At 72.3% G+C, this 56,358-nt stretch carries 50 protein-coding genes (2 of these 50 running past the window's edge); 19 read left to right on the forward strand and 31 right to left on the reverse strand.

Going from position 1 to position 56,358, the window contains the following annotated elements; all coding sequences use genetic code 11:
• The 3 genes in view from ACZ61C_RS08575 to ACZ61C_RS08585 are tightly spaced (at most 26 nt apart) and all read right to left on the reverse strand, a layout consistent with a single transcriptional unit that may run on beyond the window.
• A protein-coding gene (locus ACZ61C_RS08575) for a beta-ketoacyl synthase N-terminal-like domain-containing protein (RefSeq protein ID WP_465304391.1) crosses the window boundary here: on the reverse strand, positions 1-1,884 show its 5' end (the start). 2,292 nt of this gene lie to the left of the window's left edge; only the first 1,884 of its 4,176 coding nucleotides appear in the window; the start codon lies at positions 1,882-1,884; its stop codon lies off the left edge, out of view.
• Entirely contained in the window at positions 1,881-3,575 is a 1,695-nt protein-coding gene (locus tag ACZ61C_RS08580; protein ID WP_465304393.1) for a fatty acyl-AMP ligase, read from the reverse strand. The genes ACZ61C_RS08575 and ACZ61C_RS08580 overlap by 4 nt, the downstream gene beginning before the upstream one ends.
• A 26-nt stretch (positions 3,576-3,601) precedes the next feature.
• The gene (locus tag ACZ61C_RS08585; RefSeq protein ID WP_465304395.1) at positions 3,602-4,240 is read right to left on the reverse strand and encodes a hypothetical protein; all 639 of its coding nucleotides are present in this window, start codon (positions 4,238-4,240) and stop codon (positions 3,602-3,604) included.
• Between the two features lie 446 nt (positions 4,241-4,686).
• Here ACZ61C_RS08585 and ACZ61C_RS08590 point away from each other — a divergent pair, with 446 nt between their 5' ends.
• From ACZ61C_RS08590 to ACZ61C_RS08600, 3 genes are read left to right on the forward strand one after another with little or no spacing between them, the layout of a single operon-like run.
• Positions 4,687-5,700 (forward strand): alpha/beta hydrolase, encoded by a 1,014-nt coding sequence (locus tag ACZ61C_RS08590; protein WP_465304397.1) that lies wholly within the window; start codon positions 4,687-4,689, stop codon positions 5,698-5,700.
• Positions 5,697-6,527 (forward strand): SDR family NAD(P)-dependent oxidoreductase, encoded by an 831-nt coding sequence (locus ACZ61C_RS08595; protein WP_465304399.1) that lies wholly within the window; start codon positions 5,697-5,699, stop codon positions 6,525-6,527. Before ACZ61C_RS08590 ends, ACZ61C_RS08595 begins: the two co-directional genes overlap by 4 nt.
• A complete protein-coding gene (locus ACZ61C_RS08600) occupies positions 6,524-7,732 on the forward strand; it encodes a glycosyltransferase (protein ID WP_465304401.1) in 1,209 nt (402 codons plus the stop codon). The genes ACZ61C_RS08595 and ACZ61C_RS08600 overlap by 4 nt, the downstream gene beginning before the upstream one ends.
• On the opposite strand, the gene ACZ61C_RS08605 is transcribed toward ACZ61C_RS08600, so the two are convergent.
• From ACZ61C_RS08605 to ACZ61C_RS08615, 3 genes are all read right to left on the reverse strand, one after another.
• On the reverse strand, positions 7,722-8,693 hold the full coding sequence (locus ACZ61C_RS08605; RefSeq protein ID WP_465304403.1) for a YdcF family protein: 972 nt from the start codon (positions 8,691-8,693) through the stop codon (positions 7,722-7,724). The genes ACZ61C_RS08600 and ACZ61C_RS08605 overlap by 11 nt on opposite strands.
• 94 nt (positions 8,694-8,787) lie before the next feature.
• Positions 8,788-10,311, reverse strand: a complete 1,524-nt coding sequence (locus ACZ61C_RS08610; RefSeq protein WP_465304405.1) for a catalase — start codon at positions 10,309-10,311, stop codon at positions 8,788-8,790.
• Positions 10,308-10,742 (reverse strand): Fur family transcriptional regulator, encoded by a 435-nt coding sequence (locus tag ACZ61C_RS08615; protein WP_465304407.1) that lies wholly within the window; start codon positions 10,740-10,742, stop codon positions 10,308-10,310. Before ACZ61C_RS08615 ends, ACZ61C_RS08610 begins: the two co-directional genes overlap by 4 nt.
• 103 nt (positions 10,743-10,845) lie before the next feature.
• Between ACZ61C_RS08615 and ACZ61C_RS08620 the strand changes: the two genes are divergently transcribed.
• Positions 10,846-11,214, forward strand: coding sequence for a DNA polymerase ligase N-terminal domain-containing protein (locus ACZ61C_RS08620; protein WP_465304409.1), 369 nt, complete (start codon positions 10,846-10,848; stop codon positions 11,212-11,214).
• A gap of 57 nt (positions 11,215-11,271) precedes the next feature.
• Here ACZ61C_RS08620 and ACZ61C_RS08625 read toward each other — a convergent pair whose 3' ends face one another.
• The 6 genes from ACZ61C_RS08625 to ACZ61C_RS08650 all read right to left on the reverse strand — a co-directional run bounded on the left by ACZ61C_RS08625 (position 11,272) and on the right by ACZ61C_RS08650 (position 17,475).
• On the reverse strand, positions 11,272-11,988 hold the full coding sequence (locus ACZ61C_RS08625; protein WP_465304411.1) for a DUF998 domain-containing protein: 717 nt from the start codon (positions 11,986-11,988) through the stop codon (positions 11,272-11,274).
• A gap of 107 nt (positions 11,989-12,095) precedes the next feature.
• Positions 12,096-12,962: an NAD(+)/NADH kinase gene (locus ACZ61C_RS08630; RefSeq protein ID WP_465304413.1), complete on the reverse strand. Its 867-nt coding sequence runs from the start codon at positions 12,960-12,962 to the stop codon at positions 12,096-12,098.
• A 27-nt stretch (positions 12,963-12,989) separates the two neighbouring features.
• A complete protein-coding gene (locus ACZ61C_RS08635) occupies positions 12,990-14,465 on the reverse strand; it encodes a flavin-containing monooxygenase (protein WP_465304415.1) in 1,476 nt (491 codons plus the stop codon).
• 1 nt (position 14,466) lies between these two features.
• On the reverse strand, positions 14,467-15,309 hold the full coding sequence (locus tag ACZ61C_RS08640) for an SDR family NAD(P)-dependent oxidoreductase (RefSeq protein ID WP_465304417.1): 843 nt from the start codon (positions 15,307-15,309) through the stop codon (positions 14,467-14,469).
• Positions 15,293-16,183, reverse strand: a complete 891-nt coding sequence (locus ACZ61C_RS08645; protein WP_465304419.1) for an alpha/beta fold hydrolase — start codon at positions 16,181-16,183, stop codon at positions 15,293-15,295. The genes ACZ61C_RS08640 and ACZ61C_RS08645 overlap by 17 nt, the downstream gene beginning before the upstream one ends.
• Entirely contained in the window at positions 16,180-17,475 is a 1,296-nt protein-coding gene (locus ACZ61C_RS08650) for a cytochrome P450 (RefSeq protein WP_465304421.1), read from the reverse strand. The genes ACZ61C_RS08645 and ACZ61C_RS08650 overlap by 4 nt, the downstream gene beginning before the upstream one ends.
• A gap of 94 nt (positions 17,476-17,569) precedes the next feature.
• On the opposite strand from ACZ61C_RS08650, the gene ACZ61C_RS08655 reads away from it, so the two are divergent.
• On the forward strand, positions 17,570-18,157 hold the full coding sequence (locus tag ACZ61C_RS08655; protein ID WP_465304423.1) for a TetR/AcrR family transcriptional regulator: 588 nt from the start codon (positions 17,570-17,572) through the stop codon (positions 18,155-18,157).
• Here the strand turns inward: ACZ61C_RS08655 and ACZ61C_RS08660 are convergent.
• Positions 18,154-19,212 (reverse strand): amidohydrolase family protein, encoded by a 1,059-nt coding sequence (locus ACZ61C_RS08660; RefSeq protein ID WP_465304425.1) that lies wholly within the window; start codon positions 19,210-19,212, stop codon positions 18,154-18,156. The genes ACZ61C_RS08655 and ACZ61C_RS08660 overlap by 4 nt on opposite strands.
• 54 nt (positions 19,213-19,266) lie before the next feature.
• Between ACZ61C_RS08660 and ACZ61C_RS08665 the strand changes: the two genes are divergently transcribed.
• From ACZ61C_RS08665 to ACZ61C_RS08680, 4 genes are all read left to right on the forward strand, one after another.
• Positions 19,267-19,842 (forward strand): TetR/AcrR family transcriptional regulator, encoded by a 576-nt coding sequence (locus tag ACZ61C_RS08665; RefSeq protein ID WP_465304427.1) that lies wholly within the window; start codon positions 19,267-19,269, stop codon positions 19,840-19,842.
• 10 nt (positions 19,843-19,852) lie between these two features.
• Positions 19,853-20,263 (forward strand): cupin domain-containing protein, encoded by a 411-nt coding sequence (locus ACZ61C_RS08670; protein ID WP_465304429.1) that lies wholly within the window; start codon positions 19,853-19,855, stop codon positions 20,261-20,263.
• Positions 20,264-20,365: 102 nt separating this feature from the next.
• Positions 20,366-21,409, forward strand: a complete 1,044-nt coding sequence (locus tag ACZ61C_RS08675) for an alcohol dehydrogenase catalytic domain-containing protein (protein WP_465304431.1) — start codon at positions 20,366-20,368, stop codon at positions 21,407-21,409.
• A gap of 292 nt (positions 21,410-21,701) precedes the next feature.
• Entirely contained in the window at positions 21,702-22,271 is a 570-nt protein-coding gene (locus ACZ61C_RS08680) for a dihydrofolate reductase family protein (protein WP_465304433.1), read from the forward strand.
• 50 nt (positions 22,272-22,321) lie between these two features.
• Here the strand turns inward: ACZ61C_RS08680 and ACZ61C_RS08685 are convergent, their stop codons facing one another.
• The 5 genes from ACZ61C_RS08685 to ACZ61C_RS08705 all read right to left on the reverse strand — a co-directional run bounded on the left by ACZ61C_RS08685 (position 22,322) and on the right by ACZ61C_RS08705 (position 27,461).
• Positions 22,322-23,026 (reverse strand): Asp23/Gls24 family envelope stress response protein, encoded by a 705-nt coding sequence (locus tag ACZ61C_RS08685; protein ID WP_465304435.1) that lies wholly within the window; start codon positions 23,024-23,026, stop codon positions 22,322-22,324.
• 159 nt (positions 23,027-23,185) lie between these two features.
• Positions 23,186-23,764 (reverse strand): GDSL-type esterase/lipase family protein, encoded by a 579-nt coding sequence (locus tag ACZ61C_RS08690; protein ID WP_465304437.1) that lies wholly within the window; start codon positions 23,762-23,764, stop codon positions 23,186-23,188.
• A gap of 76 nt (positions 23,765-23,840) precedes the next feature.
• On the reverse strand, positions 23,841-24,083 hold the full coding sequence (locus ACZ61C_RS08695) for a hypothetical protein (RefSeq protein WP_465304439.1): 243 nt from the start codon (positions 24,081-24,083) through the stop codon (positions 23,841-23,843).
• A complete protein-coding gene (locus ACZ61C_RS08700; RefSeq protein ID WP_465304441.1) occupies positions 24,080-26,377 on the reverse strand; it encodes a beta-xylosidase/alpha-l-arabinosidase in 2,298 nt (765 codons plus the stop codon). Before ACZ61C_RS08700 ends, ACZ61C_RS08695 begins: the two co-directional genes overlap by 4 nt.
• A gap of 91 nt (positions 26,378-26,468) precedes the next feature.
• Positions 26,469-27,461 carry a LacI family DNA-binding transcriptional regulator gene (locus ACZ61C_RS08705; protein WP_465304443.1) on the reverse strand — a complete coding sequence of 331 codons (993 nt, stop codon included), beginning with the start codon at positions 27,459-27,461 and terminating at the stop codon, positions 26,469-26,471.
• A gap of 151 nt (positions 27,462-27,612) precedes the next feature.
• Between ACZ61C_RS08705 and ACZ61C_RS08710 the strand changes: the two genes are divergently transcribed.
• The 4 genes from ACZ61C_RS08710 to ACZ61C_RS08725 are packed head-to-tail and all read left to right on the forward strand — an operon-like array spanning position 27,613 to position 33,688.
• Positions 27,613-28,905 carry an ABC transporter substrate-binding protein gene (locus ACZ61C_RS08710; RefSeq protein WP_465304445.1) on the forward strand — a complete coding sequence of 431 codons (1,293 nt, stop codon included), beginning with the start codon at positions 27,613-27,615 and terminating at the stop codon, positions 28,903-28,905.
• Complete coding sequence (locus ACZ61C_RS08715) at positions 28,902-29,870, forward strand: carbohydrate ABC transporter permease (protein ID WP_465304447.1); 969 nt, start codon at positions 28,902-28,904, stop codon at positions 29,868-29,870. The genes ACZ61C_RS08710 and ACZ61C_RS08715 overlap by 4 nt, the downstream gene beginning before the upstream one ends.
• On the forward strand, positions 29,870-30,694 hold the full coding sequence (locus ACZ61C_RS08720; RefSeq protein WP_465304449.1) for a carbohydrate ABC transporter permease: 825 nt from the start codon (positions 29,870-29,872) through the stop codon (positions 30,692-30,694). The genes ACZ61C_RS08715 and ACZ61C_RS08720 overlap by 1 nt, the downstream gene beginning before the upstream one ends.
• A 15-nt stretch (positions 30,695-30,709) precedes the next feature.
• Complete coding sequence (locus ACZ61C_RS08725; RefSeq protein WP_465304451.1) at positions 30,710-33,688, forward strand: glycosyl hydrolase 115 family protein; 2,979 nt, start codon at positions 30,710-30,712, stop codon at positions 33,686-33,688.
• A gap of 190 nt (positions 33,689-33,878) precedes the next feature.
• Here ACZ61C_RS08725 and ACZ61C_RS08730 read toward each other — a convergent pair whose 3' ends face one another.
• Positions 33,879-34,940, reverse strand: a complete 1,062-nt coding sequence (locus ACZ61C_RS08730) for a LacI family DNA-binding transcriptional regulator (RefSeq protein WP_465304453.1) — start codon at positions 34,938-34,940, stop codon at positions 33,879-33,881.
• A 237-nt stretch (positions 34,941-35,177) separates the two neighbouring features.
• On the opposite strand from ACZ61C_RS08730, the gene ACZ61C_RS08735 reads away from it, so the two are divergent.
• On the forward strand, positions 35,178-35,456 hold the full coding sequence (locus ACZ61C_RS08735; protein WP_465304455.1) for an endo-1,4-beta-xylanase: 279 nt from the start codon (positions 35,178-35,180) through the stop codon (positions 35,454-35,456).
• Positions 35,457-35,542: 86 nt separating this feature from the next.
• Here the strand turns inward: ACZ61C_RS08735 and ACZ61C_RS08740 are convergent, their stop codons facing one another.
• The 4 genes from ACZ61C_RS08740 to ACZ61C_RS08755 form a co-directional block, all read right to left on the reverse strand.
• Positions 35,543-36,475, reverse strand: a complete 933-nt coding sequence (locus tag ACZ61C_RS08740; protein WP_465304457.1) for an acyl-CoA desaturase — start codon at positions 36,473-36,475, stop codon at positions 35,543-35,545.
• A 294-nt stretch (positions 36,476-36,769) separates the two neighbouring features.
• The gene (locus ACZ61C_RS08745) at positions 36,770-36,973 is read right to left on the reverse strand and encodes a cold-shock protein (RefSeq protein WP_004558414.1); all 204 of its coding nucleotides are present in this window, start codon (positions 36,971-36,973) and stop codon (positions 36,770-36,772) included.
• Positions 36,974-37,072: 99 nt separating this feature from the next.
• The gene (locus tag ACZ61C_RS08750; protein ID WP_465304459.1) at positions 37,073-38,368 is read right to left on the reverse strand and encodes a class I SAM-dependent methyltransferase; all 1,296 of its coding nucleotides are present in this window, start codon (positions 38,366-38,368) and stop codon (positions 37,073-37,075) included.
• Positions 38,350-39,747: an FAD-binding oxidoreductase gene (locus ACZ61C_RS08755; RefSeq protein WP_465304461.1), complete on the reverse strand. Its 1,398-nt coding sequence runs from the start codon at positions 39,745-39,747 to the stop codon at positions 38,350-38,352. Before ACZ61C_RS08755 ends, ACZ61C_RS08750 begins: the two co-directional genes overlap by 19 nt.
• 164 nt (positions 39,748-39,911) lie before the next feature.
• On the opposite strand from ACZ61C_RS08755, the gene ACZ61C_RS08760 reads away from it, so the two are divergent.
• The 3 genes from ACZ61C_RS08760 (at position 39,912) to ACZ61C_RS08770 (ending at position 42,860) form a co-directional block, all read left to right on the forward strand.
• The gene (locus ACZ61C_RS08760; protein ID WP_465304463.1) at positions 39,912-40,334 is read left to right on the forward strand and encodes a DUF6292 family protein; all 423 of its coding nucleotides are present in this window, start codon (positions 39,912-39,914) and stop codon (positions 40,332-40,334) included.
• Positions 40,335-40,447: 113 nt separating this feature from the next.
• Positions 40,448-41,329 carry an aminoglycoside phosphotransferase family protein gene (locus ACZ61C_RS08765; protein WP_465304465.1) on the forward strand — a complete coding sequence of 294 codons (882 nt, stop codon included), beginning with the start codon at positions 40,448-40,450 and terminating at the stop codon, positions 41,327-41,329.
• Between the two features lie 85 nt (positions 41,330-41,414).
• Positions 41,415-42,860 carry a trypsin-like serine protease gene (locus ACZ61C_RS08770; protein WP_465304467.1) on the forward strand — a complete coding sequence of 482 codons (1,446 nt, stop codon included), beginning with the start codon at positions 41,415-41,417 and terminating at the stop codon, positions 42,858-42,860.
• A gap of 50 nt (positions 42,861-42,910) precedes the next feature.
• Here ACZ61C_RS08770 and ACZ61C_RS08775 read toward each other — a convergent pair whose 3' ends face one another.
• Positions 42,911-44,449: a S8 family peptidase gene (locus ACZ61C_RS08775; RefSeq protein WP_465304469.1), complete on the reverse strand. Its 1,539-nt coding sequence runs from the start codon at positions 44,447-44,449 to the stop codon at positions 42,911-42,913.
• A gap of 273 nt (positions 44,450-44,722) precedes the next feature.
• Here ACZ61C_RS08775 and ACZ61C_RS08780 point away from each other — a divergent pair, with 273 nt between their 5' ends.
• On the forward strand, positions 44,723-47,590 hold the full coding sequence (locus ACZ61C_RS08780) for an ATP-binding protein (protein WP_465304471.1): 2,868 nt from the start codon (positions 44,723-44,725) through the stop codon (positions 47,588-47,590).
• Positions 47,591-47,601: 11 nt separating this feature from the next.
• Here the strand turns inward: ACZ61C_RS08780 and ACZ61C_RS08785 are convergent, their stop codons facing one another.
• The gene (locus ACZ61C_RS08785) at positions 47,602-48,045 is read right to left on the reverse strand and encodes an ATP-binding protein (RefSeq protein WP_465304473.1); all 444 of its coding nucleotides are present in this window, start codon (positions 48,043-48,045) and stop codon (positions 47,602-47,604) included.
• A gap of 100 nt (positions 48,046-48,145) precedes the next feature.
• Between ACZ61C_RS08785 and ACZ61C_RS08790 the strand changes: the two genes are divergently transcribed.
• A complete protein-coding gene (locus ACZ61C_RS08790; protein WP_465304475.1) occupies positions 48,146-49,960 on the forward strand; it encodes a S9 family peptidase in 1,815 nt (604 codons plus the stop codon).
• Here the strand turns inward: ACZ61C_RS08790 and hpaD are convergent.
• From hpaD to ACZ61C_RS08820, 6 genes are all read right to left on the reverse strand, one after another.
• Positions 49,943-50,986: a 3,4-dihydroxyphenylacetate 2,3-dioxygenase gene (hpaD, locus tag ACZ61C_RS08795; protein WP_465304477.1), complete on the reverse strand. Its 1,044-nt coding sequence runs from the start codon at positions 50,984-50,986 to the stop codon at positions 49,943-49,945. The two genes, ACZ61C_RS08790 and hpaD, sit on opposite strands and share 18 nt — an antisense overlap.
• The gene (gene hpaE, locus ACZ61C_RS08800) at positions 50,983-52,491 is read right to left on the reverse strand and encodes a 5-carboxymethyl-2-hydroxymuconate semialdehyde dehydrogenase (RefSeq protein ID WP_465304479.1); all 1,509 of its coding nucleotides are present in this window, start codon (positions 52,489-52,491) and stop codon (positions 50,983-50,985) included. Before hpaE ends, hpaD begins: the two co-directional genes overlap by 4 nt.
• Positions 52,488-53,435 carry a 4-hydroxy-tetrahydrodipicolinate synthase gene (gene dapA / locus ACZ61C_RS08805; RefSeq protein ID WP_465304481.1) on the reverse strand — a complete coding sequence of 316 codons (948 nt, stop codon included), beginning with the start codon at positions 53,433-53,435 and terminating at the stop codon, positions 52,488-52,490. Before dapA ends, hpaE begins: the two co-directional genes overlap by 4 nt.
• A 16-nt stretch (positions 53,436-53,451) precedes the next feature.
• Positions 53,452-54,120, reverse strand: coding sequence for a GntR family transcriptional regulator (locus tag ACZ61C_RS08810; protein ID WP_465304483.1), 669 nt, complete (start codon positions 54,118-54,120; stop codon positions 53,452-53,454).
• Positions 54,102-55,517 (reverse strand): fumarylacetoacetate hydrolase family protein, encoded by a 1,416-nt coding sequence (locus tag ACZ61C_RS08815; RefSeq protein ID WP_465304485.1) that lies wholly within the window; start codon positions 55,515-55,517, stop codon positions 54,102-54,104. Before ACZ61C_RS08815 ends, ACZ61C_RS08810 begins: the two co-directional genes overlap by 19 nt.
• A gap of 61 nt (positions 55,518-55,578) precedes the next feature.
• Positions 55,579-56,358: the 3' portion of an aldehyde dehydrogenase family protein gene (locus ACZ61C_RS08820; protein ID WP_465304487.1), read on the reverse strand. The gene runs 657 nt beyond the window's last position; the window shows 780 of its 1,437 coding nt (coding positions 658-1,437); its start codon lies beyond the right edge, outside the window; it ends in the stop codon at positions 55,579-55,581.

Here is a 56,358-nt window from a genome sequence, read left to right on the forward strand (position 1 = left end):
GAACGCCGGTTCGGCGGCCAGCAGGCCGCGGCCCATCCCCGGCCACTGCGAACCGTGCCCGGAGAACACAAAAACCGGGCCCTCGCCGGGATTCGCGCTCCCGGTCGCCGCGCCTGCCGGCAACGGGTCGGCGCCGGCGCCGACGGCCCGCAGCAGCGTCGCCAGCTCGGCCCGGTCCCCGGCGACCACCGCGGCGCGGTGCCGGCCACCGTTGTCCCGCCGGAAGAGCGTGTGCGTGACGTCGGCGAGAGAGGCGGCCGCGGGGGAGTCCAGCCAGTCCGCCAGCTGCGTCGCCCGCTCGGCGAGCCGGTCGCGGGTGCGGGCGGACAGCAGCCCGATCCGGACGCCGGCAGCTTCCGGGGGAGCGGCCGGGAGCGCGTCCTGCTCGACGACGACGTGCGCATTGGTTCCGCCGAAGCCGAAGGCGGACACGCCGGCGGTGGCCCGCCCGCTGTGCCGCGGCCACGGTGTCGGCTCGGTGACCACGCGCAGCCGCAGCTCGTCGAACGGGATGTGCGGGTTCGGCGTGGTGAAGTGCAGCTGCGGCGGCAGCTCGTCGTGGGTCATCGCCAGGACGACCTTGATCAGCCCGGCGATCCCGGCCGCGGCTTCGGCGTGCGCGATGTTCGTCTTCACCGAGCCGACCAGCAGGGGCGCGTCCGCGTCGCGGCCCGCGCCCAGCACCGCGCCGAGCGCGCCGGCCTCGATCGGGTCGCCGAGCAAGGTGCCGGTGCCGTGCGCCTCGACGTAGTCCACAGTGGATGGATTGAGCCCGGCGCCGCGGTAGGCGTCCCGCAGCATCGCTTGCTGGGCCACGGGGTTGGGCGCGGCGAGGCCGTTCGAGCGGCCGTCGGAGTTGACTGCGGAGGAGCGGATCACCGCGAGCACGCGGTCACCGTCGACTTCGGCGTCCGCGAGCCGCTTGAGCACCACGACCCCGCAGCCTTCGGCCCGCGCGATGCCGTCCGCGCCGGCCGAGAAGGTCTTGCACCGGCCGTCGTCCGCCAGCAGCCCGGCGGCGGCGAACGCGGCGGTCGGCCCGGGCAGCAGCATGAGGTTCACCCCGGCGGCGAGCGCCAGGTCCGCTTCGCCGTCGCGCAGCGCCCGCACGGCGTGGTGCACCGCGACCAGCGAAGACGAGCACGCGGTGTCGACGGCCATGCTCGGCCCGCGCAGGTCGTAGAAGTACGAGAGCCGGTTGGATGCGATGCTGCCCGCCGCGCCGGTCGCCGTCGCCAGGTCGGGCTCGGCACCGGCCATGGTCAGGTGGCCGTAGTCGTGCGTGGCGATTCCCGTGTAGACACCGGTGCGGCTGCCACGCAGCGACGCCGGCGCGATCCCGGCGTGCTCCAGCGCCGCCCAGGTCACTTCGAGGAGCATGCGCTGCTGGGGATCCATCGTCGCGGCTTCGCGCGGGGTGACGCCGAAGTGCTCGGCGTCGAACCCGGCGACGTCGTCGAGGAACCCGCCGACGACCGGCGCCGCGTCGCGGTGCCAGCGACCCGGCGGCGCGGTCCGGACGGCGTCCCGTCCGCTGTGCAGCAGCTCCCAGAACTCCACGAGCCCGTCGGCGCCGGGCCAGCGGCAGCCGAGGCCGACCACGGCGACCGGGTCGGTCCGGCGGCGGTCCGTGGCCCGGGTTTCGGGTACGGGCTCGTCGTCCGGGGTGAGGCTGCGGGCGAGGTGGTCGACGGTCGGGTTCTCCCACAGCAGGGTCGCGGGGAGCCGGGCGCCCAGCAGCTCTTCGAGGTCCGCGGTGATCCCGACGGCCTGACGGGAGGACAGGCCGTAGTCGGCGAGCGGGCGGTCGGGCTCGACGTCGGCGCCGAGGTGCTCGGCGAACAGGTCGAGCAGCCGCCGGCGGAGGGTGGGGTCGTTTCTCATCGCGCCAGGGCCTTTCCGTAGTCACCGGCGAGGTAGCGGTCGCGACAGGCGGCGCGCGCGATCTTGCCGCTGGAGGTGCGCGGCACCCGGCCGGCCGGGACGAGCAGGACGGCACGCAGCGCGAGACCGTGCGCGTCGGCGACGAGCCGCCGGATCGTGGTGACGAGGTCGCGTTCCGCCTGCTCGCTCAGCTCTTCGTGGGCGCGGTGCTCGGCGACCACGACGACCGACTCGGTGTCGGCGCCGCCGACCGCGAACGCGGCGGTGCTGCCGGGGCGGATCGCGCCGTGGGCGGCCGCGGCGGTCGCCTCGACGTCCTGCGGGTAGTGGTTGCGGCCGTCGACGATGATCAGGTCCTTGATGCGGCCCGCGATGTAGAGCTCCCCGTCGTGGCGGAGGCCGAGGTCGCCGGTGCGCAGCCACGGCCCCTCGGGCAGCCCGCCGGCCGGCCGGGCGCCGAAGGTTTCGGTGCTCTCGAGGGGTTTCCGCCAGTAGCCTTCGCCGACGTTCGGGCCGTGCACCCAGATCTCGCCGACCGATCCGTCGGGGACCACGACGGCGGTGTGCGGGTCGACCAGGGCGACGTCCTGACCGGCCGGAACCCCGCAGGCGACCAGCCGGACGCCGTCGCCGGCCGGGCGCGCGGTGCCGGTGGAGAGGGCGTCCCGGTCGAAGGTCGTGACGCGCGGGGGCGCGGCGGGGCCGGTGGTGACGAAGACGGTCGCCTCGGCCAGGCCGTACGCGGGCCGCGTCATCTCCGGCCGGTACCCGGCGGCGGCGAACGCGGTGTGGAAGCGGTCGAGGACGTCCGGGTTGATCGGCTCGGCGCCGTTGACGATCGCGGCGACCCGCCCGAGCCGCAGCCGGGCCCGGTCGGCCTCCCGCACGCGGGTGGCGCAGTAGTGGAAGGCGAAGTTCGGCGCGGCGCTCCAGGCGCCGGCGTGGTCGCCGAGCAGCTCCAGCCAGCGGACGGGCCGTTCGATGAACGCGAGCGGGTCCATCAGCACCGACCGCAGGCCCAGCGCCAGCGGCGTGACCAGACCGAGGACGAGGCCCATGTCGTGGAACAGCGGCAGCCACGACACCGTCGTGGCCGCGGCCGGGTCGAGCCCGAGCCCGCGCACGACCTGGCCGACGTTGCCGAGCACGTTCGTGTGGGTGAGCACCACGCCGGCCGGGCTTCGCGTCGACCCCGAGGTGTACTGCAGGTACGCGACGTCGCCCGGGGCCGCTGCCGGCGCCGGCCAGGACTGGGCGGGGCCCGGGCGATCGGCGGCGACGACCGGGACGTCGACGAACTCCTCGACCGCGGCCTGGACGGCTGTCGTCGTGACGACCGCGGCGGGAGTGCAGTCGGCGAGCACCGCGGCGAGCCGTCCCGCGTGGCCGGGCAGGCCCGGGTCGAACAGCGGCACCGCGATCGCGCCCGCGGTGACCGCGGCGAGGAAGCCGACGACGTAGTCCGGGCCCTGCGGGCAGAGGACCGCGACCCGGTCGCCGGGACGCACCGGGAGCGCGGCCGCGGCGGAGTCGACGCGGTCGGCCAGCTGCCGCCAGGTGAGGGTGCGCCGCCGCCCGTCGCGTTCGGTGCTGAAGTCGGCGAACGTGAGCGCGGCTTCGTCGGGCTTCGCGGCCGCCCAGTGCCGCAGGCAGGCGGTCAGGGTGTCGCCGCCGGTGTGCTCCAGGGACATCGGGTTCTCCTCTTGGTTCAACGGGGTCAGCGACCCAGCCGCGGGAGCGCGTGCTGCCACGCGGCGACGGCCAGGGCGTCGAGGTCGACATCGGTCGCTCCGGCGTCGCGGAGCAGGACGAGCACGGTGCCGGCGGCGATGGCGACGGTGCGCAGACGGAGTCCCGGCAGCCCGGCCTGCTGGCCGGGAAGGGTTAGGACCTGCTGGTAGGAAAGGGTTTCCGCGCCGGGGACGGCGGGCGCGGGGCGCAGGGTGAGGGTCGAGACCGTGGGGAGGTCCTGGTCGTCGACGGTGACCTGCGCGCACCGGCGGACCTGCGCGGTCCAGGCGGCGAAGTCGGGCGGTTCGGGGGTGCGGGCGACGAGCTCGGACACCTGGCCGCCGGGCACCGCGGCCTGGAAGCCCTGCCCGGTCGTGGTTCCGGGGCCGAGCAGCCGTCCGTGCGTCACGTTCGCGCACCCGTCTTGCGGCTCCGGCGCCGCTCGTGCGGTGGCGGCGAGGTCGAAGACAGCACGCGGGCCGCTCCCGGGGACCGACTCGGCGGGCAGCAGCGCGGCGGGCGGGACGGCCGGTTTTCCGGCGGCCCCGGAAATGGTGGTCGCGGCGGCCGCGGCGACCAGGAGAGCGGCGGCGCGGACCGGGGGAAAGCGAATTCGGGCAGGCATGAAAAGCCCTTTCGGGGAGTGTTCTCGAGGGGGTTCGCGGTCCCCGCGTTGGGACCTCGCCGGGGGACGGGTCAACGGGGTCCGAGCCCGGCGGCAGGGGAAGGCTACGACAGGAAATCGGTTACCGGAAGCCCGTCAAGAAAACGTAAACGGTCTTCGTGTACAGGGGGTGACCTGCTGATTTTCAAGTTACTGGCGAGTTTGGTGCGGGGATGTGGCACGGCCGTCCGACTCTGGTGACGGTCGGTGACCGTACCCTCACCCCGACGGGGGAGGAGAAGCGTGGTTTTGTTTGCCTGCGCTTCACATTGTCCGGTGAGATCGACGACCGGACAATTGCCAAGCGAGCCGTTCTTCCTCTAGGTTGACCGCGCATCCGACGCGGTTTCCGCGTGATCGCCGTCACTTTTCAGAATTCGATCGACCGACCGGGGAAAGGAATGCGTATGCGCATATCTGGGAGGTGGCTCGGCGCGGCCGCGGTGGTGGCCACGGTGGCCTTGGTGGTGCCGGTGGCGCCGGCGCGGGCCGCGACCGGCGTCCCGGACGCCCGGGCCGACGACGGCTCGCACGTCGTCGCGGAGTCCACTGTGGAGGGTGACCCGCGGGTGCTCGACCTGACCGTGCGCTCGACCGGCGTCGGCGCCTACACGATGGTCCGGCTGATCCTGCCGCGGGACTGGGCGGCCGAGCCGGACCGGAAGTGGGCGGCGGTGTACCTGCTCGCCGGGGAGACCCGCCTGCAGGACTACCGCGGCTGGAGCGCCAACACCGACATCCGGGCGCTGGCCGACAACGCCGGTGTCCTGGTCGTCATGCCGGGCGCCGGGCCGGCGGGGTTCTTCAGCGACTGGTGGAACTACGGCAAGGACATCGCGCTCAACCAGTGGGAGACGTTCACGGCCGGCGAGCTGCCCCAGCTGATCGACCGCGGCTACCGCGGGGACGGCCGGCGGGCAGCGGCCGGTCTTTCGCTCGGCGGTTACGGCGCGATCGAACTGGCCGCGCGCCGCCCCGGCGTGTTCCGCTACGCGGCGTCCTACAGCGGGAACCTCAACCCCACCGGCCCGACGGGGGAGCTGCTGACCGACGCGATCGTCAGCTCGGCGCACCTCGACCCGGAGGCGCTCTGGGGCGACCGGCGACGGGAATCCGCGCGCTGGGACGCCCACGACCCGCTGGTGAACGCCGAGCGCCTGCGGGGGACCGAGCTCTACCTGTCGGCGGGCAACGGCCTGCCGGGGCCGCTCGACTCGAAGCTCCCGATCGACGTCCTGCCGGGCGCGATGCTGCTGGAGTTCCTGTGCGGCGGCCAGACCACGGCGATGGCCGGCCGGCTGCGCGCGCTCGGCGTCCCGGCGACGGTGGACCTCTACGGGCCGGGCACCCACCAGTGGGCGTACTGGCAGGAGCAGCTGCACAAGACGTGGCCGCGGATGCTGCAGGTGCTGGCATCGTGAAGGCGTCCTATGTGGTCACGGGCGCGTCGAGCGGGATCGGCCGCGCGTGCGTGGCGGAGCTGGTCCGCCGCGGCGCGCACGTGTGGGCGAGCGTCCGCACCGACGGCGACGAGAAGGAGCTCGAACGCGCCTACGGCGAGGCGGTCACGGTGCTGCGGATGGACTTGCGCGACGCGGCGTCGATCGAGGAGTGCGGCCGGCGCGTCACGGCCGGCGGCCCGCTGCGGGGCCTGGTGAACAATGCGGGCCTGGCCCGGCCAGGGCCGCTGGAGTACGTGCCGCTGGAGGCGTTCCGCGAGCAGCTGGACGTGAACGTCACCGGGCAGCTCGCGGTGACCCGCGCGATGCTCCCGGCGCTGCGGATCGCCTCGACGGCGCGCGTGGTGACGGTCGGCTCGATCGGCGGCCGCATCGCGGGGCCGATGATCGGGCCGTACCACACGTCGAAGTTCGCGCTGGTGGGGTTGACCGACAGCCTCCGGGCCGAGCTGGCGCCGGAGGGGATCGAGGTGGTCCTGGTCGAGCCGGGCGCGGTGGCGACGGCCATCTGGCCCCGCGCCCAGGCGGCGGCCGAGGAGGTCCGGTCGTCGCTGCCACCGGCGGGGCTCGAGCGGTATGGCGCGCAGTTGGCGGCAGCGGAACACAGCGCGGCGCGGTCGGCCAGGACGGGAGTGCCGCCGCGACGGGCGGCCCAGGTGGTGGTCCGCGCGTTGACGGCCCGCCGCCCGGCGCCGAGGTACCTGGTGGGAGGGGACGCGCGGGTGGCGGCGGTGCTGGCCGGCCTGCCGTTCCGGCTCCGGTACCGCCTGACGGCGGCCAGGCGATGAGCCGACTCGTGGTGATCCTCGCGCCCGGATCGCGCGGTGATGTCCAACCCTGCGTCGCGCTCGGCCGGGGGATCACCGCCGATGACGACCGCGTCCGGATCCTCGCCGCCGAACGGTTTCGGTCCCTCGTCACCACGCACGGCCTCGCCTTCGCGCCCCTCTCCGCCGATCCCGGCGAAATCCTCGGCTCGGCCGCGGGCCGCGCCTGGACCGCCGGACGCAACCCGCTCAAGTTCCTCTCCGGCCTCCGGGAAGTCCTCACCCCGCTCCTCGACCGCCTCCTCGCCGACGTCCACACCGGCACGAAAGACGCCGACCTCGTCCTCGCCCCGACCCTCGGCTTCCTCGGCACGCACCTCGACGTCCCCAACGTCGAACTCCACTACCAGCCCGGCATCCCGACGCGCGCCTTCGCCCACCCCCTGCTGCCCCGCGCCCGCCACCTCGGCCCGTGGGGACGGCAGCTGAGCTTCACCGCGGTCGACACCCTGGCTTGGCAGCTCCTGCGCCCCGAGATCGACCGCTGGCGCACGGCCACCCTCGGCATTCCCGCTACCGGCCGTCGCGGGCCCCGGCGGAACGGGCCCGTGCTCTGCGGATTCTCCGACGCCGTGGTGCCGCGCCCGCCCGACTGGCCCCCACGAGTGCACCTCACCGGCTATTGGTTCCTCGACGCCGACGACGGCTGGCGCCCGGACCCGCGGCTGCGCGACTTCCTCGCCGCCGGGCCACCGCCGGTCTACGTCGGCTTCGGCAGCATGGAATCCGGGGGTGCCGCCGGGACCGTCCGGGAAGCTCTGCGGCGAGCCGGGCTGCGCGGCCTGCTCGGCATCGCGGGAGAGGACTCCGACGACATCCTCACCGTCACCGACGTCCCGCACTCCTGGCTGTTCCCGCGCACCGCGGCGGTCGTGCACCACGGCGGCGCCGGAACCACCGCCGCCGCGTTGCGCGCGGGGGTGCCGGCGCTCGTCTGCCCGGTCTTCTCCGACCAGCCGTACTGGGGCGACCGGGTCTCCCGGCTCAGCGCCGGGCCGCGGCCGCTGCCCCTCGAGCAGCTGGACGTCGACGTGCTGACCGCCCGGCTGCGCGAGCTCACCGGCAACCCGCTCTTCCGCCGGGGCGCGCAGTACGTCGGCGCGCGGCTGCGGGCCGAGGACGGTGTGGCGCGGGCGTGCGGTGTGCTGCGGGAGATCAGAGCGTGAGCAGCACCCCGGCCGCCACGACCACGACGCACGCGGCGATCGTCGTGCGGCGGTAGTGCAGGATCAGCGCCGCGAACTCCCGCAGCAGCGCGCTCGGCAGGAAGTACCGGGCCGTCGGGGAGCCGACCGCGTGGAACGGCAGGTGCAGGCGGCGGCACTCGACCGCCGCGCGGAACACGTGGTAGTTGCTGGTCACCGCGACCACCCGGCGTGCGTCGTCCGGGAGGAGCGCGGCCGAGAACCGGAGGTTCTCCTCGGTGGTGCGCGCCCGGTCTTCGCGGCGGATCCGGTCGTCCGGCACCCCGCGCTCGCGCAGGTAGGCGTGCATCGCCTCGGCTTCGGTCACCTTCTCGTCCGGCCCCCGCCCGCCGGACACCACCAGCAACGGCGGGGTGGACTCCCGGGTGTAGAGCCGGAGCGCGCGCTCGAGCCGGCCGGCGAGCAGCGGCGGCACCTCGTCCCCGGCGAGCCCGGAGCCGAGCACGATGACGGCGTCCAAGCCACCGCGCCGGCCGAGCCGGCTGTACAGCACCGAATAGACCAGGAGCGAGAAGAACAGGAACCCGAAGTACCCGGCGAGCACCGCCGCGATGGCCACGGCCGCCGCGCCCCACCGGCCGAGCGGGACGAAGAGCAGCGCCTCGAGGAGGATCATCCCGGCACCGAGCGCCAGCGAGAGCAGATTCCCGGTGGAACGGCCTTCGCGGCGCCACATCTGGGCGCCGTTGACGAGCAGGGCGACCGGTAGCGCCAGCGCGACCAGGGCGATCACCCCGAGCACGACCGGTGTCAGCCAGTCCAGGTGCAACGCCTGGCGCAACAGCCACAACCCGGTAAGCAGAAGCGCGACGCCGAGCCACACGGCGTTGCCGAGCCGCCGCGGCTCGTGCGCCAGGCGCACGGCGAACACGAGCAGCGCCACCGCGGCCGCGACGGGCAGCACCCCGTCGGCAAAACGCAAGCATGGCCTCCCTGATCGGTCCCCGAGGAAGCCAACCTAGCCGAACGCCCGCGGCGGTCTCCGCCCGCCCGGGAGCGGAGACCGCCGCGAGTCCTCAGGCCTTGTGCTGCATGCTCGACCGCGCCGGGTTGCCCTGGTCGGCGGCCTTCGGGTCCTTCTCGTCCTGCTTGGCGCGCACGCCCGACTCGATCCGGTCGCCGACGTCCTTGTCGACGTTGCGCCAGTAGTCGAACGCCCGCGCCAGCACGGGCTCGCTCACGCCGTTGAGCAGGTGCCCCACGACGTTGTCGACCAGCCGCCCGCGGGCGTCGTCGTCCAGGACCTCGCGGACCATCGTGCCGGCCTGCCCGAAGTCGTCGTCCTCCTCGCGCAGCGTGTACGCCGTGCGGACCATTTCTCCGTCGGCCTGCCAGCCGGACGGCTGCCCGTAGCGGGCGACGTCGGCGTGCGGGCCGCCCTTCGAGTTCGGCGCGTAGACCGGGTCGGACACCTTCGTGTACCGCATCGCGCCGTCCTTGCTGTAACTGTGGACGGGCGCGACGGGGGCGTTGACCGGCAGCTGCTTGTAGTTCGCGCCGATGCGGTAGCGATGCGCGTCCGGGTAGGAGAACAGCCGGCCCAGCAGCATCTTGTCCGGGCTCACGCCGATGCCGGGCACCAGGTTGCTCGGCTCGAACGCGGCCTGCTCGATCTCCGCGTGGTGGTCGGTCGGGTTGCGGTCGAGGGTCATCCGGCCGACCTCGATCAGCGGGTAGTCCGCGTGCGGCCACACCTTCGTCAGGTCGAACGGGTTGAACCGGTAGGTCTTGGCGTCCTCGAACGGCATGACCTGCATCTTCAGCGTCCAGCTCGGGTGGTCGCCGCGCTCGATCGCCTCGTAGAGGTCACGCGTGTGGTAGTCGGTGTCGGCCGACGCCATCTGGTCGCCTTCGTCCTGCGTGAAGCACTCGACACCCTGGTCGGACTTGAAGTGGTACTTCACCCAGAAGCGGTCACCCGCCTGGTTGACCCACATGTAGGTGTGCGAGCTGTAGCCGTTCATGTGGCGCCAGGTCCGCGGGAGGCCGCGGTCGCCCATCAGCCAGGTGACCTGGTGCGCCGACTCCGGGGACAGCGTCCAGAAGTCCCACTGCATGTCGTGGTCGCGCAGGTTGTTGTCGGCGCGGCGCTTCTGCGACCGGATGAAGTGCTGGAACTTCAACGGATCGCGGATGAAGAAGACCGGGGTGTTGTTCCCGACCATGTCGTAGTTGCCTTCGGTGGTGTAGAACTTCACCGCGAAACCGCGCGGGTCGCGCCAGGTGTCGGGGCTGCCCCGCTCGCCGGCGACGGTGGAGAACCGGACCAGCAGGTCGGTCTGCACGCCCGGTTGGAAGACGGCCGCCTTGGTGTACGCGCTGACGTCGCCGGTCACCTCGAACCGCCCGAACGCGCCGCTGCCCTTGGCGTGCGGCTGGCGCTCGGGGACGCGTTCGCGGTTGAACTGCGCCATCTGCTCGATGAGGTAGTTGTCCTGCAGCAGGATCGGGCCGTCGGGACCGATCGTGAGGGAGTGCTCGTCGCTTTCGACGGGGATGCCGGCGTCGGTGGTGGTCGGTTCGGGTCGGATCTGTGTCACAACGTTCCTCTTTCCGCGGGGCGGGCGGCGCACCCGGGGCAGATGCCCCAGAACACCACTTCCGCCTCGTCGATGGTGAAGCCGTGCGCGGTGCCGGGGGTGAGGCAGGGCGCGGCGCCGGTCGCGCAGTCGACGTCCTCGGTCCGCCCGCACCGCCGGCACACGACGTGGTGGTGGTTGTCCCCGGCCCGGCGTTCGAACCGGGCGGGGTGGCCCGGCAGCTCGATCCGCCGGACCAGGCCGGCTTCCGTGCACGCGCCCAGCACGTCGTAGATCGCCTGGGTGGACACGGAGTCCAGCAGTTCCCGGACGCCGGTGCCGATGGCGTCCACAGTGGAATGAGGATGCTCGGTCAGCCAGCTCAGCACGGCCCGGCGGGGCGCGGTGACCCGCAGACCCGCCGCCCGCAGACTCGACGCCGCATCGCTCATGACTCCCCACCGTGCGCCCTTCTCTGGAACCGGTCAAGTCCACGGATGGACGGTTTTGCGGGCGCCAAAACGGGTAGGGCGCCTGGTCTGGCATCGTGGGGGAGTGAGCGAGCGACCGGCGTTCGTGCTGCACGAGCACTGGCGCCCCCGGCACCACTTCGACCTCCGCCTGGAGGAGGACGGCGTGCTGCGCTCGTGGGCGGTGCCCCGCGGACTGCCCCCGGACACGAAGGGCAACCGGCTCGCGGTCGCCGTGCCGGACCACGCGCTCGACCACCTGGCCTTCGAGGACGACACGAAGAAGATCGCGGACACCGGCTGGTGGGAGGAGCACGACCGGACGGACAGGCGGATCCTGTTCACGCTGCACGGCCGGGCTGGTGCGGTGCGGTACGCCCTGATCCGCACGAACCGGGACTGGTTGCTGCATCGGACGCGGGACCAGCCGGGTCAGACCTCGGCCCAGGCGTAGCGAATTCCCGGGCCCAAGGGCTGGGGGCTTGAGTGTCGCGAATGGGTCATGGCGACGTCACGCCGCCGCGGGTTGTGCTCGTCCGGGGAGGCGGCGGTCGCGCGGTGCTCGAGAAGGCCGCATAGCGCGGTGCGCCCACTGGCCCAGCACCGCCAGCAACGCGATCTCCAGCACCATCATCAACCGCTCCACCAGCCCGGTCGCCACCGTCGGCAGGTGGCCGCCGAGGATGACGTTCACCGCGAACGGGACGATGAACGGCAGGTAGAACGGGATCGCGGCCAGGGCGAGCCGCCGCGACCAGGACGCGAAACGGCGCCAGCGGGGGTCGTCGCGGTGGCGGCGGCCCAGGGCCCAGCCGACGATCGGCAGGCTCAGGCACGTCACCGCCGACGCGTACAGGTGGATCTTGCCGGTCGCCGTGATCGCACCGCCCTGGGGGTCCTTCGCGAAGATGGCCACCGCCACCAGGCTCACGCACCACAGCGCCTTCGCCGCCACCAGTGCCGGGTTCGCCAGCAGGCCACGGCGGTAGAGCGCGACCAGCAGCAGCGCCGAGCCGGTGCTGGTGAGGATCAGCGCGCCGTCCCACAACCCACGGCCCGGGCTCAGCGCGTAGTCGCTGAGCATCGAGCTGACCGGGTCGAGCGGCGCGAGGCTCCGGTCGAGGTGCAGAACCACGAGCAGGACGACGGCGACGGCGAACGCGGCCAGCGCGCCCGGCACGAGCAGGCGGGCGCGGAGGCGGGGACGGACCGGTGAAGGGCACAGCATGCGTTAAGACACTCCGGGACGGCTCGGCTGGTTCAGGCGCAAGCCGCGGACGCTACCGTGACCGTTCCGTGACCAGCGTGAAGCCCGGCCGAGATGTGACGCAGGCCTCAGTGCTCGCCGTCCTGCGGGATCTCCGCCGAGTCCGTCAGCCGCAGCTTGCGGCGCGCCCGCTGGTAGAACGTCGTCATCCCGAGCCGGACGACCCGGGCGGCGCTGGGCCGGCCGCGCAGGTCGAGGCGGTCGCCGGCGGAGACGTACCCCGCGACCTGGCCGTCGACCTCCACCGCCAGCCGCCCGCTGGTCGGCAGGATCTCCAGCGACACCTCGTCGTGCACCGACAGCACCACCCCGCGGCTGTACGCCGAGTGCGGCGCCGCGGGCGTGACCAGCAGCGCCTCCACCGCCGGACTGGTGATCGGGCCGCCCGCGGAGAAGCTGTAGGCCGTCGAGCCGGTCGGGGTCGCGACGACCACCGCGTCGGCCGAGTAGCTCACGAACGGCTGGCCGCCGACGCGCACCGCGACCACCGCGCTGCCGTCGCCGGGCACGCGGACCACCGCGATGTCGTTGAACGCCGTGATCTTCCGGCCCTCCAGCACGGCGTCCACGGCCAGCCGCGGCTCCACCGTGAACTGGTGGTCGTCGATGGCCGAGAGCGCGCCGGGCAGGTCGGGGACGTCGACCTCGGCGAGGAAGCCGAGCTTGCCGAGGTTCACCCCGAGCACCGGCGCGCGCTGCCCGTCGGCCAGCCGCATGGCGCGCAGCATCGTGCCGTCGCCGCCGAGGCTGACCACCAGGTCGGAGCGGCGGCCGAGCTCCTCGGGGGTCACCCCGACCGCCGCGCAGTTGAGGCGGACGATCTCGTCGGCGATGCCGAGGATCTCGATGTTCCGGTTGCCCGCCCAGCCGAGCACGGCGTCGACGGCGGCCGCGGAGTCGCGGCGGGGGTGCAGGACCAGGCCCGCGGAGTGCATGTCAGCGGGCCGGGTCGGGAGCGAGCGTCATGCGCCCAGTCTGCCCGCTCCCGCCCGCCGCCGCGAGAACCGGAGCGCGCCGTCGTCGATCCGGCCGTGCCGCAGCTTGACGACGTCGTGCGCGTAGCTCATGCCGAGCGTCCACGGCGCCCGCGAACCGGCCTTCGGGAACTCGTCGATCGACCGCAGCACGTACCCCGCGTCGAAGTCCAGCAGCGGCCGCTCGGTGACGGCCGGGTCGTCGTTGACCGGCACGCACTGGTCGAACCCCTGCCGGTCGAGGTGGCGCAGCAGCCGGACGAAGTACTCGCCGACGAGGTCGGCCTTCAGCGTCCACGACGCGTTCGTGTACCCGATCGTGAACACGAAGTTCGGCACGCCGCTGAGCATCATCCCCTTGTACGCCATGGTTTCCGGCAGCTTCACCGGCTCGCCGTCCACCACGAGCTCGATGCCGCCGAACGCGAGCAGCTTCAGCCCGGTGGCCGTGACGACGACGTCGGCTTCGAGCTCGGCACCCGATTCGAGGCGGACTCCCCGCTCGGTGAAGGCGGCGATCCGGTCGGTGACGATCGAGGCGTCACCACGCTTGATCGAGCGGAAGAGGTCGCCGTCCGGCACCAGGCAGAGCCGTTGGTCCCACGGCTGGTACCGCGGCTTGAAGTGGGTGTCGACGGCGTACCCCGGCGGCAGCTGCTTCATCGCCGCCTTGCGGATCATCGCCTTGACCACCCCGGGCCGGCGGCGGCTGAGCTGGTAGATCAGCGTGCTCACGGCGACGTTCTTCCAGCGCGCGATCGGGTACGCCAGCTTCGCGCCCAGCAGGCCGCGCAGCCGGTTGGCCAGCGCGTCTTCCGACGGCAGCGAAAGGATGTAGGTGGGGGAGCGCTGCAGCATCGTCACGTGCTTCGCGCGGTCGGTCATCGCCGGGACCAGCGTGACCGCGGTCGCGCCGCTGCCGATCACGACGACCTTCTTGCCGGTGTAGTCGAGGTCCTCGGGCCAGTGCTGCGGGTGCACGACGGTGCCGCCGAACCGCTCCAGCCCCGGGAACTCCGGCGTGTGGCCACCCGCGTAGTCGTAGTAGCCGCTGCACAGGTAGAGGAACTTCGCGGTGAGGGTCACGGGCTCGCCGTCGTGCACGGCGTCGACCGTCCACAGTGCGTCCTCTCCTGACCATTCGGCGCGGACGACCTTGTGCCCGAACCGGATGTGCCGGTCGATCCCGGCCTCGGTGGCGGTGTCGCGCACGTACTGCAGGATCGACGGCCCGTCCGCGATGGCCTTCTCGCTGGTCCACGGCCGGAACCGGTACCCGAGCGTCTGCATGTCCGAGTCGGACCGCACGCCGGGGTAGCGGAAGAGGTCCCAGGTGCCGCCGATGGCGTCGCGGGCCTCGAGGATCGTGTACGTCCGGCGCGGGAACGCCGTCCGCAGGTGGTGGGCCGCGCCGACGCCGGACAACCCGGCGCCGACGATCAGCACGTCGACGTGGTCGGTCATCTCAGGCGGCCTCCGTTCGCCGCAGGCGCTTCAGCAGGAGCGAGAGCACGGCGTTGTAGTGGGTGGGGGTGACACGCGCGAGCGCGTCGAAGAGCCGGGCGTCGGGGCCGACGAGGATGCGGGCCTTCCCGCGGTCGACGCCGGTGTGGATGACCTCCGCCGCCTTGTCCGGCGACGTCATCGTGACGGCCTCGAACTGCGCGGCCATCTGCTCCTTCGTGCGGCCCAGTCCTTCGGGGTCCTGCCGCATCCGGGCGTTGCGCGCGATGTTGGTCGTGATGCCGCCCGGGTGCACGGTGATCGCGCGGACCGCCGAGCCGCGCAGCTCCTGGCGCAGCGACTCGGTGAACCCGCGGACGGCGAACTTCGCCGCGCAGTAGGCGCTCTGGTGGGCCACCCCGAGCAGGCCGTAGACGCTGGAGGTGTTCACGATCGCGCCTTCGCCCTGCTCGACGAGGATCGGCAGGAACGCCCGCGTCCCGTGCACCACGCCGTGGAAGTTGATGTCGTGCAGCCAGTCGTCGTCCTCGGGCACGGCGTCGAGCACGGTCGAGGTCACCGCGACCCCGGCGTTGTTGAACACCGCGGCCAGCGGCGCCGGGAGCCACTCGCGCACCTCTTCGGCGAACCGGAGCTGGTCGGCGGCGTCACGGACGTCGAGCACGCGGGTGAGCACCTTGCCGTGCAGGGCCGCGGCGGTGGCCTTGAGCCCGTCCTCGTCGACGTCGGCGAGGGCGACCGGCGAGCCGAGCCGCGAGAGCCGCGCGGCCAGCGCCCGGCCGATGCCGGACGCGGCGCCGGTGATGACCACCGGGCGGCCGGTAATGCTACGGGGCCGTGACATCGCTGCTCCTCACGTGCTTGTCGATGAGGTCGAGGACGGTCGGCCACGCGCCTTCCGGCAGGTCGTGACCCATGCCGGGGACGGTTTCGAGGCGGGCGCCGCGAATCGCGCGGGCGGTGGCGGCGCCGCCGGTCGGGTGGACCATCCGGTCACGGTCGCCGTGGATCACCAGCGTGGGCGCGGTGATCCGCTTCAGCCACGCCGTCCGGTTGCCGGACTTGAGGATCGCGCCGAGCTGACGGCCCACGCCGCCCGCCGTCGGGTCGCGGTCCCAGCCCGTCCCGGCCGTCTCGCGGACCCACGGCTCGTCGAAGGGGAAGCCGTGCGAGCCGATGTGCCGGAACATCGTCACGGCGCTTTCGATCGCCTCTTCGCGTGACTTCGGCGGCTTCGCGCCCATCAGCCGCAACGTCGAGAACGCCGGGCGGCCGATCAGCCGGGAGCCGGTCGTCGACATGATCGACGTCAGGGTCCGGACGCGCTCGGCGTGCAGGGCCGCGACCGTCTGGGAGATCATGCCGCCCATCGACACGCCGGCGATGTGGGCGGTCTCGATGTCCAGGGCGTCGAGCAACCCGACGGTGTCGGCGGCCAGGTCGGTCAGGTCGTACTGCTCCGGCGGGAAGCGGCCGGCCAGCATCGCGGGCAGGCTCGCCGGCCGGAACCGCGGGTGCGTCGAGCGGCCCGCGTCGCGGTTGTCGAACCGGATCACCTCGAAGCCGCGTTCGGCGAGCCGGGCGCAGAACGCGTCCGGCCAGCTGTGCAGCTGCTGGCCCAGCCCGGCGACGAGCACGACCGGCTCGGCGCCGGCGTCCCCGATCCGTTCGCAGGCCAGGGAAATCCCCCGGCCGGCGTCGGCGATCTGTTCGGTCACGAATCTCCTCCGGTGCTCCGGCGGCGCACGACCGCGCGGCCGCCCTTGGCCGGGGCGTACGCGACGCCCCGAGAGTGCCAGCGTTCGTCCGGCTCCGCCGTCGGAACGAGCGTGAAGTCCCGCAGCAGGGTGCGCAGGACGACGGACATCTCCATGGTCGCGAACGCGGCCCCGAGGCACCGGCGGGTGCCGCCGCCGAACGGGATCCACTGGTAGAGGTCCGGGCGCGCGCCTGCGAAGCGGTGCGGGTCGAAGGTGGCCGCGTGCGGGAAGACCGCGTCGTCGTCGTGGATCAGCGCGATGCTGACCAGCACGTTGTAGCCCTTCGGCAGGGTCCACCGGCCGAGCTGGAAGCCGTCCTGCTTGACCTGCCGGGCGGTGAGGTCGATGACCGGGCGGGCGCGCTGGACCTCGAGGATCGTCGCCTCGAGGAGCTTCCCGTCCGTCGCCTCTTCCAGCTCCTTCAGGAGCGCGGGGTGACGGCGGAGGCGTTCGACGGCCCAGGCCAGCGTGGTCGCCGTGGTCTCGTGCCCGGCGGTGAGCAGGGTGAGCAGCTGGTCGGCGATCTCGTCGCGGCTCAGCCCGGACCCGTCGTCGTAGCGGGTCTGCAGCATCATCGAGAGGACGTCGTCGCCGTCCGGGCGCGCCTTCGCGATCAGCCGGTCGACGATCGTGTCGTACTCGCGGCGCATCGCCTCGAAGCGGCGCCAGGGGTTGAACCGGCCCTTCTTCGGGATCGGCGCGACCGCCAGCCGCGAGCCGAGGGTGACGAACGGCGGGAGCAGTTCGCGCAGTTCGGCGAACTCGGCCCCTTCGGCGCCGAACACCGCCCGGAGGATGGCGTTGAGGGTGATCCGCATCATCGACGGCAGCGTCGCGAACGCGCGGCCTTCGGGCCAGGTTTCCAGTTCCCGGACGGTTTCTTCCTCGACGATCTTTTCGTACGCGGCGAGCCGGCGGCCGTGGAACGGCGGCACCAGCAGCTTGCGCTGCCGTTTGTGCTCGTCGCCGGACAGGGCGAACATCGACCGCGGGCCGAGCACCCGCCCGAGGTTGACCTCGAGGTTGTCGACGAGGTCCGGCCCGGACGTGAACAGCTGCTTGATCTCGGCGGGGCCGCTGATCACGACGGCGTTGCCGAAGATCGGCACGTTCACCGTGAACGCGTCGCCGTAGCGCGCCCGCAGGCGGCGCATGCCGCGCAGCGGGAACGTCAGCGCGTAGGCGCCCTGGACTGCGCGCGGTGCGGTGGGGCCCGGCGGCAGCGCCACCGGCCTCGTCATGGTCGTCATCGACCCTCCCGGAAAGGTGGTACGCGAACGTACCGTCGGTACGGTACGCCGGTGTACCATTCGATTTCAAGAGGAGGGGTATAGCGTGGCGACGGTGACGACAACGGCTCCCGTGGCCGGCGGGTTCCGGCAGCGGCTGCTCGACGGCCTCGCCGCGGCCATCACCGCGGATGGCTTCCGCGACACGACGGTCGCCGACATCGTGCGCCAGGCCCGCACGTCCCGCCGGACCTTCTACGAACACTTCGCCGGCAAGGAAGAATGCCTCGTCGCGCTGCTGGCCGACGCCAACCGCGAGATGATCCGCCAGATCTCCGAAGCCGTGGACCCGCAGGCCCCGTGGGCCGACCAGGTGCGGCAGGCGATCGAGGCGTGGATCGCCTGCGCGGAGTCCGAACCGGCGATCACGCTGAGCTGGATCCGCGACGTCCCGGCCCTCGGCGCCCCGGCCCGCGAACTGCAGCGCGACGCGATGGAGGGGTTCATCGCGATGACGCACCGGCTGACCGACACACCCGAGCTGCGCGCGGCGGGGATCAGCCCGCCGTCCCGGCAGCTGGCGATCATGCTGCTGGGCGGCCTGCGCGAGCTGATCGCCACGACGGTCGAGGACGGCGGTCGCGCCGGCGACGTCACCGAGGTGGCGGTCCGGGCCTCCTTGGCGTTGCTGGGCCCGGCCTAGTGCTCGACGCCCGCGCACCAGACGCGGGTGATCGCGCGGGTGGCGTGGATGTCCGCGACCGGGTCGCCTTCGACGAGGACCAGGTCGGCGCGCAGCCCCGGCTCGATCCGGCCCCGGTCGGTCAGGCCGAAGTGTCGCGCCGGCAGTTCGGTGGCCGCCCGCAGCGCGTCCACTGTGGACAAGCCCGCCTCGACGAGCAGGGTCAGCTCGGTGTGCAGGCTTTCGCCGTGCGCCACCTGGGAAGGCAGGCCGGGCTGGGTGTGGGAGTCCGTGCCCGCGAGGATCGGCACACCCGCGCGGTACAGCTCGCCCACGGACAGCTGTGCGCCGTTGTACGCCTCCGGTGAGCCGAACCCGGACGCCAGGCCCTGCATCATGACCAGGGTCGGGACGACCACCGGCTCTGCGGCGACCGCTCGTTCGACATCGTCGGCCGCGACGGGAGCGCCGAGCGGCGCGTGGGTCAGGATGTCGGCGCCTGCGTCCAAAGCCATCGTGTACGCCCCGGCCGAAGCGGCGTGCGCGACCACCCGCAGCCCGGCTTCGTGCGCGGCCTCGACCAGCGCCCGGGCGGCGGGCAGCTCAGGGCCGCCGTTTCCCGGCGCTTCCAGGACGATTTTGAGGTAGTCGGATCCGGCGGCCACCCGCGCCGCGACGAACTCCGCGGCTTGGGCGGGATCGGTGACGATGGCCTCGGCGGGCAAGCCGAGCACGCGAGCGTGGGGCCCACCCGGGCCGATCGCGGGCAGCCCGGCGCTGCGGATGTCGGTGAGCCCGGGCTGGTTCCGCAGGGACGTGAGGAGCTCGATGTCCGCCGTGGCCATGTCGAGCGCGGTCGTGACGCCGTGCCGGGTCAGCTGCTCCAGGTTGTCCCGGCTGTCGAGGTGGATGTGGGCGTCGACGAGCCCCGGCAGCAGGACGTGCCCTTCGCCGTCGACCGTCCGTGCGCCGTCGGGATCGGTGCCGAGAACGGCACCGTCGATCACGACGGTCCGCGGCTCGGTGAGCCCGGCGCCGTCGAACACCCGGACACCGGTGATGGCGGTCTTGGTCATGGACACTCCCACGTTAAGGAACGATACTGTTCACTATAGCGGAAGGAGCGGACGATGACGGCGACGCGGCGGCGGGGTGACTCGCTTGTGCGGGCGATCTACGAGACGACGCTGGCCGAGCTGGCTTCGACGTCGTTCGAAGAGCTGAGCTTCGAGAAGATCGCCGCCCGCGCCGGCACCGGGAAGGCCGCGCTCTACCGGCGCTGGTCGGCGCCGGCGGACCTCGTGCTCGCGGCGCTCACCGACCCGGTCGCCGGGTTCGAACAAACTCCGCCGCCACGCACGGGCTCGCTGCGCGGTGACCTCGTGGTGCTGCTCGGCGGGCTGGCCCGGGTGCTCGACGAGCCGCACGGCCGGGCGCTGCGGCCGCTGATCACGCAGCGGGACCGGCACCCGGAGCTGTTCGAGCGCATCCGGGCGCTGGTGCTGCGCCCGCGTCAGGAGCTGATCGTGGCGGTGCTCGCGGAAGCCGTCTCGCGCGGGGAGGCGCGGCCTTCGGCGGTCACCGCGCGGTCGGCCGCGGTCGGGCCGCGCCTGGTCGTCGTCGAGCACATCGAGTCCGGCGCCGTGCCGGCGGCGGAGGTCGAGGCGATCGTCGACGAGGTCCTGCTGCCGCTGTACCGGCGGTAGGTTGCGATTCATGGAAAGCGACAACAGCCAGAGCGTGTTCGACGTCCACGCCGAAGCCGCGGCCCTGCCCGCCACCGCGACGACGATGCTGGTGGACAAGTACTTCGTCGACAAGCCGTCGGCGAGCGCGCGGATCTTCCGGATCTACCGCGAGGTTCCGCTGCACTACCACGAGGAGTGCGACGAGCACCTGTACATCCTCAGCGGCGGCGGCACGTTCCACCTCGACGGCGAGGAGCTCGAGGCGCGGCCGGGGATGTTCCTGTGCTTCGAACGGCGGAAGGTCCACGGCTTCCCGGTGGTGGCCTCCGAGCCGCTGGTGGTGCTGGCGATCGACGTGCCCCGCCGCCGCCCGGACGACATCGTGTTCGTCGACCCTTCGGCGGGCGACGCGAAGACCTTCATGGCCCGCAACACCTGAGCCGCTGTCTCGAATTGCGACAGCCGGACGGCGGTGGCGGTCCTACCGTCGGTGGGCGGCCGTGCCCGGACGCCGATGCCGGGCGGTACGCCGGAGGCGACGATGAAGGCGCTGGTCTACCACGGTCCGGGCGCGAAGGCCTGGGAAGACGTCCCGGACGCCACCGTCGGTGAGCCCACCGACGTCGTGGTGCGCGTCGACACCACGACGATCTGCGGCACCGACCTCCACATCCTGCAGGGCGACGTCGCCGCGGTCACCGACGGCCGGATCCTCGGCCACGAAGCGGTCGGCACGGTGACGGCGGTGGGTGACGCGGTCCGCGCCTTCGCGGTCGGCGACCGGGTGCTCGTCCCGGCCATCACCCAGTGCGGGCGTTGTGAGTACTGCGGCCGCGGGATGCCGTCCCACTGCCGGACGGTCGGCGGGATCGGCTGGATCTTCGGCCACCTCATCGACGGCACGCAGGCCGAGCTGGTGCGCGTGCCCTACGCGGACACGTCGCTGTACGCGGTGCCCGACGACGTCACGAACGAGCAGGCGATCTTCCTGGCCGACTCGCTGCCGACGGGCTACGAGGTGGGAGTCCTGGCCGGCCGCGTCCGCCCGGGCGACACGGTGGCGGTGGTCGGCGCGGGCGCGGTCGGCCTGGCGGCGATCCTGACCACGGGCCTGTGGGGCGCGTCGAAGGTGATCGCGGTCGACTCCAACAAGTTCCGCCTGGAGAAGGCCCTGGAGTTCGGCGCGACGGACGCGTTCGAAGCCGGCCCCGGCGTCCTGTCCGACGTCCAGGCCCTGACCGACGGCCTCGGCGTGGACGTCTCGATCGAGGCGGTGGGCTACCCGGAGACCCTCCGGACGGCGGCATCGCTGGTCCGCCCGGGCGGCCGCATCGCGAACATCGGCGTGCACGGGGTGCCGGTCGAGCTGCCGATGCAGGAGATGTGGATCCAGAACCTGACGCTCACGATGGGCCTGGTCGACACGGTGTCGATCCCGACGCTGCTGAAGATGGTGTCCTCGGGCCGCATCCCGGCCGAGCGCATGGGAACCCACCGGTTCACGTTCGCTCAGATGGACGAGGCATACGAGGTGTTCGCCAACGCGGCGGCGAACTCGGCGCTGAAGGTCGTCATCACTCCCTGAGCGCGTCACGCAGGATCCGGTCGTCGACGGTGCCGGGAGTGAGCAGGTCCATCCCGTGCCCGGCACCATCGACGACCTCGACTTCGATGTGCTTCATCCGCGTTGCTCCCGGACTTCGGTGAAGTGGTTCCGCCGAGCACCGGCGGTGCTGTAACGCGGCTCGTAGGCGGCTTTGCCGCGAGCGTCCGGAAATCCGCCGATCATCTCGGCTCCGTCGAATCTTCGCCGTCCTGTCGATCCTGCCAGGGCCCGTCCGACGCTTCCGTGACGGCGAGCCCAGGGAGGCCCCACCATGACCGGTCCGGTCCGGCTGTACATGACGATGTCGCTCGACGGTTTTGTGGCGGGCCCGGACGACCGCCCCGGTCAGGAGCTCGGGGCCGGCGGTGGCCGGCTCTTCGACTGGCTGGACCACCGCCACGGTGACGGCGCCAGCGGGCAGATCTTCGCCGAGGCGATGGCCACGGGAGCGCTCATCTCGGGGCGCCGGACCTTCGAGCTGGCCGGGCGGTGGGGTGGCGACCACCACGACGGTGTCCCGATCCACGTGCTGACACATGAAGTGGATCCGGCGGACGTCCCGCCGGGCAGCGCGCGGTTCTTCACGGACGTCGTGGCGTGTGTCGAGGAGGCACGGTCCGCGGCGGGCGAGCGCGCGGTGATGGTCCACGGCGCCGGCGCGGCTCAGGCTTTGCTGGCGGCGGACCTGCTGGACGAGCTGGAGATCCACCTCGTCCCGGTCCTGCTCGGCGCCGGGCGCCAGTTGTTCGGCGAGACCGGACTGGACCGGCGCGAGCTGGAGCTGGTGCGGCAGCTCACCGACGAGGGAGTGCTCCACTTGCGTTACGTCGTACGGCATTGAGCCGTCCCGCGGCTCCGGCTTCGGACAGAAACCGGAGCCGCGGGGAAACGTCAGTCGGCGTCGGGGAAGTGGATGTCGGTGATGTGGACGTCCACCAAGGCGACCTCGAGGCCCAGGTACTGTTCGACCGCCTCGATCACCTTGATGCGGATCTGCTCCGCCACCGTCTTGACCGAGCGCCCGAAATCGAGGACCACCGCGACGGTGATCGTGGCGACGTCGTCCAGGATGTCGACCAGGATGCCGGACTCGTCGAGGGCGTGGACGCCTTCGGCCTTCGCCGTGACCTTCGTGACGATCTTGGTCACGACGCCGTCCGCGACCGTCGTGCTGCCGCGGGTTCCGGCCGCCTGGCGGGATTCCGCGGCCTCCGGCTCGGCGACCGCTTCCTCGGCCACGGCCGGCTCGGTCTCCTCGGCTTCTTCGGCGGTGTCCTCGTCCTCTTCCTCGACGGCGTCCTCGTCCGCCTCGGCCGAGTCCTCGTCGTCCTCGTCAACCTCGGCGGTGTCTTCGTCCTCGGTCTCGACCGCCTCGGCGCTGTCCTCGGCCTCTTCGGTCAGGTCACCGTCGGCCGCGCCGGTCTCGACGATTTCCTTCGCCGAAGCCGTCTCGGGAGCGGATTCCGTTTCCTCGGTGGCGGGCTCGACGACAGCGGTCTCGGTGGCGACCGGTTCGGGGGAGCTGTAGCCGTACCCGCCGGAACCGGCGGTTTCGTTCTTGGGGCGGCCGAAGATGCTGTTGATGACGTCGGACATGTTTTCCCTTTCCGGGAGCGACGACTTCGGGTGGGGGGACGAGCAGACGGGCGAAATGATAGGGGCATCGCCCGGCTTTCGATCAGCGGCCCCCGCATCGAGACTTGCTTGTGTCCCAACGGATAACGCGCTCACTGTGCGTCAGGTCGCGATCAGCGATCAGCTACCGCGGTGGCCCGTTGTTGTCCCGGAGTTGTCCCTCGCCCGGCCAGTCCACAGTGCTATGTCAGCGTTCCTCGAACAGCCGGGCCGGCACGCTCGAACCCAGCGCCCGGTACCCGGCCGGGTTGAGGTGGAGATGATCACCCACGTCGTACGCCGGCAGCAGCCGCGAAGGCGCCGCGGATCACGGACCACCCGGTCGAAGTCCAGCACCGCGTCGAAGTGGCCGCCGCCGCGGATCCATGCGTTCACCGACGTCCGGGCCGCCTCGCGCTCGGGTGCGTCGTAGCCTTCGTTGCCGCCGAACGGTGTGAGCGTCGCGCCGTAGACCTGGATTCCGGCCGCGTGGGCGCGGACCAGGATCTGGTCGTACGCGTCGATCAGGTCCGACGCCGTCCGGGCTGCCGCCGCCGGGGCCGCGGTGCCGAGGTCGTTCACGCCCTCGAACACGATCGCCCGCGAGACTCCGCTCTGGGCGAGCAGGTCACGATCCAGGAGGGCCAGGACGTTCGGGCCCAGGCCGTCCTGCAGCACCCGGTTGCCACCCGCCGCCTCGTTCACGACGGCCGTCGGCACCCGTGCGGCCGTTGGTCGTTGCCGTTGGTCGTCGAACCGCGGCCGTCCGAGAGGGAGTCGCCGATCACCGCCGCCGTCACCGGGAGCGCAGGCGGATCCGCGGCCCGCCCGCCGTCACGTGCGCGGTCTGGCGCAAGGAAGCGTTTTCGAAGACCCGGTCGACACCCGTGAACGGCGCCGGCGGCAGGTTCGACGGCTCGGTCAGCTGCGGCATCGACGTCCAGGTCGCGACCCAGCGCAACGACGGCGGGCGGCCCGACGCGCCCACGAACAGCGCCGTCAGGACGGCCAGGAGCAGGATCAGCAGTGGCCGTCTCATCCGGAGAACTCCGGGGAGAGCACCCGGTCGAAGCCGACGAGACGGCGCGGGCCGGTCAGCGTGCAGTGCAGCGTCGTCACGATCTGCTCGCTCGACGTCCCCACCCGCAGCTCGACGTCGCCGGGATCGACCTGGCGCCGGCCCGCGCGGCCCGTGTACGACGTCAGGTCGGCGTGCAAACCGATCTCCAGCACGGAAGTCGCCCCGGCGGCCAGGGTGACCCGGCGGGCCGCGACCAGCTGACGTTCGGGCCGCGCGACCTCGGCGACCGGGTCGTGCAGGTACACCTGGACCACTTCCGTGGTCTCCCGCGAGTGGTCGTTGCGCAGGGTCACGCGCACGCGGCACACCCCGTCCGTCGGCCACACCGAGCCCGTCGCGCTGACGTCCAGCCAGGTCGCCGGCGCGTAGGAGAGCCCGTGGCCGAACGGGAACAGCGCGGACGGGTCGACCGTGCTCACCTCGCTGCGCCGGCCCAGCGGCGCCGCGAGGTAGGTCGACGGCTGGCTCGCGCCGGCCGCCGGGAAGCTCACCGGCAGCCGGCCCGAAGGGTTGATCCGTCCTTCGAGGACACCGGCCAGGGCCGCGGCGCCCTCCTCACCGGCGTAGAAGCCGCAGACCACCGCGGCCAGCCGGGAGATCTGCCGCGAGAGCTCGTACGGCCGTCCGGAAAGCAGGACGACGACCACCGGGGTGCCGGTGGCCAGCAACGCTTCCAGCAGCTCCTCCTGCCGGCCGGGCAGCCGCAGGTCCGCCGCGTCGCAGCCTTCGCCGGACGTCCCGCCGCCGAACAGCCCGGCCCGGTCGCCCAGCACGGCCACGCAGACCGCAGCGGAAGAACACGCCGCCACCGCTTCCGCGATCCCGTCGTCGTCCCCGCCGGTCACCGGGCAGCCCAGCGCGTACACGACGTCGTGGGACGAGCGCAGCGCTTCCAGCACGGTCGGCACCGAGACGCCGAACGGGACGTCGGGGTGGTGGACACCGACGTGCAGCGGGAACGAGTAGCAGCCGAGCATCGCGCCGGGGGCGTCGGCGCGGGGGCCGACCACAGCGAGCCGGCCGTCGGGGGAGAGCGGCAGCGTCCCGTCGTTGTGCAGCAGCACGATCGACTCCTCGGCCACTTCGCGCGCCAGCGAACGCGAAGCGTCGTCGTCGAGGTTGATCTCCTCGGGGACGTCCGGCGCCCAGTCCGCGTCGAGCAGCCCCAGCTCGCACTTCTGCCGCAGCACCCGCTCGAGGGCGCGGTCGACGACGGCGGCGTCGACCGCGCCCCCTTCCACCGCGGCGAGCAGCGGCTCGCCGTAGCAGTCCATGGTCGGCAGTTCGACGTCGATGCCCGCGGTCAGCGCCTGCCCGGCGGCGTCGGCGCGGTCGGCCGCGACGCCGTGCAGCCGGTGCAGGAACGCCACGGAGAAGTAGTCGGACACCACGGTGCCGGTGAAGCCGTAGGTGTCCCGCAGCAGCTCGGTCAGCAACGAAGGGTCGGCGGCGCCGGGCACGCCGTCGATGTCGGTGTAGGTGTTCATCACCGAGCGGGCGCCCGCGCGCAGCGCCTGCTCGAACGGCGGCAGCAGGACGTCGGCGATTTCGCGTGGCCCCGCGGAAACCGGCGCGAGGTTGCGGCCGGCGCGTGAAGCGGAGTATCCGACGAAGTGCTTCAGCGTCGCGACGACGCCGGCCGATTCGAGACCGGCGACGTAGGCGCTGCCGATCGTGCCGACCAGGTACGGGTCCTCGCCGATCGTCTCCTCGACGCGGCCCCAGCGCAGGTCGCGCGCGACGTCCAGCACCGGCGCGAGCCCCTGGTGCACCCCCAGCCCGCGCATCGTTTCGCCGATCCGCGCGGCCATCCGGCGGACGAGGTCCGGGTCGAACGTCGCACCCCAGGACAGCGGCGCGGGGTAGATCGTCGCCTGCCACGCGGCCAGCCCGGTCAGGCATTCTTCGTGCACCACGGCGGGAATCCCGTACCGGCTGTTCGCGACGATCTGCCGCTGGGTGCGGGCGAGGCTGCGCGCGCCGATCACCGGGTCGACCGGGCGGGTGCCGAAGGCGCGGGTCAGCTGCCCGATGCCGTAGCGGGCCAGATCGTCGAGATCGATCGAGGCGTCCACGAAGTCGTGCTGGTGCGGCGCCATCTCCCCGCCGGAGTCGATGCCGACCCAGACGCCGTAGAGCTGGGCGATCTTCTCGCGGAGGGTCATCCTGGCCATCAGGGCGCGGACGCGCTCGGCCGGGTCGGCCGCCGGGTCGCGCCACGGCTCGGGAGCCGTCGCAGGCTGCGTGGTCAAGGCTTTCCGCCCTTCGTCAAGAGAGGCTTTCGGGGGTTCCGGGTGGCGGAGCCCCCGGCCCGGGGCGAAGCCCCGGATGTCACAGGAGGGATCAGGAGAGGGCGCGGGTCGAGTGCCGCACCACCAGGCCGGTCTCGAGGGTGACGTGGGTGCGCTCGACGGCGTCGCCGTTGATCAGGGCGATGAGCATGCTGATCGCGCGGTGGCCCATCTCGCGGATCGGCTGGTCGACGGTGGTCAGCGGCGGGCTGCAGAGCGCCGACTCGGGCACGTTGTCGAAGCCCACCACGGAAAGGTCGTCGGGCACCGAAAGACCCAGCTCGCGCGCCGCGCCGACGGTCGCGATGGCCGAGATGTCGTTCGCGGCGAAGACCGCGGTCGGCCGGTCCGGGCCGGTGAGCAGGTCGTGGGCCGAGGCCGCGGAGATCTCCGGGTCGTAGGCGCCGATCCGGATCAGGTCTTCGTCGGCCGGCACGCCCGCGGCTTCCAGCGCCCGCAGGTAGCCGGTCTTGCGCAGCGACGCCGATTCGAGGTCGGGCCGGCCGGAGAGGAACCCGATCCGCCGGTGCCCCAGCTCCAGCAGGTGCTCGGTGGCCAGCTGCGCGCCGCGCAGGTTGTCGGAGTCGATGGTCGGCAGGTGGGACGGCCCGGTGTGCGGGTCGACCGCGACGACCGGCGTCCCGGGCACGGCTTCCAGCGAGACGGCCGGCGTGACCAGCACGGCGCCGTCGACCAAGGTGCCCGAAAGCCGTGACAGGTAACGCTTTTCCCAGCCCGTCGGGTCGCCGGTCCGCCCGCCCGCGGAGTAGACGACCAGCTCGAAGCCGCTGCCGCGGATGGCGTCCGCCGCGCCCTTGAGCAGCTCCGTGGAGAACGGTTCGAGGTCGGCGACCAGGATCCCGATCACGTTGGTCCGGTGGTTGCGCAGGCTCTGCGCCACGAGACTCGCCTCGTAGCCGAGCTCCTCGATCACCGCGCGGACCTTCGCGAGCGTCGCGGCGGAGACGCCGTAGCGCTCGTTGATCACTTTGGACACCGTGGCCACCGAGACGCCGGCACGGGCCGCGACGTCACGGATGGTCACCCTCGAACTGGGCTGCATCGGCTCAGACTAACCATGGAAAACGTTATCGACAACGATTGACATCCGATTTGCCCGGGAGCAAACTCTTCGCCAACCCGGGCGCTGTGACGCCCCGTCCTACTCGGCCGAAGTCGTCAGGAGTGGACCCACGATGTTTGCGAAGCGCAGAATCCCCGTTCTCGCCGCGCTGGCGGCGATCGTGCCGCTCGCGCTCTCGGCGTGCAGCGGGGGGAGCGAAGCACCCGCGCAGCCGAGCGGGCCGGTCACCCTCACCTGGTGGCACAACGGCACCACCGACCCGCTGAAGTCGATCTGGGAGAAGGTCGTCGCGGACTACCACCAGGCGCACCCCGACGTCACGATCAAGGCGCAGCCGCTGCAGAACGAGGACTTCACCACGAAGGTCCCGCTCGCCCTGCAGGGGGCCGAGCCGCCGGATGTCTACCAGTCCTGGGGCGCCGGCGAGCTGAAGTCGCAGGTCACCTCGGGCAAGGTCGCCGACATCACCGACGCGACGAAGCCGTGGATCTCCTCGGCCGGGAAGTTCGCCGAGAACTGGCAGGTCGACGGCAAGCAGTACGGCGTGCCGTTCGAACAGCACTTCGTCGGCTTCTGGTACCGCAAAGACCTCTTCCAGCAGGCCGGGATCACCGCGCCGCCGAAGACCATGGACGAGCTCGACACCGCCGTCACCCAGCTGAAGGCCAAGAACATCGCCCCGGTCGCCGTCGGCGGCAAGGACCGCTGGCCGGACGCGTTCTACTACAACTACTTCGCCGTCCGCGAGTGCTCCGCCGACGTGCTCAAGCAGTCGGTGAACGCGGTCAAGCTGACCGACCCGTGCTGGACGAAGGCCGGGCAGGACCTCAAGAACTTCCTGGCCACGCAACCGTTCCAGACCGGGTTCGCCGGCACCCCCGCCCAGCAGGGCGCGGGCAGCTCCGCGGGTCTGGTCGCCAACGGCAAGGCGGCGATGGAGCTGCAGGGCGACTGGGAGCCCGGCACCATGTCGTCGCTGTCCGAGGACAAGGACCTGGACTCGAAGATCGGCTGGTTCCCGTTCCCATCGGTCGCCGGCGGGCAGGGCGACCCGGCCGCGGTGCTCGGCGGAGGTGACGGGTTCGCCTGCACCAGCCGTGCGTCGAAGGCGTGCGCGGACTTCCTGTCCTACCTCAACACCGAGCCCATCCAGACGCAGATCGCCGCGCAGGGAGCCGGCCTGCCCGTCAACGCGGTCGCCGCGAAGTCGCTGAAGACCGACACGCTCAAGCAGGTCTACGACTACGGGATCAAGGCGCCGTACCTGCAGATGTACTTCGACAAGGCGTTCCCGACCGCGGTCGGCGCGGCGCTGAACGACGCGGTGGCGAACATGTTCGCCGGTCAGGGCACCCCCGAAGGCATCGTGGCCGCCGTCAACCAGGCCGCGGCGGGCAACAAGTGACCACGACGACCAGTCCGGTGCGGGCGGCGCGACCGCCCGCACCGGCGGCGCCGGTCCGGAAGCGGCGCTCGAGCCTGCGCAAGCGGCTCGAGCTGGCGTTGCTGCTCGGCCCGGCGCTGCTGCTGTTCGCCGGGTTCGTCCTGGTGCCGATCGGGATCGCCGGGTTCTACAGTCTCTTTCAGTGGAACGGGTTCGGCCCGCTCGAGGACTTCGTCGGCTTCGACAACTACGCCGACGCCTTCGCCGGCGACGTGTTCCAAGGCGCGATCGGGCACAACCTGATCATCGCCGGGCTGTCGATCGTGGTGCAGCTGCCGCTGTCGATCGGGCTCGCGATGCTGCTCAACCGCAAGCTCCGGGGCCGCGCGGTGCTGCGCGCGCTGGTGTTCGCGCCGTACGTCCTGTCCGAGGCGATCACCGCGGTGATCTGGGTGCTCATGCTGCAGCCGAACGGGTTCGCCGACCAGGTGCTCCAAGGCGCCGGGCTCGGCGGCCTGGTCCGGCAGTGGCTGGCCGACCCGGGCATCGTGCTCTACACGCTCTTCGCGGTGATCACCTGGAAGTTCATCGGCTTCGGCATCATCCTGCTGCTGGCCGGCCTGCAGGGCGTGCCCGCCGAGCTGCGCGAAGCCGCGGCGCTGGACGGCGCGTCGGCGTGGCAGACCACCCGCCACGTCGTGCTGCCGCTGCTCGGGCCGACCATCCGGATCTGGGTCTTCCTGTCGGTGATCGGCTCGCTCCAGCTGTTCGACATCGTGTGGATCATGACGCTGGGCGGCCCGGCGAACGCGTCGACGACGATGGCGACCTACCTGGTCGACCACGGCTTCAAGCGGTACGAGTTCGGGTTCGGCTCCGCCGTCGCGGTGATCCTCTTCGTCATCTGCTTCGTGTTCGCCTTGCTGTACCAGCGGTTCGCGCTGCGCCGCGACACCCAGGGCGCCCTGACGAGGATGGTGGGCTGATGCGCTCGCGCCGGTTCGGGCTGTCGATGGGGTACCTCGCGGCGATCGTCGTGGTCGGCGTGACCGTCGTGCCGCTGCTGTTCGTGGTGCTCGGCGGGTTCCGCAGCAACGCGCAGATCAACTCCGACCCGGCGGGGTTGCCCGGGCCGTGGGTCACCGAGAACTACGCCTCGGTGCTCGGGTCGGGCGCGTTCTGGACGTTCCTCGGCAACAGCGCGCTGATCGCGGTGATCGCGACCGCCGTCGCCGTCGGCCTGGGCTCGATGGCCGGGTTCGCGCTCTCGCGGTACCAGTTCAAGGGCCGTGAAGCGCTCTACACGTTGTTCACGCTCGGCCTGCTGTTCCCGCTGACGGTGGCGACGCTGCCGCTGTACCTGTGGCTGCGCCAGCTGGGCATGCTCGAAAGCTTCTGGGGCGTGGCGATCCCCGAGGCGGCGTTCTCGCTGCCGGTGACGATCGTGATCCTGCGCCCGTTCATGCACGCCATCCCGGGCGAGCTGGAGGACGCCGCCGTGCTCGACGGCGCGAGCCGGCTCGGGTTCTTCTGGCGCATCCTGCTGCCGCTCTCGGCGCCGGCGCTCACCACGGTCGGCGTGCTCGCCTTCGTGACCAGCTGGAACGCCTACCTGCTGCCGCTGCTGGTGTTCAACGACACCGCGCACTTCACGCTCCCGCTCGGCGTCGCGACGTTCCAGTCCCAGTACTCCCAGGACACCGCCCGGGTGCTCGCGTTCACGGCGTTGTCGATGATCCCCGCGCTCGCGTTCTTCGTGCTCGCCGAACGGCGCATCGTCGGCGGGCTGACCGGATCCGTGAAGGGCTGACTCAGGAGGTCTGCCGTGCCGTCCGAGGTCCACCGTCGTGCCTTCCTGCAGTTGCTCGCCGTGGCCGGGGCGGGGTCGGTCGCCGCGCCCGGGCTCGCCGAAGCCGGGACGGGGTTCCCGCTGGTGTCGCGGGGGAAGGCCGCGACGATCGTGGTCGACCCCGGTGACCGGCCGGGCGTCCGGCGGGTGGCCGCCGACCTGGCCGCCGACGTCGAGCGGGTCACCGGGATCCGGCCGGTTGTGGCGGACGCCGTCCCCGCGCACGGGCCGGTGGTGCTGGTCGGCACGCTGGGGCACAGCCCGTCGGTCGACTCGCTGGTCGACGCCGGCCGCCTGGACGTCCGCGACATCGCCGGGAAGTGGGAGACGTCGCTGAGCCAGGTCGTCGACGGACGGCTGGTGCTCACCGGCAGCGACCAGCGGGGCGTCGTCTACGGCGTCTACGAGGTTTCGCGGCGGATCGGTGTTTCGCCATGGTACTGGTGGGCCGACGTCCCGCCGGCCCGGGCTTCGGAGCTGCACCTTCCGGGCGAGCGGTTCAGCCTGGGGACACCGCACGTGAAGTACCGCGGGTTCTTCGTCAACGACGAGAACCCGGCGCTCGGGACGTGGGCGCCGGCGTTCTTCGGGCCGGGCCTCGCCCCAGGTTATCCCGGCGGGTTCAACCACAAGTTCTTCGCCAAGGTCTTCGAGACGATGCTGCGGCTGCGCGCCAACTACCTGTGGCCGGCGGTGTGGGGCCGCGCGTTCGCCGAGGACGACCCGCTCAACCACGCCACCGCCCAGGAGTACGGCGTCGTCATGGGCACGTCGCACGAGGCGCCGATGATGCGCGGGATCGAGGAGTGGAACCGGCACGCGTCCCCGGGGCACGACCCGTATGGCGGCACGGGGGAGTGGAGCTTCCGCCGCAACGGCGAGGCGATCAAGGCGTACTGGACCGACGGCATCCGCCGGATGGCCCGGGAAGGCTTCGAGGGCGTGGTCACGCTCGGGATGCGCGGTAACGGCGACGTCAGCCTGCCCGACGGTGACGGCATCGAGCTGATGCGGGAGATCATCGCCGCGGAACGGGAGATCCTGGCCCGTGAGCTGAGCACGGACGTCCCGCAGGTGTGGACGCTCTACAAGGAGGTGCAGCGGTACTGGGCGCAGGGCCTGCGCCCGCCCGACGACGTCATCGTGGTGTTCACCGACGACAACTGGGGCAACATCCGCAAGCACCCGGACCTTTCGCTGCCGCCGCACCCGGGCGGGTACGGGCTGTACTACCACTTCGACTACGTCGGCGGCGGACGCAACTACAAGTGGGTCGACACCGCGCTGATCGCGAACACGTGGGAGCAGCTCAACCAGGCTGTTTCGTACGGGAACGACCGGCTGTGGGTGGCCAACGTCGGCGACCTGAAGGGCAACGAGCTGCCGCTGCAGTTCTTCCTCGACTTCGCGTGGGATCCCTCGGCGCTGCCCGCTTCGCGGCTGTCCACTTGGGAGCGGGGCTTCGCGGCCGAGAACTTCGGCTCCGCACTGGCGTCCGACATCGCTTCGGTGCTCCACGACTACGGACGGCTGCAGTCGCGCCGGAAGCCGGAGCTGCTGAACCGGCTGATCACGCTCCAGCCGGACGGCACGATCGTCTACGACGACCAGGCGTCGCCCTTCAGCCTGGTCGACTACGGCGAGCTGGACCGGGTCACGGCCGAGTGGCAGGCGTTGTCGGCGAGAGCGTCACGGATCTCGGCGCGCCTGCCGTCCGCCTGGCGTGACGCCTACTACGAACTGGTGCTCTACGAGGTGACGGCGACGGCGAACCTGTACGCGCTGCGACGGGCCGAGTTCACGAACCTGCTCTACGCGGCCCAGGGCCGTGCTTCGGCGAACGGGCTCGCCGCCGTCACGGAGGCCCGGTTCGCCGACGACCTGGCGCTGGCGGAGAAGTACAACACCGGCATCGCGGGCGGCAAGTGGCGGGGGTTCCAGACCCAGCCGCACATCGACTACGGCGACGTCGAGCGGTACGGGCCGAACGCGCCGTGGCAGCAGCCGGAGAAAGACAACGTGGCGCTGCCGGACGTGATCTTCCCGGCGGTGAAACGGCTCTCGGTGCCATCGGCGGCTTCGCTCGGTGTCGCCGTGGACGGCTCGGCGGAGGCGTGGCCGGGCGCCGCGGGGCGTCCGGTGCTGCCGGAGTTCAGCCCGTTCCAGACGGCGCCACCGCAGTACATCGACGTCTTCAACCGCGGCCGGACGGCGTTCCGCTGCACGGTTTCCGCTGGTGTGCCCTGGGTCGTGGCCGAGCCGCGCGGCGGCCGGGTGGAGGAGGAGCTGCGCGTGACGGTGCGAATCGACTGGAGCCGGGCGCCCCGAGGCGTGACGACCGTGCCGGTGACGGTCTCGGGCGCGGGGGCTTCGGTGGTGGTGGACGCGGTGGTGCGCAACCCGGTCGTGCCGCCGTCGTGGCGGCGCGGGTTCGCCGAAGCCGGGGGATACGTGTCGATGGAGGCCTCGCGGTGCACCGCGAACATCGGCGCGGCGGGCGTGACCTGGCGGCGCATCCCGGACCTCGGCATGACGCCGTTCCCGGTGACGTCCCCGAGCCACGTGGCGGGCGCCGGACCGCGCCTGGAGTACCGGATGACGCTGTTCACGGCCGGTCCGGTGACGGTCTGGGCGTACCTTTCGCCGCGCAGCAACGTCCTGCCGGGGGACGGGCTGAGGTACGCGGTGTCCTTCGATGACGCGTCGCCGCAGGTCGTGAACATCACGAAGGCCACGGGCGCGGACGACATGACCATGAACCGCCAGTGGGAGCGGACCACTTCGGACAACGTGAACCTGACCTCGACGCGGCACGAGGTGAGCGCGGCGGGCCCGCACGTGCTGAAGTTCTGGATGGTCGACCCGGCGGTAGTGGTGCAGAAGCTGGTCGTCGACACCGGCGGGGTGCGGCCGAGCTATCTGGGGCCGCCGGAGAGCCTGCGGTGGCCGGGATGAGGGGCTGCCGCGGAATCGAGGCGACCGCCCGCGGGGGCGCCCCCCGTCTTCCACTCTACCGGTGGGTACCGACAGTTCCGGCGCCCGGAAGCCCGACGGCGGCCGGTTGTCCCCAGCCCGCCGGAACGATCTCGGGTGCCGGTGCCGGTGCCGGTGCCGGACCACCGGGCTCGTCGCCGGCTCCGGCCGGTTATCCCCGGCCCGCCGGAACCACCTCGATCGCCGGGGCCGCCGTGCTGTGCCGCACCACCAGGCTCGTCGCCAGCTCCAGCCGGTGGCTCTCCGGGTGCGTCCCCCTCGCCAGCGAGATCGCCAGCCGGGCACCCGCCGCCGCCATCTCCTGGAGGGGCTGGCGGATCGTGGTCAGCTCCGGGGTCAGCCAGCGGGCGATCGGGAGGTCGTCGAACCCGACCACGCTCAGGTCGTCCGGGATGCGCAGCCCCGCGTCGCGCGCGGCCTCGTACACCCCCAGGGCTTGCAGGTCGCTGCCCGCGAACACCGCCGTCGGCCGGTCGGGGAGGGTCAGCAATGACGCCAGCTCGCGATAGCCCGACCGGGTGTGGAAGTCGCCGCGGCGGACCAGGGCCGGGTCGAACGCCAGGCCGGCCGTCTCCAGCGCCGTGCGGTAGCCGTCGATGCGGGCGCGGCTGCACAGCACGCCGTCCGGGCCGCCGATCATCGCGATCCGGCGGTGGCCCAGCTCCACCAGGTGCCGCGTGGCCGTCAGCCCGCCCTGCCAGTTGGTGGCCCCGATCGAGGGCGTCTCCGGGCCGGGCGCGCCGGCCGGGTCCACCACCACCAGCGGGATGTCGCGGGCGCGCAGCTTCGCCAGCTGCCCGCCGGTGAAGTCGGAGCACACCGACACGATGCCGACGGGCCGCCGGGCGAGCACGCTCTCCAGCCAGCTCTGCCCCGGCGTGTGCCGGCCCGACGATTCGGCCAGCACGACCGCCATTCCGTTTTCGCGGGCGACGAACTCGACCCCGCGGATGATTTCCAGTGCCCACGTGCTTTCGAGTTCGTGGAACATCAGTTCCAGCAGCCGGGAACGGCGGGAGCGCTCGTCGCCCCGGCGGCGGTATCCGTATTTCCCGATGACCGCTTCCACCCGCGCGCGGGTGCTTTCGGCGACGTCGGGACGACCGTTGAGCACCTTCGAAACAGTCGGGACGGAAACCCCGGTCTCGGCGGCGATCCGGGCGATGGTCACCCGGGACGCCACGGGCTCGAGGTCCTCGGACTTCGTTGTCATGAAGGAGATTCTAGGACATCGAAACCCGAATTGACACTCGTCGAAACTTTCGGAAAACGGAGGAAAGAGATGCTGCGAAGTATTCCTATTAAACGCGCTCCGCTGACGGTGGCGGTCGTCGCGCGTTTTGCGGCGTGTCGGCAGTGCGGTGGCGGCGGCGTACCTGATGGACGAAACTGATTACCGGGCTGTGCTCACCCGGGAATTCGACAACGTGACCCCCGAGAACGAGATGAAGTGGGACGCGAGCACGCCACAGGACCGCCTGAGGTCACGCACTCGTCTGGCGTGCCGATCGGCGGCGTCGGCGTCCAGGCGCACCTGTCGAACCGGTACGGCTTCCCGGCCGAGTACCGGGCCAACCTCGACCGCCTGACGAAGCTCGGCGTGGACGTCGCGATCACCGAGGCGGACGTCCGGATCCCCGCCCCGCCCGACGCGGCGAAGCTGGACACGCAGGCGAGCTACTTCGACCGGCTGTGGGACGGCTGCCAGGCGGTCCGGCGGTGCCTCTAGTTCACGACGTGGGGCGGATCAACCCCTGACCGGACGAAGCCGCCTCCGCGGCCGTCGAGGCTGCGGAGGCGGTTCCGGCAAGTGGGTCAGCGCGCGAGGGCGGCGAGCCGCTTGGCTGTCGGCCAGCGGACGTTCCACGCCCAGCCGAGCTTCTCGAACAACCAGATGACCCGCGCCGAGATGTCGATCTGCCCGCGCTGTGCGCCGTGGCGGGCCGAGGTCGGGTCGGCGTGGTGGGTGTTGTGCCAGGACTCACCCATCGACAGGATGGCCAGCGGCCAGAAGTTCGCCGAGCGGTCCCGGCTGGTGAACGGGCGTTCGCCGATCATGTGGCAGATCGAGTTCACCGACCACGTCACGTGGTGCTGGAAGGAGATCCGCGCCAGGCCGGCCCAGAGGAACGCGGTCAGCGCGCCCCACCACGAAAGGGTGATCAGGCCACCGAGCAGCGGCGGGATCAGCAGGCTCACCACGACCCAGAGCGGGAAGAGCCGGTCGACGACGCGCATGTCGCGGTCGGCCGCCAGGTCGGGGGCGAAGCGGTCGATGTTGGTCTTGTCGCGTCCGAAGAGCCACCCCATGTGGGCGTGCCAGAAGCCGCGCGCCAGCGCCATCGGCGACGTGCCGAACAGCCACGGCGAGTGCGGGTCGCCCTCCCGGTCGGAGAAGGCGTGGTGCCGGCGGTGGTCGGCGACCCAGCCGATCACCGGGCCCTGCGCGGCGAGCCCGCCGGCGATGGCCAGCGCGATCCGGAGCGCGCGCTTGGCGCGGAACGCGCCGTGGGTGAAGTAGCGGTGGTAGCCGACGGTGATGCCGAGGGTCGACAGCACGAAGAACGCGCCGCCGATGGTCAGGTCGAGCCAGCTGACGCCCCAGCCCCAGAACACCGGGACGGCCGCGGCGAGCGCGAGGAACGGGACGAGGAGGAACGTGCGGATGGTGATCAGCTCGGCCACGGTCTGACGGCCGGAGAGCACGGGTTTCGCGACGGGACGGGGAGCCTTCACGGAGGCTGTCATGCACTACTCGTTTCGATGTCGTTCGCGCGCGGAGCGGGGGCTCACGCACGGGTGGCCGGGGAGCGGAACACCCGGCGGTCAGCGGTCTGCGGTGGGGCTGGACGTGCCGCCGCTCCTGTCCGGCGATCCGCCTCGATGCCCGTGAGCCGGGAGCGAGACCGGCAGGACGCCGGCATCCGAGGGGCTCTCGGCACCCTCCACGTTACCTGACCGTTGTAAACCCGCAGTGTGGCGCGAACGAGAAAGGCCCCCGCCCCGGCGAGTGCCGGGACGAGGGCCTGGGTGCCTCGTGGCTCAGATGACGCTGACGCGCTGGGCCTGCGGGCCCTTCTGGCCCTGGCCGATTTCGAACTCCACGCGCTGGCCCTCGTCGAGCGACTTGAAGCCGCTGCCCTGGATCTCGGAGTAGTGGACGAACACGTCCGGACCCCCGCCGTCCTGCGCGATGAAGCCGAAGCCCTTTTCGCCGTTGAACCACTTGACACTGCCCTGAGCCATACCCATACCTACTCTTTGTAGTGAGCCTGGACGTCCCGTTCGGACACCCGGTCTCACGACCATCCTCCCATTACCGGTCCGGACGGGCTAGTCCGGTCGTCAAACTCCCCAATCGGGGCGCAGCGGTATGCCCATTCCGCCCTCGCTGTCGGTCCGCACCCCGAGGATGTGGTGCAGCTCGATCTCCCGCCGTTCGAACGCCAGCCGGCAGGCCGCGAGGTAGAGCGCCCACACGCGGCTGCGCCCGGGGCCGGCCTCGGCGACCGCCTCGTCCCAGTGTTCGTCGAGGTTGGCGCACCACGCCCCCAGCGTCGTCGCGTAGTGCTCGCGCAGGTTCTCGGTGTGCCGGACCTCGAGGCCGGCGTCGTGCATCGCCGTGACGAGCTCGCCGGGCGACTCCAGCTCGCCGTCCGGGAAGACGTACCGGTCGATGAACCCGCGGGAGCGGTGGGCGACGCTGCTGTCCGGGTTGGTGATGCAGTGGTTGAGCAGGCGCCCGTGCGGCTTGAGCTTGCCGGCGAGGAAGCGGAAGTACCCGGGCACGTTGCGCGCGCCGATGTGCTCGGTCAGGCCGATCGACGAAATCGCGTCGAACCCCGTCTCGGTGACGTCCCGGTAGTCGAGGTGGCGGATCTCGGCGCGGTCGGCGAGGCCGAGGGCGACGACGTTCTTCTGTGCCCACTGCGCCTGTTCACGCGAAAGGGTGACACCGAGCGCTTCGACGCCGTAGTGCCGGACGGCGTGCGCGACCATGCCGCCCCAGCCGCAGCCGACGTCGAGCAGCCGCATCCCCGGCTTGAGGCCGAGCTTGCGGCAGATCAGGTCGAACTTGTTCGCCTGGGCCTCCTCGAGGGTGGCCTCCGCCGACGGGTAGACGGCGCACGTGTAGGCCATCGACGGGCCGAGGACCAGCTCGTAGAACCGGTTGGACACGTCGTAGTGGCTGGCGATGGCCTCGCTGTCGCGCTCCTTCGAGTGCCGCAGCGCGGTCATGCCGCGGCGGAACCGGCTCGGGTGCTCCTCGGCCGGCGGCTTGACCAGCCGCAGGTGGCGGGGCCCGAGCCGGCGCAGCAGCCACACGCGGTCGGCCGTCGAGAGCTGGTCGACCTGGGCCGAGAGGGCGTGCAGCGCCGTGTAGAGGTCGCCGGTGACGTCCAGCGCGCCGGCGACGTACGCGCGGGCGAGGCCGAGGTCGCCGGGGGAGGACATCAGGTAGTCCAGCGCCAGCGGCGAGCGCACCTCGATGGCCACCGGCGCGTCGGCCGGGCCGCTGCTGCTGCCGTCGTAGGCGGTGATCGACACCTGGGCCCGCGGGCCGAGCAGGCGCTCGAAGACGGCGCCGACGGAGGTGTTTTCCTGGGTCACGATGGTTCCTTTCACCGGCGGCGGACGCATTTTTCGTAGAGGCCGAGCAGCCGCCCGGCGGGGTCGTAGGTCCGCTTGAGGTCCCGGTAGACGTCGCCGTTGTAGAGCCGCCAGAACTCGTCCTCGGCGTAGAAGCTGTCCGAATAGAGCGACTTGTGCCCGCCGAGCCGGGTGACCTCGGCTTCGATCATCCGGTTGTGCACGCCGTCCCGCTCGCCGGGGTCGAGGGGGACGGCCGACCAGAACCCGAAGTTGACGTACAGCTCGTCCGGGTTCAGCTCGTAGAGCGGCCAGCGGACACCGCCGGGCCGCTGGCGCAGCGGGCAGATCCAGACCGGGCTGATCGGGATCTCCCGCTCGAAGAACTCGAGGAACTCCGCGGCGCGTACGAGCGGCACCTCGATGTCCTGGACGATCGTCTCCTCGGGCGGCATGCGCCGGAGCTTCAAGAGCTTGTCGGCGATCTTGAACCGGCGGTCGAGCGCCACGGCCTTCCAGTACACCGACGAGCGCAGCAGCCGCCGGCCGAGCAGCAGCCGCGGCAGCCGGTGCTGCACGCCGAACGCGCGGGAGCACCAGAACCAGTCGGTGTCCCAGCGCCAGAGGTAGTCCCGGACGGTCAGGTGGTCGGTCTCGCGCCGCTGGATCGAGCGGTAGTAGATGTCCAGCCAGGTGTAGTCGCTCGTCGCCGGCGCGTGGTCGGTGAACGTGCCGAGCGTGAGGTACAGCTCGTCCGGGCCGAACACCGTGCCGTCCACGAAGTCGACGTGCGCACCCTCGAACTCGCTGGTCCGGCAGATCTCGCCCAGCGCGGTGAAGTAGGTCTCCCGGTCGCGGTGGCGGACGTGGCGCACCCGCACGAAGGGCTTCACCGGCTCCAGCAGGATCCGCAGCCGGAGGGCGTAGCCGAGGGAGCCGTAGGAGTTGGGGAAGCCGTGGAACAGGGCGCTGTGCTCGTTGTCCGGGCGCGCGACGACGATCCCGCCGTCGCCGGTGAGCACCTCGAGCTCCAGCACCGACTCGTGCGGCATGCCGTTGCGGAACGACGAGGACTCGATGCCGAGCCCGGTCACCGCGCCGCCGAGGGTGATCGTCTTCAGCTGCGGGACGACCAGCGGCATCAGGCCGTGCGGCAGCGTCGCGTCGACGAGCTGCTCGTAGGTGACCATGCCTTCGACGTCGGCGGTGCGGGTCTCGGGGTCGACGCGCAGCACGTGGGTGAACCCGGAGACGTCCAGGCCCGGGTGTTTCGTCCGGGTTCGGGCGCGGAAGAGGTTGGACGTCCGTTTCGCCAGCCGGACGGTGCTTTCGCCGCCGAGGGCGGAGAGCTGCCGCCGCAGGGCGTCGACACGGGCTTCGTGGTCGGGGAAGGCCGGGGCTTCGGGGGCACCGGCCCGTTGGGTGGTCACCACCTGATCCTGCCTCACGGGAAGAGCGGGCGCACCGTGCCTCCGGCGTGAGGAAGATCCGGGTGTCCCGCGAGGTGGGAACGGCGCGGTTGATCGCCCCGGGGCGGGGTATCCGGCGCTCGGACCGCGGGGATCCCGCGGCGGCACGGGAAAGCGAGGCGGCGTTGAGCATTCTGATCGACTTCGGGCGCGACACGGAGTTCTCGTTCGAGCGGCGGCTGCGGAGGTACCTCGGCGCCGTCGCCCGGGCGGTGGGGGTGGGACTGGAGTCCTGCACGCTCGACGCGGGCACGCCCGCCGCCGCGTACATCGCCCTCGACTGGCGGCTGGACCGCTTTCCCGGCCACGACCTGTCGCTCGTCTGGGACGAGGTGCACGGGTGGGCGGCCGCGATCGAGGACGCCGGCGGCGACGCTTCGACCGTCCTGGCCTACCTGGGCCGCGAGGTGCACCCGGAGCCCCGCGCGGTCGTCCGCTTCCTCGCGGCCGTGCGCGCGGATGACCCGGCGGCCGGCCTGCTCGAAGCGCCGAAGCTGCGCGACCCCGGCGACCACGAGCAACTGCTCACCGACGTGAAGTCCGTGTGAGGCCTTGCATCTTTCTCAGGGAAAGTGGCGTGAAGTTCGTGTGAGGTGCCGCATCTTTCTCAGGGAAAGTGGCAGGATCTGGTGCGGTGAACAGTTCGTTTTCGCTTGGTCCGGTGCCGCGGCGCCTGACCGTTGACGTCGGTCAGGTGCGCCGGCTCGTCGCCGGGCAGTTCCCGGAGTGGGCCGGGCTCCCGGTGCGGCCGGTGGCCCGCGGCGGCTGGGACAACTGGACCTTTCACCTGGGTGCGGACAAGGTGGTGCGGCTGCCCAGCGCGTCCGAATACGCCCTGGCCGTCGCGAAGGAACAACGGTGGCTGCCGGTGCTCGCGCCGCGGCTGCCGCTCCCGATCCCCGTCCCGCTGGGGGCGGGCCGGCCCGGCGCGGGGTATCCGCACCCGTGGTCGGTCTACGCCTGGCTCGACGGTGAGCCCGCCCGAGCCGACCGGATCGCCGACCCCGTCCGGTTCGCGCACGACCTGGCCGGGTTCCTGGCCGCCCTGCAGAGCGTCGACCCGGCCGGCGCGCCCGCGCCCGGGAAGCACAACTGGTTCCGGGGCGGGACAGTGCGCACGTACGAAGAAACGGCCGAGCGCGCGCTCGCGAAGCTGGAAGGCCACGTCGACGCCGCCCGGGTCCGCGAGGTCTGGAAGACCGCGGTGGACGCCCCCTGGGACGGCGTGACGCGCTGGTTCCACGGTGACGTCGCCGCGGGAAACCTCCTGCTCGAAAACGGCGAGCTGGCCGCCGTCCTCGACTTCGGGACCTGTGGCGCCGGTGATCCGGCCTGCGACGTCGCCATCGCGTGGACGCTGCTGACCGGCGACGCCCGCGAGGCGTTCCGCGAGCGGTTGTCCGTCGACGACGCGAGCTGGGCGCGCGGCCGCGGGTGGGCCCTCTGGAAGACCCTCGTCGCCTGCGCGCAGGCCCTGGGCCGGGACGACGCCGACGCCGTGGCCGCCCGGCGCGTGCTCGGCGAGCTCCTCGCCGGGCAATAGTTCCGTAGCCGTACGGGGTGGCTCCCCGGTTGTTCTCGCACCCGGCGTCACCGGAAGGTGACCGGCAGCAACCTAAGGAGCTGCCGTGAACTCGAGACAACGCTTGCTGGGGGCGTTCGCCGCCGTCCTCGCCCTGCCGCTGTTCGCCGTCCCCGACGCCGGGGCGGCCGGGAACCCGCCCGCGGTCACCCCGCTCGGCGGAACCCCGCTGCCGGCCGGGGTTTCGCCGTCTTCGGTCGGCGGGTCGCCGGCTTCGGTGGCCGACTACCCGTTCATCATCGCCGGCCTGCGCGAGGGCGGCACCCGGCCGCTGGGGCAGACCTGCACCGGCTCGGTGGTCGCGCCGCGGAAGATCCTCATCGCCGCCCACTGCAAGGCCGCCGAAGGGCAGAAGTCCTTCCTGTACGGACTGGACGACCTCAACGCCGGCGGCGGCACGCCCATCGGCGTCACCAGCTATGACACGCACCCCAAGTACGTCAACTTCGACCAGGGGTACGACGTCGCGGTCGTGACCACCGACCGGGACATCCCGGTGCCGGGCGGGAAGTACGCCAAGGTGGCGACGTCGGCCGACACCGACCTGAACAAGCCGGGCAAGACCGGGCTGGGCCTCGGGTACGGGAAGAAGGACTTCAACGACAACACCCGCGACGTCACGCTGACGAAGTTCAGCCTGCCGGTCGTGGCCGGGAGCAACTGCAGCGGCGTCGGCGCCGGCTTCCAGGAAGCCACGATGATCTGCAGCGGGTACTCCGACGGCCACGTGACGATCCTGCCCGGCGACAGCGGCGGCCCGCTGATCGTCGACGGCAAGGTCACCGGTGTCGCCTCGTGGAGCCGCAGCGACTTCAAGTGGTACAGCGTCTACGGGCGCCTGAACAACGACATGGGCGACTGGGTCGCGCAGCAGATCGGCGACGTCACCCCGCCGCAGACCTTCGGCCTCGGGGTCACGCCCGGCAGCGTCAAGGTCGACCCGGGCAAGTACGTCTCGGCCACGGTGACCAGCACCGCGGGCCAGAACGGGAGCGAGAAGGTCGACCTGACCGCGTCGGGCCTGCCGGCGGGGGCGAAGGCGACGTTCCAGCCGGCGACGATCACCTCCGGTGACACCGCAAAGCTGACCATCGAGACGGCCGCGAACACCCCGCAGCAGGACTACCCGGTCACGGTCACCGGCACCGGCCCGAGCGGCACGGCGACCGCGAAGCTGACCCTGACCGTCGGCACCGGCCAACCGCCCACCGGCGACCTGAAGGTGAGCGTCAACCCCGGCAGCGGGACCGTGCAGCCCGGCTTCTTCACCACCGCGACGGTCACCGTGTCCGGCGGCACCGGCACCGTGACGCTGTCGGGGACCGGCCTGTCGTTCGCGCCGTTCTTCAACCCTTCCACGGTGAACGGCGCCGGGACCTCGCAGATGCAGGTGGTCGGGCCGTTCCAGCGCGGGACCTACCCGGTCACCGTGACGGCGAAGGATTCGACCGGCAAGACGGCGACGGCCAAGTACACCCTGACCGTCCAATAGGGACGAACGGGCGGGAGGCCGCCGCGCCACGGCCTCCCGCCCCGCCCGCGTCAGAAGGTGATCGTGAAACCGTCGATCGTCCCCGTGTCGAACCGGTAGACGTCCTGCACCCGCAGCTGCCAGGTGCCGTTCGCGGCCTCACTCGCCGCGTTCACCGAGCAGGTGGTGTGGACGCCCGACGCCGTCCCGGAGCCACCGGCCTTCTGCAGTCCGAAGACCGCGCCGCTCGGGCCGACGAGGTCGATCACCAGGTCACCGGGGTAGGAGTGGCTGATGTCCACCTTCACCGCCAGCGACGCGGACGCCTTGCCGTCACAGCCGTCCTGGGTCACCGAGCTGGTCACCGCGGCCCCGGCGTCCGGGATGGCCACCGGGGTGGTGTTCGACTTCGCGCCGCACCGGGACGGCGGGGTGCCGCCGCCGATGAACGACACGTTGAGCAGCTTGTTCGGCGAGCCGCTCCCGGCGTTCTTGACCACGCCCGAGGTGGCGCCGCGGACGAGCGCGTCGCGCACCTGCTGGGCCGTCGCGCCCGGGTTCGCGGCCAGGTAGAGCGCGGCCGCGCCGGTGACGTGCGGGGTCGCCATCGAGGTGCCGCTCATGTTCGCGCTGCTGCCGTTGGACAGCCCGAGCGAGGTGATGTTGTTGCCCGGCGCGAAGAGGTCGGTGCAGGTGCCGTAGTTGGAGAACGACGCCCGGTTGTCGTTCTCGTCGGAGGCGTTCACCGTGATCGCTTCCGGCACGTGCGCCGGGCTGGTGTTGCAGGCGTCGGTGGAGCTGTTGCCCGCGGCCACCGAGTAGACGATCCCGGCCGCGATCGAGCGTTTGATCGCGTCGTCGCCCACGCCGACCTGGTCCATGGTCAGGCTCATGTTGGCCACCGCGGGCTTGACGGCGTTGGCCGTCACCCACTCGATCGCGTCGACCGCGGCGGAGTCCGGGCCGTTGCCGGAGCAGTCGTTGCCGAGCACCTTGAGCCCGACGAGCTTGACCTTCTTCGCGACGCCGTAGGTCTTGCTGCCGATCGTCCCGGCGGTGTGCGTGCCGTGGCCGTTGCAGTCGCTGCCGTTCCCGCCGACGAAGTCCTTGCCGATCGACGCGCGGCCTTCGTACTCCGGGTTGTCCGGCTTGATGCCGGTGTCGAGGTCGTAGGCCGTGACGCCTTCGCCGGTGTTGGGGTAGGTGTAGGACTTGTCGCGGGGGAGGTTCGCCTGGTCGATGCGGTCCAGGCCCCAGGTCGGGTTGGCCTGGGTGCCGGCGATCGTCGCCGTGCCGTCTTCGTAGACCGCCGCCACCGCCGGGTCGGCCGCCAGCCGCCGCGCCTGCGCCGCGGTGAGGTGCCGCGCGGAGAACCCGTGCAGGACGCGGCTGTAGGTCGACCGGACTTCGCCGCCGTACCGGCCGGCCAGCGACGCCGGGTTCGCGAGCCCCTGGGCGTCCTTGAGCACCACGATGTACTGGTCGCCGTAGTGCCGGCCGGCCGCGACCACGCTGCCTTCCGGCTGGGCGGCGGCGGCCGCGCCGGTCGTGGCCAGGGTGGCCAGGACCGCCGCGGCGAGGACGACCGCCTTCCGATGAACTGTGCGCATGCTTCAGCTCCACTCACTCGAACAGGTGAATCGGTGCGCGGCGCGGCCAGGTGACCGAGAGCCACCGCCGTCTCACTCTCGGGGGTGATCACCTGCACTAACAAGCGAGGCAGCGCCCCGTAGGGCTACGTAACTAATGGCTCCGGCGTCGCCCCTACGAAAGTTCCGTGCCCGCTCGCGCGGGTTCCGCGCGCCCGAGCGGCGGACCTAAGCTCCGGACCATTCGGACAGGGTGGTCCGGGTGGCGGTGCCGCTTTCAGGCGGGGGACGGTGATGACGGACGGGATCGTGGCCAGGACCAGTTCACCGGTCCTGATCGGGCGGGCGGACGAGCTCGCCGCGCTCGTGTCCGCCGCCGCGCGCCCGCCCGCGGTGCTCGTGCTCGAAGGGGAGGCGGGGGTCGGCAAGACCCGGCTGGCCGGCGAGCTGCTGGCCCGCCCGGAGCTCGCCCGGACGCGCGTGCTGGCCGGCTGCTGCCAGCCGCTGCGGGAGCCGTTCCCGTACGGCGTCCTCGTCGAAGCGCTCGGCGACGCGGGGAAGTACCTGCCGGCCGCGGCGCGGCTGAGCCCGCTCGCCGGTGTCCTCGGCCGGTACCTGCCGGAGCTGGCGCCGCAGCTGCCGCCGGCCCCGGAGCCCCTGGGTGACGGCCGCGCCGAAGCCCACCGCTTCTTCCGCGCGGTCCGCGAACTGCTGGACCTGCTGGGACCGCTGGTGCTGGTGGTCGAAGACCTGCACTGGGCCGACGACGGGTCCCGGCGGCTGCTGCGGTTCCTGATGAGCGACCTGCCGCCCGGGACGGTGCTGGTGGTGAGCTACCGGCCCGAGGACGTGCCCGGCGACCTCCCGCTGGGCCGCGCGCACCGGCCGGCGCCGGGCAGCTCGACCACGCTCGTGCGGCTGGGCCCGCTCGGCCCGGACGGCGTGCGGCGGCTGGCCGGCGCCCTGCTCGGCGAGCCCGGGGTGTCCGCCGCGTTCGCCGCGCGGCTGCACGAACGCACGGCCGGGATCCCGTTCGTCGTCGAGGAGACCCTGCACGCGCTGCGCAACCCCGCCGGTGCGGTGCACGCCGACGGCGCGGCCGCGCGGCGGCTGCTCGACACCGCCGAGGTGCCCGCGCTGCTGCGGGAAGCGACGGTCGAGCGGCTCGCGACCCTGCCGCTCGCCGCGCGCCGGATCACCGAAGCCGCCGCGGTGCTCGCGGAACCCGCGCCGGCCGAGCTGCTCACGACGGTCGCGGGACTCGGCGCGGCTCGCGGGCGGCACGCGCTGGTCCTGGCCCTCGAACGCGCCGTGCTGGTCGAGGTGGCCGAGTGCCGCTACGGCTTCCGGCACGAGCTCGCGCAGCAGGCCGCGTACGGGACGATCCCGGGACCCTCGCGCCAGGAGCTGCACCGGCGGGTGGTCCGCGCGCTGGCCGGCCGCCGGCCGGCGCCCCTGGTGCGGCTGGCCGAGCACAGCCGCAAGGCCGGTGACACCGCCGACGCCCTGCGGTACGGCGAGGCCGCGGCCGACCGCGCGATCGACGTCGGCGACCCGGCGACGGCCATCGGGCTGGTGCGGGCGCTGCTGGCCGCCCCCGACCTCGAACCGTCCGATGTGGACAGACTGGCCGCGAAGCTGGCTTCGGTGGCCAACAACGACGTCTCCCAGGCCGAGGTCGTCGCGACGCTGGAGGCGCTGCTGACCGACGACCGGTTGTCCGGCCGGCTGTCGGCGGAGATCCGGCTGAGCCTGGGTCTGCTGCTCATCCGGCAGGCCGGCGGGCTGGAGGCGGCCCGGGCCGAGATCGAGGTGGCGCTGGCCGGCCTCGGGCACCGCCCGGACCTGGCCGGGCGTGGCATGGCGGTGCTCGCCCAGCCGTGGATCGGCGCGACGCCGTTGCGCGTCCACCGGCCGTGGCTCGACCGGGTCGACACGCTGATCGAGACCGCGGCCGACGCGCGGCTGCGGCTCACCCTGATGGCCAACAACATCCCGTCCCGCCTGCACACCGGCGACCCGCGGGCCTGGGCGTCGCTCGACGGCGCGCCGGCCGTCGCCGGGACGGCCGAGGAACAGCGCCAGCTCGCGCGGCTCTACTGCAACGCCGCCGACGCGGGCGCGTGGACCGGGCACCACCGCCGGGCGCGGGGCCTGCTGGAACGCGGGATGCAGCTCGCGGCCGACTCCGGGACGCCGTACGTGGTCAGCACGGCGCGGACCACGGGGGTGCACATCGACTGGCTCGGCGGCGCGTGGGCGGGGCTGGACGAGCGCGCGCTCGCGCTGCTGGCGGAGTACCGCGACCTGTTGCCGGTCACCAGCGAGCTGTCGCTGGTCCTGGGCCTGCTCGCCACCGCGCGGGGCGCCTGGGACCGCGCGGCGGCCTGCTTCGCGGCCACCGGCGTCGACCGGCCGGAGAACGCGTTCACCCCGGTGGTGGTGGCCGCGCACGGCGGGATCGCCGGGATGCTGCTCGCGCAGGACGCCGTCGACGCGGCGGCGGCCGAGGCCGCGCGCGGGCTGGAGCTGTTGCGCACCAAGGGAGTCTGGGCCTGGGCGGGGGACCTGGTCCCGGCGGCGGCAGAGGCGTTCTGCCGGACCGGCCGCGTCGGCGCCGCCCGGGAGCTGCTGGCCGAGCTGGAGTGCGAGACGAGTGTCCTGGACGCGCCGATGGCGGCCGCGGTCCTCGCCGAGGGACGCGGGATCGTCGCCGCCCACGACGGTGAGGTCGCCGACGCGGTGAAGGCGTTCGACGAAGCCCGCGACCGGTACGAGCGGCTCCCGGCGCCCTACTCGGCGGCGCTGGCGGCGGAACGGCGGGCGCGGTGCCGGCTGGACAGCGGCGAGGGCACGGCGGCCGCGGAGTTCGGCGACCTGGCGGACGTCTTCGCGGCCCTGGGCGCGACCCGGGACGCGGCCCGTTGCCGCCACACCTTCCGCTCGACGGGGGCGACCGCGCCGTCCCGGCGCGGCCGCCGGGGATACGGGGACGAGCTCTCACCCCGCGAGCGCGACGTCGCCCGGCTGCTGACCGACGGGCACACGAACCGCGAGATCGCGGAGGTGCTGTTCCTGTCCCGGCGGACGGTCGAGCAGCACGTGGCCAACGTGCTGCGGAAGCTGAAGGTGCGGTCGCGGGGTGAGCTGCGCACGGGCTGAGGGCGGCGGGCTCAGCGTTCGAGGAACGTCCGGTTCGGCACCAGCGCCCACACGACCTTGCCGGCCGGGGTGGTCCGGACGCCCCAGCCGTGCGAAAGCTGGTCCACCAGCCGCAGGCCGAACCCGCTGCCGGCCGCCACCGGCTCGATCGAGTCGTCTTCGTCGGCCACCTCCACCAGCAGGCCGCCGCGCTGCCTCGTCACCTGCAGCCACGACGGCCGGGAGGAGTGGCGGTACGCGTTGCTCACCAGCTCGTCGACCACCAGCAGGAGCGCGCCGAGCAGCTCTTCGCGCGGGCGTCCGAAGGCGAGGCAGTCGGCGACCGTCGCGCGGATCCGGCGCGGTGGCGGCCGGGTGCTCAGGTCGAGCTTCAGCTCCGCCGCCGTCGCGACGCGCAGGCTGAGCCACTCCACGGCCTGCTCCCAGTCGGGCGGCAGCTGACCACCGACGTCCATCCCGTCGCTCCCTCGCACCGGACACCCCCGCGAGGTGTTCGGTCTCACCCGCCGGTTGGATGGGCCTGGCAGACTGGTGCCACCGGAACGGGGGTACTGCGTGGGGGAGCTGACGGCGGAAACCGTGGTGGACCGGGTCGTGCCTCGCACGCCGCGGATCTCCCCGGACGGCCGGTGGGTCGTGTACGTGACCTCCCGCGTCGGCGGGCACCTGGTCAGCGGCCTGTGGCTGGCGCCGGCCGACGGCAGTGCGCCGCCGCGGGAGCTCGCGCCGAGCCCGGCGCGGGACCACGAGCCGCGGTGGTCCGGGGACGCGGTGCTCTTCCTTTCCGACCGGGGTGAGCGCGGCACCTCGCAGCTCCACCGGATCGGCCTGGCGGACGACGAGCCGTCGCGGCTGACCGACCTGGCCGCCGGAGTGACCGGGTTCGCGCCGCTGCCCGGCGGGGACTCGGTGGTGCTGATCGCGCCGGGCGAAGAGGAGCCGGCGGATCCGCGCGTCCGGTCGGTCGGGAGTGCGTCGCCGCGGTGGGACACGGCCGTGGCCCCGGACCGGCTCTGGCTGGCCGACGTCGCGAGCGGCGCCGTCCGGCCGCTCGGTGACCTCGGCGAGCGGCACGTCGACGAAGTCGAGCCACGGCCGGACGGGCGGACCGTCGCCGTGCTCACCTGGTCGTGCGCCGACCGGGAGCCCGGGGTCTTCGAGCCCGGGCTGCACCTCGTCGACCTCACCACCGGTGCGGTCGAAGACCTCGGTGTCCCCGCGCTCGAAGCGTCCTCCCTCAGCTGGTTCCGCCACGAAGACGAATGGCGCCTGACCTACCTCGGCCTCACTCCGCCCGGGCTGATCGGCGGGAGCGCCGTCTTCACCGTGCCCGGGCACCACAACCTGACCGCCGGGATGACCGTCTGTCCCCTGGAACTCGCGCCAAGCGGGCTCGCGTTGTTCGCCGAAGGCCTCGACACGAGCGTCCGCCGCCTCGACCCCGCGACCCGGACGTTCGTGAAGGTCGCGGAAGCACGAGGTTCCCTGACCGGCCTCTCCGCGAGCGACACGGGCGACATCGCGGTGGTCGCGAGCACCGGGACTGAGCCGGACGAGGTCTGCGCCGGACCGCCGGAGAAGCTCCTCCGGCTCAGCGAGACCGGCCCGGCGGGCATCCGCTGGGGCACCCAGCACCGCTTGCACTGCCGCGCCGAGGACGGCCTCGACCTCGACGGCGTCCTGGTCCTCCCGCCCGGAAAGACCCGCGGCGACGGGCCGTTCCCGCTGGTCACCATCGTCCACGGCGGACCGTACGACCGGAACGCCGACCGGTTCCACCTGGGCTGGCACGGGTCGGGGCAGTGGCTCGCGCCCGCCGGCTTCGCCGTGTTCCTGCCCAACGCCCGCGGCGGCGTCGGCCACGGGCACGCCTTCGCCGAGTGCGTCGCCGGGGACGTCGGCGGCGCCGAGCTCACCGACGTCCTCGGCGGGATCGACCTGCTGGTCGCCGAGGGTGTCGCCGACCCCGACCGGCTCGGGATCGGCGGCTGGAGCCACGGCGGGTTCTTCGCCGCCTGGGCCGTGACGCAGACCGACCGGTTCAAGGCGGCCGTGGTCGGCGCGGGGGTCATCGACTGGCCGTTGCTGGCCGCCACCGGCGACCACAGCCGGTTCGAAGCCGGGCTCGGCGGCGCCCGCAACAGCCCGATCACTCATGCAACGAAGATCCGCACGCCCGTCCTCATCCTGCACGGCGAGGACGACACGAACGTCCCGCTGTCCCAGGCGGAACTCCTGCACTGGGCCCTCGGCGACCGGCCCCACGAGTTCGTCGTCTACCCGCGCGAGGGCCACTCGATCCGCGGACGCGCGCACCAGATCGACGTTCTCGACCGCACGCGCGCGTGGTTCTCACACCTGCTCGCCTAGCTTGAACTCGGCCTCGCCGGTGCTGAAGGAGAACCCGTCCGCGCCGATGGTGACGTCGGCTTCGCGCGGCTCGGCCCGTTCGAGCACCGGGCGCACCTCGCCGTCGAGGTCCAGGACGACCGACGCGTCGGTGTACCAGCTCGGCACCACCGGGTTGCCCCACCAGTCGCGGCGCTGGTTGTCGTGGACGTCCCAGGTGATCACCGGGTTGTCCGGGTCGCCGGTGTAGTAGTCGTGGGTGTAGAGCTCGACGCGGTGGCCGTCGGGGTCCCGGACGTAGAGGTAGAAGGCGTTCGAGACGCCGTGGCGGCCCGGCCCGCGTTCGATCATGCCCGACTGCCGCAGCGCGCCCAGGTGGTCGCAGATGTGCAGGATCTGGTGCCGTTCGTGACCGGCGAAGGCGATGTGGTGCAGCCGCGGCCCGTCACCGCCGGTCAGCGCGACGTCGTGCACGGTCGGCTTGCGGAACAACCAGGCCGCGTACACCGTGCCTTCGTCGTCCTGGATGTCTTCCGACACACGGAAACCCAGGCCCTCGTAGTACTTCCGGGCCGCCGGGACGTCCGGGGTGTCGAGGTTGAAGTGGTCCAGGCGCGCCAGCGCGCCCGCACCGTGGACGTCGTAGCGCTGCGTGAACCGCTCGACGTGCTCGGCCTCGTGGAAGAACTCCACCGGGAACCCGAGCGGGTCCTCGACCCGGACCGCCTCGCCGATGCCGCGGGTCGCGCCGGCCGCCCGGCGCTCCACCCGGCAGCCGAGCTCGCGGTAGTACGCGTCGGCGAGGTCGAGGTCCGCCGCGCTCCGGACGCGGTAGGCCAGCACGGCCAGCGCGGGGGTGGATCCCTTGCGCAGCACCAGGGAATGGTGCAGGTACTCCTCGAAGGCACGCAGGTAGAGCGCCTCGGCGTCCTCGTGGGTCACCACCAGCCCGAGCACGCCGACGTAGAAATCGCGGGACGCGGCGAGGTCGGTGACGACCAGTTCGGCGTAGGCGCAGCGGAGGACGTCCGGCGGGGTGGCGGTCATGACTGTCCCTTCTGGACGCTGCCGAAGCGGGCCGTGTGGACCGGCCCGAGCGAGACGTGGATCGCCTGCTGGTGGGTGTAGAAGTCGAGTGAGCGGTAGCCGCCTTCGTGGCCGAGGCCGGACGCCTTGACCCCGCCGAACGGGGTGCGCAGGTCGCGCACGTTGTGCGAGTTCAGCCAGACCATCCCGGCTTCGACCGACTGCGCGAAAGTGTGCGCCCGCCGCAGGTCCGACGTCCACAGGTACGCGGCCAGCCCGTACTTGACGTTGTTGGCCAGCGCCAAAGCCTCGGCTTCGGTGTCGAACGGCGTCAACGCGACCACCGGCCCGAAGATCTCCTCCTGGAAGATCCGCGCGGACGACGAGACATCGGCGAACACCGTGGGCGCCACGTAGTTGCCGGTGTCCAGACCGGACGGACGCCCGCCGCCCGCGAGCAGCCGGCCCTCCGCCTTGCCCAGCTCGACGTAGCTCATCACCTTGTCGTAGTGCTCGGGGTGCACCAGCGCGCCGACCTCGGTGGCCGGGTCGTGTGGGTCGCCGACGACGATGCTGCGCGCCCGCTCGGCGTACCGCTCGCAGAACTCGTCGTAGATCGGGCGCTCGACGAGGATCCGGCTGCCCGCGGTGCAGCGTTCACCGTTCAGGGAGAACACGCCGAAGAGCGTCGAGTCGAGCGCGGCGTCGAGGTCGGCGTCGGCGAACACGATCGCCGGGGACTTGCCGCCCAGCTCCATCGACATGCCCTTGAGGCCGGTCGCGCAGTTGCGGTAGATCGTCTGGCCGGTGGTGGTCTCGCCGGTGAACGAGATCAGCGGGACGTCCGGGTGCTTGACGAGCGCGTCGCCCGCTTCCTCGCCGAAGCCGTTGACCAGGTTGAACACACCGTCCGGCAGCCCGGCGTCGGCGAAGATCCCCGCCCACAGGCTCGCCGACAGCGGCGTGAACTCGGCCGGCTTGAGCACCACCGTGCACCCCGAGGCCAGCGCGGGCGCGAGCTTCCAGCTCTCCAGCATGAACGGCGTGTTCCACGGCGTGATCAGCCCGGCCACCCCGACCGGCTTGCGGTGCACGTAGTTCACCTGCCGCCCGGGCACCTGGTAGGTGTCGTCGGCTTGGGCGACGACGAGGTCGGCGAAGAACCGGAAGTTCTCGGCCGCCCGCTGCGCCTGCCCGAGGGCTTGGGTGATCGGCAGGCCGGTGTCGAACGTCTCCAGCTCGGCGAGCCGGGCGTCCTGCGCCTCCACGGCGTCGGCGATCTTGTTGAGCACCCGGGCCCGGGCCCGCGGCAGCATCCGCGGCCACGGGCCGTCGGTGAACGCCCGGCGCGCGGCGGCCACCGCCCGGTCGACGTCCTCGGCCTGCCCCGCCGCGGCGGTCACGTACGGCGTGTTGGACACCGGGTCGAGCACGTCGAAGGTCTTGCCGGAGACGCTGTCGACGAGCTCACCGCCGATGTGGTGCTTGAGCTCGCCCGGCAGTCCGTCCGGGACGTAGTGGGTCATGCCTTCCCCTCCACAGTGAAGCCTTCGGTCGGCGACAGGTACTTCGCGCCTTCCGCCATCAGGCCCTTGATCCGGGCGAGACCCGCTTCGGTCGGCGGGATCAGCGGCGGCCGCACGTGCCCGGACGCGAGCAGCCCGCGCTGCTGCAGGACCCACTTGCCCGGCGCCGGGTTCGTCTCGACGAACAGGAGGTCGACCAGCGGGTGCAGGCCGTAGTGGATCTCGCGGGCGCGCTCGTGGTCGCCGGACTGCCACGCCGTGTACAGCTCGGCGCAGGCGGCCGGGGCGATGTTGGCCGTCGCGCTGACGAACCCGGCGCCGCCGAGGGCCAGCAGCGGCAGGCAGAGCAGCTCGATCCCGGACCACACCAGCAGCTCCCGGCCGCAGAGGTGCAGCACGCGGGAGAAGTGCTCGAAGTCCTTCGTCGTCTCCTTGATCCCGACGAAGTTCTCGCACGAGCGGTAGAGCTTCGCGACCGTCTCCGGCGCGAGGTCGACGGCGGTCCGGCTCGGCACGTTGTAGGCGACGATCGGCAGGTCGGGGAACTCGCGGCAGACCGTGCGGTACCAGACGAACAGCGCGTCCTGCGTGGGCCGCGCGTAGTACGGCGTGATGACGAGCGCCGCGTCGATCCCGGCGTCGCGCGCCGCGGCGGTCAGCTCCAGGGTTTCGTCGAGCTTCGCCGAGCCGGTGCCGGGCACGAACGGCACCCGGTCGCCGACCGCCGCGGCCACCGCGCGGATCGCCTCCGCGCGTTCGGCGACGGTCTGGGAACCCGGTTCGCCGGTGGACCCGCCGATCGAGATGCCGTGCGAGCCGGAGGCGAGCTGCCAGCGCACGAGGTTCTGCAGGCCGTCGTGGTCCACCGCGCCGCCGGCGGTGAACGGCGTCATCAGCGGCGCGATCGACCCGCGGATGGCCTGGGGGTCGGAGCGGAAGCGCATGGGGTGCCTTTCTGCGTCAGGGGTGGCGGTAGGCGAGGTACGCGTCGAGCGTGGCCAGCCGGTGGTCGCGGACGGCCCGCTCGACCTCGGCGGCCGGCGCGCCGTCGCCGAGCAGGGCGAGGATGTGCTCGTGCTCGGCCACCGACTCGCGGGCGCGGCCGGGCACGAAGCTGAACGTCGAGGTGCGCAGCCCGCCGAGGCGGTCCCAGCCGCGCCGGACCAGGTCGAGGACCTGCGGGTTCGGGCAGGCGTCGAACAGCACGGCGTGGAAGTCCCGGTTGAGCGCGGTGAACCGCGCGGGTTCGAAGTGCCCGAGGCAGCCGGCCAGGTCGGCGTTCAGCGCGCGGGCCTTGTCGAGCGTGCCGGGGGCCAGGTGGGGCGCGGCGAGCGCGGCCGCGTACCCCTCGACCAGTGCGAGGGTCTGCATCGTGTGCTGGTACTCGCTCTTGTCGACCATGGCGACCTGCGCGCCGACGTTGCGTTCGAACGTCACCAGGCCTTCGGCCTCGAGCAGCCGGATCGCCTCGCGGATCGGGACCACGCTCACGCCGAGCTCCTGGGCGAGCTGGCCGAGGACGAGGCGGTAGCCGGGGGAGAAGGTGCCGTCGCCGATCCGGGCCTTGATCCACTGGTAGGCGATCCGCGACTTGCTCATCGCGGCGCCGTTCACCGCTTCGCGAGCCATTCTGCGTACCTCCCGCGCCAGTGCTCGTCCATCGGGTAGAGGCCCTCGACGCGCTCGCCCGCGGCGACCTGCTCGGCGATGAACGTCTCCTGCCGCTCCTGCTCGATCGCCGCGTCGACGACCTCCTCGACCAGGTCGGGCGGGATGACCAGGACCCCGTCGCCGTCGCCGACGACCACGTCGCCCGGGCACACGGCCGCGCCCCCGCAGGCGATCGCGACGTCGACGTCCCACGGCACGTGCCGTCGCCCGAGCACCGCCGGGTGCGGCCCGGCGTGGTAGGTGGGAATGTCCAAAGCGGACACTGCCGCGAGGTCGCGCACCCCGCCGTCGGTGACGATCCCGGCCGCGCCCCGGACCTGCGCCCGCAGCGCCAGGATGTCGCCGACGGTGCCGGTGCCGCGTTCCCCGCGGGCCTCCATGACGAGGACGTCGCCGGGCCCGAGGCTGTCGATCACCTGCTTCTGGGCGTTGTAACCGCCGCCGCGGGACTTGAACAGGTCTTCGCGGTGGGGGAGGTAGCGCAGGGTCCGGGCGCGGCCGGTCAGCCGGGCGCCCGGCCGGGTCGAAGTGAGCCCTTCGACGAAGACGTTGCCGAGCCCGCGCTTGCGGAGCTGGACGGACAGCGTCGCGGTGCCGACGGACTCGAGCTTTTTGCGCAGTTCCGCGGTCAGCTCGAAGTCTTCGGAGGTCCCGTAGGCGTCCGCCCGCTGCTGCTCGTCGGTGCGGGGGAGCGCGCCGTACGGTCCGAACGGGACGGTTCCTTCGGTGATCGTGGTGACCAGCCGGCCGGTGGTGTGCCCGGCCGTGTCGACCTCGACCTCGACGACGTCGCCGGGGACGGCGACCGACGCGCCCGCGGGGGTGCCGGTCAGGACGACGTCGCCGGGGTCGAGGGTGATCAGCTGCGAGAGGTCGGCGACCAGCCGGCCGAAGCCGAAGAGCAGGTCGCCGGTGGTGTCCTCCTGGACCAGCTCGCCATTCAGCCAGGTGCGCAGGCGCAGCGTCGTCGGGTCGACGTCCGCGGCGGGCAGCACCGCGGGGCCGAGCGGGGTGAACCCGTCACCGCCCTTGGACCGCAGGTTGCTGCCCTTGTCGGCGTAGCGCAGGTCGTACACGCCGAAGTCGTTGGCCGCGGTGACGCCGCCGACGTAAGACCAGCCGTCTTCGGGGGTGACGCGGCGGGCGGTGCGGCCGATGACCAGCGCGATCTCGCCTTCGAACCCCAGGAGCTCAGTGCCCGCCGGGCGTTCGAGCACGTCCCCGCTCGCCGCCACCGACGTCGGCGGCTTGAGGAAGTACGACGGCTGCTGCGGCACCCGGCCGCGCTGGGCGGCGCGGGAGCGGTAGTTGAGGTGCAGCGCGATGATCTTGCCGGGCCGCCCGATGCTGGTCATCCGTGGTTCCTGCCTGCCGGTACGAGAAGATATCCCAAATGATATACGATCTGCGGCACGATCAGTAGCCGTAGTGCAGCCACACGGACTTCGTCTCGGTGTACGCGTCCAGGGCCCAGGGGCCCATCTCGCGGCCCCAGCCGGACGCCTTGTACCCACCCCACGGCGCGGCCATGTCCGGGACCGGCGGCATGTTCACGAACACCGCGCCGGCCCGGATCCCGTCCGCGTAGCGCTGGGCGGTGCGGATGTCGCGGGTCCAGACCGTCGCGGCCAGGCCGTACTCGGTGTCGTTCGCGCGGGCGAGCAGCTCGTCGCCGTCGTCGTAGGCGGTCACGGCGAGCACCGGGCCGAAGATCTCCTCACGCATGATCGCCATCTCGTCGGTGACCCCGGCGAAGAGCGTCGGGGTGTAGAAGTACCCGTCACCGTCGACCGGGCTGCCGCCGGTGACCAGGTCGGCGCCCTGCTCACGGCCGGTGCCGACGAGGAAGTCGACGTGTTCGCGGTGCTTGGCCGACACGAGCGGGCCGAGCTGGGTGTTTTCGTCGGTGCCCGGCCCGATCCGGAGCCCTTCGAGGCCGCGCGCCAGCTTGTCGACGAACTCCTGCTCGCGCTTGCGATCGACGAAGAAGCGGGTGTAGGCCGCGCAGACCTGGCCGGTGTTGAGCGTCGCCCCGGCGAGGTTGCCGGCGACGGCGGCGGTGATGTCGGCGTCGGCGGCGATGATGCTGGGGGCCTTCCCGCCGAGCTCGAGGGTGAGCCGCTTGAGGTTGGACGCCGCGCTCGCCGCCGTGATCAGCTTCCCGACCGCCGTCGAGCCGGTGTAGGAGACGTGGTC

This window comes from Amycolatopsis sp. NPDC104587 (assembly GCF_055583645.1).

What these genes read in the sequence shown, in the direction of transcription:
- ACZ61C_RS08580 (WP_465304393.1), bottom strand. Translation starts at nt 3,575, where the DNA reads ATGTCCCTGGAGCACACCGGCGGCGACACCCTGACCGCCTGCCTGCGG.
- ACZ61C_RS08585 (WP_465304395.1), bottom strand. Translation starts at nt 4,240, where the DNA reads ATGCCTGCCCGAATTCGCTTTCCCCCGGTCCGCGCCGCCGCTCTCCTG.
- ACZ61C_RS08590 (WP_465304397.1), top strand. Translation starts at nt 4,687, where the DNA reads ATGCGCATATCTGGGAGGTGGCTCGGCGCGGCCGCGGTGGTGGCCACG.
- ACZ61C_RS08600 (WP_465304401.1), top strand. Translation starts at nt 6,524, where the DNA reads ATGAGCCGACTCGTGGTGATCCTCGCGCCCGGATCGCGCGGTGATGTC.
- ACZ61C_RS08615 (WP_465304407.1), bottom strand. Translation starts at nt 10,742, where the DNA reads ATGAGCGATGCGGCGTCGAGTCTGCGGGCGGCGGGTCTGCGGGTCACC.
- ACZ61C_RS08625 (WP_465304411.1), bottom strand. Translation starts at nt 11,988, where the DNA reads ATGCTGTGCCCTTCACCGGTCCGTCCCCGCCTCCGCGCCCGCCTGCTC.
- ACZ61C_RS08630 (WP_465304413.1), bottom strand. Translation starts at nt 12,962, where the DNA reads ATGCACTCCGCGGGCCTGGTCCTGCACCCCCGCCGCGACTCCGCGGCC.
- ACZ61C_RS08635 (WP_465304415.1), bottom strand. Translation starts at nt 14,465, where the DNA reads ATGACCGACCACGTCGACGTGCTGATCGTCGGCGCCGGGTTGTCCGGC.
- ACZ61C_RS08640 (WP_465304417.1), bottom strand. Translation starts at nt 15,309, where the DNA reads ATGTCACGGCCCCGTAGCATTACCGGCCGCCCGGTGGTCATCACCGGC.
- ACZ61C_RS08650 (WP_465304421.1), bottom strand. Translation starts at nt 17,475, where the DNA reads ATGACGACCATGACGAGGCCGGTGGCGCTGCCGCCGGGCCCCACCGCA.
- ACZ61C_RS08660 (WP_465304425.1), bottom strand. Translation starts at nt 19,212, where the DNA reads ATGACCAAGACCGCCATCACCGGTGTCCGGGTGTTCGACGGCGCCGGG.
- ACZ61C_RS08665 (WP_465304427.1), top strand. Translation starts at nt 19,267, where the DNA reads ATGACGGCGACGCGGCGGCGGGGTGACTCGCTTGTGCGGGCGATCTAC.
- ACZ61C_RS08670 (WP_465304429.1), top strand. Translation starts at nt 19,853, where the DNA reads ATGGAAAGCGACAACAGCCAGAGCGTGTTCGACGTCCACGCCGAAGCC.
- ACZ61C_RS08675 (WP_465304431.1), top strand. Translation starts at nt 20,366, where the DNA reads ATGAAGGCGCTGGTCTACCACGGTCCGGGCGCGAAGGCCTGGGAAGAC.
- ACZ61C_RS08680 (WP_465304433.1), top strand. Translation starts at nt 21,702, where the DNA reads ATGACCGGTCCGGTCCGGCTGTACATGACGATGTCGCTCGACGGTTTT.
- ACZ61C_RS08685 (WP_465304435.1), bottom strand. Translation starts at nt 23,026, where the DNA reads ATGTCCGACGTCATCAACAGCATCTTCGGCCGCCCCAAGAACGAAACC.
- ACZ61C_RS08695 (WP_465304439.1), bottom strand. Translation starts at nt 24,083, where the DNA reads ATGAGACGGCCACTGCTGATCCTGCTCCTGGCCGTCCTGACGGCGCTG.
- ACZ61C_RS08710 (WP_465304445.1), top strand. Translation starts at nt 27,613, where the DNA reads ATGTTTGCGAAGCGCAGAATCCCCGTTCTCGCCGCGCTGGCGGCGATC.
- ACZ61C_RS08720 (WP_465304449.1), top strand. Translation starts at nt 29,870, where the DNA reads ATGCGCTCGCGCCGGTTCGGGCTGTCGATGGGGTACCTCGCGGCGATC.
- ACZ61C_RS08730 (WP_465304453.1), bottom strand. Translation starts at nt 34,940, where the DNA reads ATGACAACGAAGTCCGAGGACCTCGAGCCCGTGGCGTCCCGGGTGACC.
- ACZ61C_RS08740 (WP_465304457.1), bottom strand. Translation starts at nt 36,475, where the DNA reads ATGACAGCCTCCGTGAAGGCTCCCCGTCCCGTCGCGAAACCCGTGCTC.
- ACZ61C_RS08745 (WP_004558414.1), bottom strand. Translation starts at nt 36,973, where the DNA reads ATGGCTCAGGGCAGTGTCAAGTGGTTCAACGGCGAAAAGGGCTTCGGC.
- ACZ61C_RS08750 (WP_465304459.1), bottom strand. Translation starts at nt 38,368, where the DNA reads ATGCGTCCGCCGCCGGTGAAAGGAACCATCGTGACCCAGGAAAACACC.
- ACZ61C_RS08775 (WP_465304469.1), bottom strand. Translation starts at nt 44,449, where the DNA reads ATGCGCACAGTTCATCGGAAGGCGGTCGTCCTCGCCGCGGCGGTCCTG.
- ACZ61C_RS08780 (WP_465304471.1), top strand. Translation starts at nt 44,723, where the DNA reads ATGACGGACGGGATCGTGGCCAGGACCAGTTCACCGGTCCTGATCGGG.
- ACZ61C_RS08785 (WP_465304473.1), bottom strand. Translation starts at nt 48,045, where the DNA reads ATGGACGTCGGTGGTCAGCTGCCGCCCGACTGGGAGCAGGCCGTGGAG.
- hpaD (WP_465304477.1), bottom strand. Translation starts at nt 50,986, where the DNA reads ATGACCGCCACCCCGCCGGACGTCCTCCGCTGCGCCTACGCCGAACTG.
- hpaE (WP_465304479.1), bottom strand. Translation starts at nt 52,491, where the DNA reads ATGACCCACTACGTCCCGGACGGACTGCCGGGCGAGCTCAAGCACCAC.
- dapA (WP_465304481.1), bottom strand. Translation starts at nt 53,435, where the DNA reads ATGCGCTTCCGCTCCGACCCCCAGGCCATCCGCGGGTCGATCGCGCCG.
- ACZ61C_RS08810 (WP_465304483.1), bottom strand. Translation starts at nt 54,120, where the DNA reads ATGGCTCGCGAAGCGGTGAACGGCGCCGCGATGAGCAAGTCGCGGATC.
- ACZ61C_RS08815 (WP_465304485.1), bottom strand. Translation starts at nt 55,517, where the DNA reads ATGACCAGCATCGGGCGGCCCGGCAAGATCATCGCGCTGCACCTCAAC.